Source organism: Microcoleus sp. A6-C6, from assembly GCF_036705955.1.
Lineage (GTDB): Bacteria > Cyanobacteriota > Cyanobacteriia > Cyanobacteriales > Microcoleaceae > Microcoleus.
This window is the reverse complement of sequence record NZ_JAUBVR010000045.1, coordinates 1-50,402: the sequence shown is the minus strand read 5'-3', so window position 1 is coordinate 50,402 and position 50,402 is coordinate 1. Positions and strand designations below refer to the sequence as shown.

At 46.8% G+C, this 50,402-nt stretch carries 45 protein-coding genes; 20 read left to right on the top strand and 25 right to left on the bottom strand.

What is annotated here, in order from left to right; all coding sequences use genetic code 11:
• Positions 1 to 129: 129 nt before the first annotated feature.
• Positions 130 to 387, top strand: coding sequence for a hypothetical protein (locus QUB52_RS18455; RefSeq protein WP_332970580.1), 258 nt, complete (start codon positions 130 to 132; stop codon positions 385 to 387).
• A gap of 173 nt (positions 388 to 560) precedes the next feature.
• Here QUB52_RS18455 and QUB52_RS18450 read toward each other — a convergent pair whose 3' ends face one another.
• From QUB52_RS18450 to QUB52_RS18425, 6 genes are all read right to left on the bottom strand, one after another.
• The gene (locus QUB52_RS18450; RefSeq protein ID WP_265238548.1) at positions 561 to 1,244 is read right to left on the bottom strand and encodes a phosphatase PAP2 family protein; all 684 of its coding nucleotides are present in this window, start codon (positions 1,242 to 1,244) and stop codon (positions 561 to 563) included.
• A 107-nt stretch (positions 1,245 to 1,351) separates the two neighbouring features.
• Positions 1,352 to 2,590, bottom strand: a complete 1,239-nt coding sequence (locus QUB52_RS18445) for a sensor histidine kinase (RefSeq protein ID WP_332974293.1) — start codon at positions 2,588 to 2,590, stop codon at positions 1,352 to 1,354.
• A gap of 232 nt (positions 2,591 to 2,822) precedes the next feature.
• A complete protein-coding gene (locus QUB52_RS18440; protein ID WP_332974295.1) occupies positions 2,823 to 3,500 on the bottom strand; it encodes a response regulator transcription factor in 678 nt (225 codons plus the stop codon).
• 120 nt (positions 3,501 to 3,620) lie between these two features.
• The gene (locus QUB52_RS18435; RefSeq protein WP_332974296.1) at positions 3,621 to 6,740 is read right to left on the bottom strand and encodes an efflux RND transporter permease subunit; all 3,120 of its coding nucleotides are present in this window, start codon (positions 6,738 to 6,740) and stop codon (positions 3,621 to 3,623) included.
• A gap of 95 nt (positions 6,741 to 6,835) precedes the next feature.
• A complete protein-coding gene (locus QUB52_RS18430) occupies positions 6,836 to 8,686 on the bottom strand; it encodes an efflux RND transporter periplasmic adaptor subunit (RefSeq protein ID WP_332974297.1) in 1,851 nt (616 codons plus the stop codon).
• A 158-nt stretch (positions 8,687 to 8,844) separates the two neighbouring features.
• Entirely contained in the window at positions 8,845 to 9,807 is a 963-nt protein-coding gene (locus QUB52_RS18425) for a glycosyltransferase family 9 protein (protein WP_265238551.1), read from the bottom strand.
• 170 nt (positions 9,808 to 9,977) lie between these two features.
• Here QUB52_RS18425 and ispD point away from each other — a divergent pair, with 170 nt between their 5' ends.
• Positions 9,978 to 10,682, top strand: coding sequence for a 2-C-methyl-D-erythritol 4-phosphate cytidylyltransferase (gene ispD, locus QUB52_RS18420; RefSeq protein ID WP_332970585.1), 705 nt, complete (start codon positions 9,978 to 9,980; stop codon positions 10,680 to 10,682).
• 206 nt (positions 10,683 to 10,888) lie between these two features.
• The gene (locus tag QUB52_RS18415) at positions 10,889 to 11,212 is read left to right on the top strand and encodes a hypothetical protein (protein WP_265238538.1); all 324 of its coding nucleotides are present in this window, start codon (positions 10,889 to 10,891) and stop codon (positions 11,210 to 11,212) included.
• Between the two features lie 236 nt (positions 11,213 to 11,448).
• Here the strand turns inward: QUB52_RS18415 and QUB52_RS18410 are convergent, their stop codons facing one another.
• The gene (locus QUB52_RS18410; RefSeq protein ID WP_332970586.1) at positions 11,449 to 12,381 is read right to left on the bottom strand and encodes a LysR family transcriptional regulator; all 933 of its coding nucleotides are present in this window, start codon (positions 12,379 to 12,381) and stop codon (positions 11,449 to 11,451) included.
• A 348-nt stretch (positions 12,382 to 12,729) separates the two neighbouring features.
• Between QUB52_RS18410 and QUB52_RS18405 the strand changes: the two genes are divergently transcribed.
• From QUB52_RS18405 to QUB52_RS18395, 3 genes are all read left to right on the top strand, one after another.
• Positions 12,730 to 13,023, top strand: coding sequence for a hypothetical protein (locus QUB52_RS18405; protein WP_332974298.1), 294 nt, complete (start codon positions 12,730 to 12,732; stop codon positions 13,021 to 13,023).
• A gap of 105 nt (positions 13,024 to 13,128) precedes the next feature.
• Positions 13,129 to 13,413 (top strand): hypothetical protein, encoded by a 285-nt coding sequence (locus QUB52_RS18400; RefSeq protein WP_265238533.1) that lies wholly within the window; start codon positions 13,129 to 13,131, stop codon positions 13,411 to 13,413.
• 102 nt (positions 13,414 to 13,515) lie between these two features.
• Positions 13,516 to 14,580, top strand: coding sequence for a tetratricopeptide repeat protein (locus QUB52_RS18395; RefSeq protein WP_265238530.1), 1,065 nt, complete (start codon positions 13,516 to 13,518; stop codon positions 14,578 to 14,580).
• A 298-nt stretch (positions 14,581 to 14,878) separates the two neighbouring features.
• Here QUB52_RS18395 and QUB52_RS18390 read toward each other — a convergent pair whose 3' ends face one another.
• From QUB52_RS18390 to QUB52_RS18375, 4 genes are all read right to left on the bottom strand, one after another.
• The gene (locus QUB52_RS18390; RefSeq protein WP_332968749.1) at positions 14,879 to 17,119 is read right to left on the bottom strand and encodes a phosphoketolase; all 2,241 of its coding nucleotides are present in this window, start codon (positions 17,117 to 17,119) and stop codon (positions 14,879 to 14,881) included.
• A 196-nt stretch (positions 17,120 to 17,315) separates the two neighbouring features.
• The gene (locus tag QUB52_RS18385; RefSeq protein WP_332974299.1) at positions 17,316 to 18,575 is read right to left on the bottom strand and encodes a COP23 domain-containing protein; all 1,260 of its coding nucleotides are present in this window, start codon (positions 18,573 to 18,575) and stop codon (positions 17,316 to 17,318) included.
• Complete coding sequence (locus tag QUB52_RS18380) at positions 18,560 to 19,027, bottom strand: hypothetical protein (protein ID WP_332974300.1); 468 nt, start codon at positions 19,025 to 19,027, stop codon at positions 18,560 to 18,562. Before QUB52_RS18380 ends, QUB52_RS18385 begins: the two co-directional genes overlap by 16 nt.
• Before the next feature lie 50 nt (positions 19,028 to 19,077).
• Positions 19,078 to 19,611, bottom strand: a complete 534-nt coding sequence (locus QUB52_RS18375; RefSeq protein WP_265238523.1) for a COP23 domain-containing protein — start codon at positions 19,609 to 19,611, stop codon at positions 19,078 to 19,080.
• Between the two features lie 796 nt (positions 19,612 to 20,407).
• Between QUB52_RS18375 and QUB52_RS18370 the strand changes: the two genes are divergently transcribed.
• Both QUB52_RS18370 and QUB52_RS18365 read left to right on the top strand, forming a co-directional pair.
• On the top strand, positions 20,408 to 21,013 hold the full coding sequence (locus tag QUB52_RS18370) for a hypothetical protein (RefSeq protein WP_332974301.1): 606 nt from the start codon (positions 20,408 to 20,410) through the stop codon (positions 21,011 to 21,013).
• An 89-nt stretch (positions 21,014 to 21,102) separates the two neighbouring features.
• Complete coding sequence (locus QUB52_RS18365) at positions 21,103 to 22,479, top strand: cytochrome P450 (RefSeq protein ID WP_332974303.1); 1,377 nt, start codon at positions 21,103 to 21,105, stop codon at positions 22,477 to 22,479.
• An 808-nt stretch (positions 22,480 to 23,287) separates the two neighbouring features.
• On the opposite strand, the gene QUB52_RS18360 is transcribed toward QUB52_RS18365, so the two are convergent.
• Entirely contained in the window at positions 23,288 to 23,575 is a 288-nt protein-coding gene (locus tag QUB52_RS18360) for a hypothetical protein (protein ID WP_265238519.1), read from the bottom strand.
• A gap of 500 nt (positions 23,576 to 24,075) precedes the next feature.
• On the opposite strand from QUB52_RS18360, the gene QUB52_RS18355 reads away from it, so the two are divergent.
• The 3 genes from QUB52_RS18355 (at position 24,076) to QUB52_RS18345 (ending at position 26,705) form a co-directional block, all read left to right on the top strand.
• A complete protein-coding gene (locus QUB52_RS18355; RefSeq protein WP_265238517.1) occupies positions 24,076 to 24,336 on the top strand; it encodes a MoaD/ThiS family protein in 261 nt (86 codons plus the stop codon).
• Between the two features lie 569 nt (positions 24,337 to 24,905).
• Positions 24,906 to 26,204: a threonine synthase gene (gene thrC / locus QUB52_RS18350; protein WP_265238515.1), complete on the top strand. Its 1,299-nt coding sequence runs from the start codon at positions 24,906 to 24,908 to the stop codon at positions 26,202 to 26,204.
• Positions 26,205 to 26,429: 225 nt separating this feature from the next.
• Positions 26,430 to 26,705: a MoaD/ThiS family protein gene (locus tag QUB52_RS18345; protein ID WP_265238514.1), complete on the top strand. Its 276-nt coding sequence runs from the start codon at positions 26,430 to 26,432 to the stop codon at positions 26,703 to 26,705.
• A 135-nt stretch (positions 26,706 to 26,840) separates the two neighbouring features.
• Here the strand turns inward: QUB52_RS18345 and QUB52_RS18340 are convergent, their stop codons facing one another.
• The 3 genes from QUB52_RS18340 to QUB52_RS18330 form a co-directional block, all read right to left on the bottom strand.
• Positions 26,841 to 28,742 carry a ribonuclease J gene (locus QUB52_RS18340; protein WP_332974305.1) on the bottom strand — a complete coding sequence of 634 codons (1,902 nt, stop codon included), beginning with the start codon at positions 28,740 to 28,742 and terminating at the stop codon, positions 26,841 to 26,843.
• A 280-nt stretch (positions 28,743 to 29,022) separates the two neighbouring features.
• On the bottom strand, positions 29,023 to 29,916 hold the full coding sequence (gene dapA, locus QUB52_RS18335; protein ID WP_265238510.1) for a 4-hydroxy-tetrahydrodipicolinate synthase: 894 nt from the start codon (positions 29,914 to 29,916) through the stop codon (positions 29,023 to 29,025).
• A 105-nt stretch (positions 29,917 to 30,021) separates the two neighbouring features.
• The gene (locus QUB52_RS18330) at positions 30,022 to 31,065 is read right to left on the bottom strand and encodes an aspartate-semialdehyde dehydrogenase (protein WP_332974307.1); all 1,044 of its coding nucleotides are present in this window, start codon (positions 31,063 to 31,065) and stop codon (positions 30,022 to 30,024) included.
• Positions 31,066 to 31,664: 599 nt separating this feature from the next.
• Here QUB52_RS18330 and tig point away from each other — a divergent pair.
• The 4 genes from tig (at position 31,665) to QUB52_RS18310 (ending at position 36,376) form a co-directional block, all read left to right on the top strand.
• Positions 31,665 to 33,080 carry a trigger factor gene (gene tig / locus QUB52_RS18325; protein ID WP_332968761.1) on the top strand — a complete coding sequence of 472 codons (1,416 nt, stop codon included), beginning with the start codon at positions 31,665 to 31,667 and terminating at the stop codon, positions 33,078 to 33,080.
• Between the two features lie 341 nt (positions 33,081 to 33,421).
• The gene (gene clpP / locus QUB52_RS18320) at positions 33,422 to 34,111 is read left to right on the top strand and encodes an ATP-dependent Clp endopeptidase proteolytic subunit ClpP (protein WP_265238504.1); all 690 of its coding nucleotides are present in this window, start codon (positions 33,422 to 33,424) and stop codon (positions 34,109 to 34,111) included.
• A gap of 9 nt (positions 34,112 to 34,120) precedes the next feature.
• Positions 34,121 to 35,464, top strand: coding sequence for an ATP-dependent protease ATP-binding subunit ClpX (clpX, locus tag QUB52_RS18315; protein WP_332968763.1), 1,344 nt, complete (start codon positions 34,121 to 34,123; stop codon positions 35,462 to 35,464).
• 153 nt (positions 35,465 to 35,617) lie between these two features.
• Positions 35,618 to 36,376: a GNAT family N-acetyltransferase gene (locus QUB52_RS18310; RefSeq protein WP_332974308.1), complete on the top strand. Its 759-nt coding sequence runs from the start codon at positions 35,618 to 35,620 to the stop codon at positions 36,374 to 36,376.
• A gap of 4 nt (positions 36,377 to 36,380) precedes the next feature.
• On the opposite strand, the gene QUB52_RS18305 is transcribed toward QUB52_RS18310, so the two are convergent.
• Positions 36,381 to 38,432, bottom strand: coding sequence for a DNA polymerase III subunit gamma/tau (locus tag QUB52_RS18305; protein WP_332974309.1), 2,052 nt, complete (start codon positions 38,430 to 38,432; stop codon positions 36,381 to 36,383).
• On the opposite strand from QUB52_RS18305, the gene QUB52_RS18300 reads away from it, so the two are divergent.
• Together QUB52_RS18300 and QUB52_RS18295 are read left to right on the top strand one after the other, a co-directional pair.
• On the top strand, positions 38,409 to 38,654 hold the full coding sequence (locus QUB52_RS18300; RefSeq protein WP_332968765.1) for a hypothetical protein: 246 nt from the start codon (positions 38,409 to 38,411) through the stop codon (positions 38,652 to 38,654). The two genes, QUB52_RS18305 and QUB52_RS18300, sit on opposite strands and share 24 nt — an antisense overlap.
• Before the next feature lie 320 nt (positions 38,655 to 38,974).
• Positions 38,975 to 39,886, top strand: a complete 912-nt coding sequence (locus QUB52_RS18295) for a hypothetical protein (protein WP_265236297.1) — start codon at positions 38,975 to 38,977, stop codon at positions 39,884 to 39,886.
• Between the two features lie 17 nt (positions 39,887 to 39,903).
• Here QUB52_RS18295 and QUB52_RS18290 read toward each other — a convergent pair whose 3' ends face one another.
• The 5 genes from QUB52_RS18290 to QUB52_RS18270 form a co-directional block, all read right to left on the bottom strand.
• Entirely contained in the window at positions 39,904 to 40,626 is a 723-nt protein-coding gene (locus tag QUB52_RS18290; RefSeq protein ID WP_332974311.1) for a DevA family ABC transporter ATP-binding protein, read from the bottom strand.
• 108 nt (positions 40,627 to 40,734) lie between these two features.
• Entirely contained in the window at positions 40,735 to 41,595 is an 861-nt protein-coding gene (locus QUB52_RS18285) for a Uma2 family endonuclease (RefSeq protein ID WP_332974312.1), read from the bottom strand.
• Between the two features lie 110 nt (positions 41,596 to 41,705).
• Positions 41,706 to 42,866, bottom strand: a complete 1,161-nt coding sequence (gene devC / locus QUB52_RS18280) for an ABC transporter permease DevC (RefSeq protein WP_332974313.1) — start codon at positions 42,864 to 42,866, stop codon at positions 41,706 to 41,708.
• A 97-nt stretch (positions 42,867 to 42,963) separates the two neighbouring features.
• Complete coding sequence (locus QUB52_RS18275) at positions 42,964 to 44,607, bottom strand: HlyD family efflux transporter periplasmic adaptor subunit (protein WP_265236305.1); 1,644 nt, start codon at positions 44,605 to 44,607, stop codon at positions 42,964 to 42,966.
• 72 nt (positions 44,608 to 44,679) lie between these two features.
• Complete coding sequence (locus tag QUB52_RS18270) at positions 44,680 to 45,417, bottom strand: phycocyanobilin:ferredoxin oxidoreductase (protein WP_265236307.1); 738 nt, start codon at positions 45,415 to 45,417, stop codon at positions 44,680 to 44,682.
• Between the two features lie 301 nt (positions 45,418 to 45,718).
• Between QUB52_RS18270 and tatA the strand changes: the two genes are divergently transcribed.
• Positions 45,719 to 45,916 (top strand): twin-arginine translocase TatA/TatE family subunit, encoded by a 198-nt coding sequence (gene tatA, locus QUB52_RS18265; protein ID WP_265236311.1) that lies wholly within the window; start codon positions 45,719 to 45,721, stop codon positions 45,914 to 45,916.
• Between the two features lie 463 nt (positions 45,917 to 46,379).
• On the opposite strand, the gene QUB52_RS18260 is transcribed toward tatA, so the two are convergent.
• Complete coding sequence (locus QUB52_RS18260; RefSeq protein WP_332974314.1) at positions 46,380 to 46,679, bottom strand: hypothetical protein; 300 nt, start codon at positions 46,677 to 46,679, stop codon at positions 46,380 to 46,382.
• Positions 46,680 to 46,771: 92 nt separating this feature from the next.
• Between QUB52_RS18260 and QUB52_RS18255 the strand changes: the two genes are divergently transcribed.
• Positions 46,772 to 47,083, top strand: a complete 312-nt coding sequence (locus QUB52_RS18255) for a DUF6679 family protein (RefSeq protein ID WP_265236321.1) — start codon at positions 46,772 to 46,774, stop codon at positions 47,081 to 47,083.
• Here the strand turns inward: QUB52_RS18255 and QUB52_RS18250 are convergent.
• From QUB52_RS18250 to QUB52_RS18240, 3 genes are all read right to left on the bottom strand, one after another.
• Positions 47,075 to 47,350, bottom strand: a complete 276-nt coding sequence (locus QUB52_RS18250) for a hypothetical protein (protein ID WP_332974315.1) — start codon at positions 47,348 to 47,350, stop codon at positions 47,075 to 47,077. The two genes, QUB52_RS18255 and QUB52_RS18250, sit on opposite strands and share 9 nt — an antisense overlap.
• Positions 47,340 to 48,974 (bottom strand): MBL fold metallo-hydrolase, encoded by a 1,635-nt coding sequence (locus QUB52_RS18245; protein ID WP_265236417.1) that lies wholly within the window; start codon positions 48,972 to 48,974, stop codon positions 47,340 to 47,342. Before QUB52_RS18245 ends, QUB52_RS18250 begins: the two co-directional genes overlap by 11 nt.
• A gap of 755 nt (positions 48,975 to 49,729) precedes the next feature.
• Positions 49,730 to 49,942 (bottom strand): helix-turn-helix domain-containing protein, encoded by a 213-nt coding sequence (locus tag QUB52_RS18240; RefSeq protein WP_236502947.1) that lies wholly within the window; start codon positions 49,940 to 49,942, stop codon positions 49,730 to 49,732.
• 135 nt (positions 49,943 to 50,077) lie between these two features.
• Here QUB52_RS18240 and QUB52_RS18235 point away from each other — a divergent pair, with 135 nt between their 5' ends.
• Positions 50,078 to 50,311: a hypothetical protein gene (locus tag QUB52_RS18235; RefSeq protein ID WP_332968773.1), complete on the top strand. Its 234-nt coding sequence runs from the start codon at positions 50,078 to 50,080 to the stop codon at positions 50,309 to 50,311.
• Positions 50,312 to 50,402 lie beyond the last annotated feature (91 nt).

Here is a 50,402-nt window from a genome sequence, read left to right as displayed (position 1 = left end):
AATTTTTGAGGAGATGATTCTTGCGTCATGAATCATATTCTACCATGCTGTGCCTAGATTGTGAACCTTCTTTTTTGGGCATTGCTGATTTACGGTAGGAACGGCTAAATATTCCATTCATAAAAACCATTGTCCACAAAGCTTCTGGATTTTTGCCTAGTCCTTTTTCATACCCTGATTAAGCAACGCCGGATTGCGTTCGTACTCACCCGACCTTTTGGTGCAACACTTGGGGATGTGATGACAAAATCACAGGAAAAAGGCGGTCTAAATTTTGGTACGGTCGGCTCATCTATAGTCCTGCTTTCAATACTTTTAGTTTGTATCGCCTTCACAACTTTCACTCAGAGAAAACTCATGGCGACTGTGGCTGCTAACGATGAATAAAATTGGTTTGTAGTGAGGACTTTAGTCCTTATATTTTTATGAAAACTGAAGTTTTTACTACAAACACCTGCTGATTGCGAGCAACTAACTAAACATTATATCATAGGGTAGCTTGATTTTTACCACCATAACAGGCTACCCTTTGGTATTCGCTCGAATTGAGCAAAGCAATACTAGACTTGTCTGGTTTGTAACCTCAGCATTGCGATGCACAGCGTCAGCCAAAGATAGCCGATTCCGTAGCCACCAATGATATCTGTTGGCCAGTGTACTCCTATATACATCCGACTCAGGCCAATAAGAGCGATCGTCAAAACAGCTAAAATATATATCAATTTGGAAAACTTCGGAAAGTGAGCGGAAAGCAGGTAAGCTAGAAACCCATACATTACAAAACTTCCTAAAGCGTGACCGCTCGGAAAACTAAAGGATGTTTCTGCAATTAAGCTTGGAAAAAGATGTGGACGAGGTTTAGTAAAAAATAACTTTAATCCAGTATTGAGAATGAAGGCTCCCAAACAAGCAACAGCAAAAAATTTAGCTTCCTCGCGGTGATGCTGCCACCAGAGAATTCCCAGCGTGACTGCCACAATCACTATAACTACACGGGGATCAGCAAGCTGAGTAATTGTTAGCATCACAGCATCTAGACTCGGATTTGCATATCCGTGCAGCCAGTACAGCCAAGAAGTATCAAAAGCAAAAGCTTCTCGTTCTAATATTTCTTCAAATAACCACGCTAAAATAAAACTGATTAGCAGACAACTGGTAAGTCCAACTACACCAATTGTCACAATTAAAGTATTTAACCGTGGGTTTATATGCTGCAACCAAAATTCATAAATTTTTCGTAACATAATCAATCCAACTCAAGAAAGTTCAAGTCATGTACAATTTATATCATATTTTTTAAATAGTTTGCAATCTTCATAAAACATCAATCAAGCGATGTATTTTAACTTATTTAAAAATAGTTACAGGGCAATTTCACAGTGAAGCAACTGCCAACTGCTAGCTGACTGGTGACGGTAATTGAGCCGTCGTGATTTTGGGCAATGGTTTGGGCTATTGCTAATCCCAAACCAGAACCTCCATTCCAATAGGAACGAGATTCATCTGCTCGCCAAAACCGCTCAAAAATCAGCTTAATATGTTCGGGTGCAATTCCCATACCCGTATCTCGCACGCTGACAATGCAATAGGAACCGAGACGGTTGGCTGTAATTTCAACTGTTCCTCCTGATGGCGTGTAGTGAAGTGCATTTTGAATCAAATTGGTGAACAGTCGTGTTAGTTGGTTTAAATCACCTATTAAATTAATATTTTCTGTAAGCTGAGGTTTTAAATTAATTTGTTTTAGTTCGGCGCGAGACTGATAAAGCTGAACTAAGTTCTCCAAAACAACAGTTAAATTGACAGGAGCTTTATTGATGCTGACCACTTTATCGGTTCGTGCTAACAGCAGCAAATCTTCGGTTAGCTGCGTCATTTGATTCGCCGCACTAGCAATAGCCTGGAACTTTTCGGCATCTGACTCTCTCATTCCCTCTGGGTATTTTAGTGCTACGGCTAGATTACTTTTGATCGCCATCAATGGGCTGCGAAATTCGTGAGAAGCATCAGCGGTAAACTGCTTTAAACTTTGAAAATTTTCCTCAATTGGCTGCATCGCTAGACGAGTCAATATGACTCCACCAACACCGCTAAAAATCAAGGCTATAAGAATTCCACTCCCTAGCCCTAAATTTAATTTATTTAAGGTTTCGTCAATTTCTTCGAGGGATTGGCTTACTCTTATATAGCCGATTAGTTTACCACCTTCCCTCTCACTTATTGGCAAGGTAATTCCTTGAATTCGATTTTTTGCCGTTGGTAATTGTACTGTATCGCTTAATGACAATGGTATGGCAAGCACAAACTTCCCTTGCTGAAATATCGTATTGCCGTTAGTGTCAAATAATTGCAAGCCTTGATTGTTATCAATCAGAGTTTGCACGTTAAAATCAGTATCAAATTTTATGCGTCCGTTTTCCCATTCTGTGTTACCAGATGCTCCTTCTCCTAAAACTGTCAGTTTGTCTGTTAGCTGTTGGGTGAGACTGCGAGCGAAGATTACTCTAACGCCAATTGCAAAAATACTTAAGATTGATGCCAGTACAAGCAGGTAAGAGAAGAGCAAACGAGAGCGTATTTTTTCAAACATAATTAGGAGAAATAATCAGCTATAAAAGTTGTAGATATACGTGCAAAGTCTCAAAAACTTTGATATAATCATTAGTCAATACGCTTGGGTTAATACTATTTATTCCCCGGAGATCCCCCTAAATTCCCCTTAAGAAGGGGGACTTTGAGTAACTTTTTGTCCCTCCCTTTTTTTAAGGGGGAGTAGGGGCAAGCTAGAGAGGTATCGGCTTTATATGAACCGTATTGAGTTATTAGTGATGGCTGCTGAGTCGATAACCAATGCCGTAAACTGTTTGGATAAAATTTGCGGAACTTCCGGCTGCTTTGAGCTTGCTACGCAAATTTGTGATGTGAGTTTTGACTGTTCCTTCTCCTGAAGCTTTATCAAAATCCCACAATTTATCTAAAATTGCAGAGCGTGTTAAAACTTGAGTGGGACTTTTTAAGAAACATTCTAATATCATATACTCTTTGGGAGTTAAAGATAAAGCGTTTCCTGCATAAGTAACGGTGCAGCTACTGGGATTGAGTTGCAAATTACCGTGGGTTAGAATCAGGGCCTTGGTTTCTGGAATTCTCCGAGATAAAGCTCTAATTCGGGCGGCTAATTCTTCTAATTCAAAGGGCTTAACCAAGTAATCGTCAGCTCCTGCATCTAGTCCAATGACTCTATCTGAGGTGGTATCGCGTGCTGTCAGCATCAAGATGAGGACGTGAGAGCGATCGGCACGCAGACGCTTGCACAGTGATATACCATCTAATTTGGGCAGCATTAAATCTAACAAAATTAGGTCGTAATTAGCCGATCGCGCATATTCCCACCCCTCCAGGCCATCAGTCGCTATATCTACGACGTGATTTTGATGCCTTAAGTCCTCTGCAAGGGGTTTGGCAATGCGAATATCGTCTTCAACTAACAAAATTCTCATTTTTTTATATCGAGATATCTTTCTCAACAGTATGATATCGCGTCCGGTCGATTGACCGCAATAAGATTAGTTCGCAGCATAGGACTTAATTCCGATGCTGCTGCGGATTCAAAGAGGGAACTACAAACTGTTTTTTATGATCGTCGATTTACCAGAGATGAGATGAGTCGTTTTAGGTTCTAAGAATTTTCTAAATTGAGCGTACAAAGCTGGCAAAACTAACAAAGTTAACGCTGTAGAAGTAAACAATCCTCCTAAAACTACGATCGACAAAGGTTGCAATATTTCCTTTCCGGGGCCGCCTTCTAAGACTAGAGGTGCTAAACCCAAGGCTGAAGTTAAAGCAGTCATTAGGATGGCGTTGAGCCGTTCCATCGAGCCTTTAATAATAGCTTCTTTAAAAGGTAGTCCTTCAGCAAATTTAGAGTTGTAGTTGTCTACTAACAGTAAGCCGTTACGGGTAGCTACGCCGAATAATGTGACAAAGCCAACTAAAGAAGCTACGGAAATTATACCGCCAGTCAAAGCTACAGCAATTACTCCTCCAACTAAGCCCAGAGGCAAATTAATCATAATCATAGCAGTTGAAGCGATCGACTTAACGGACAAGTACATCAATACGGTAATGACCAAAAAGGCGATCGCACTAAACACCATAATATTCTGCGAAGCCCTTTGTTCCGCCTCAAATTGACCGCCGTACTGGATAAAATATCCAAAAGGCAACTGCACCTCCCGTTTGACTTTAGCCTGAATTTCATTCACAACCGATCGCAAATCCCTACCTTTAGCATTAGCCGCCACCACAATCAACCGAGAAACATTCTCACGGTTAATCGTATTTGGGCCCGTACCGTATTGAACAGTCGCAACTTGCGCGAGGGGAATTTTATTGCCGCTGGGAGTATCAACCAACAAATTCTGAATAGTTTCTAGGTTGTTTCTGGCTTGAGGTTGCAACCAAACAACCAAGTCAAAAGTTTGCTGTACTTCCAAAACTTGAGAAACAACTTTGCCGTTTAAAGCTGTCTCAATTATTTCCGAAAGTTCTCCGATTTTCAAACCATATCTACCCGCAGCTTGGCGGTTAAACTTAATTTGAATTTGTGGCACAGGTACCTGCGGTTCGAGTTGCAAATCCACAATTCCCTTAACAGTTTTCATTTGTGCTTCAACTTGAGCGCCGAGGCTGCGAAGTTGATTCAAATCCGGGCCAAATATTTTCACAGCAATTTGACTTCTGACACCGGACAAAACCTCATCCATCCGGTGAGAAATAAAACCGCCGATATTTGGTGCAACTCCCGGCAATTTAGCAAATTCCTGCCGCAGCGACTCCAAAGTTTTGGGCCTGTTTTTCATCCCTTTCTCGCTCAAACCAATATCGATGTGAGCTAAATTGACTCCCGCAGCATCAGCATCGCCCGGAGCTCTGCCCGATCGCACTTGCACGTATTCAAACCTGGTATCCTGCTTAAGTGCATCTTCGATCGCAAAAGCAGCGCTATCCGTCGTCTCCAAAGACACCCCCGGATAAAGCAGAATAGTATTCACCAAAGTTTGCTCCTGAAACTCCGGCAAAAACACCCGTCCAAAGGAAGGCAAAATCACTAATGCAGCCACCATACTAGCAGTAGCTAAAGCCAAAATTATCGCCGAATAGCGCATTGATAATTCGATAAAAAAGTGATAGATGCGCTTGCAAAATCTCGGCAACCAAGGTTCATCAGCACTCATGCGTTTGCTCGGCAATAAAATAGCACAAAGAGCAGGAGAAATGAACAGCGATTCCAGACTAGAAATCACCACAACTACCAAATAAGTAATTCCCATCGGCGTAAAAATCCGACCTTCAACACCGGGCAAAGTAAAAATTGGTGAAAACACAACGATGCCAATAACAGTTGCTCCAATTAACGAATCGCGCACCTCCTGACTGCCATCAAAAATCACATCCATCACCGGACGCGGATGCCCAGAAGCAGTATTTTCTCGCAAATTGCGGTAGGTATTTTCAGCATAAACAATCGCATCGTCGATCGCAGTTCCGATCGCCACCGACAAGCCACCCAAAGTCATCGTATTCAATCCCAGACCCAGCCAATACATCGCCAGCAGCCCGAAAAGCCAAGTTAGGAAGAAATCGAGCAAAACCACTGTCAGAGTGCGCCAATTCATCAAAAACGGGATCAGAATAACGGTGACAATGATACTGCCTTCAACTAAAGCCGATCGCACATTCTCCACCGAAGAGTTGATATACTCTTCCTGCCGGAAAGTCACTGTTACCTTAATATCCTTGGGCAGAGCTTGCTGTACCTCAGCCATTGCCGCCTCAACCGCTTTAGTTACCGTCGGAGTATCAGCAATTGGCTGTCTGTTTACCATCACAATCACAGCTTTTTTGCCGTTAAAACTGCCATTTCCCCGCTCGATCGCACCACCAATCTTGACATCAGCAACATCACCAATTCTGACGGGCGTTCCGTGGCGAGATGCGATCGCAGATTGCTGCAAATCTGCCACTGACTCAATCCGCCCCACGCCTCGAATTAACGTTTCGCGATCGGGCGTAATTAAATACCCCCCAGGCGCGTTAACATTCGCAGCGGCTGCCGCTTCTGCAACTTGCTGCAACGACACATTAAAAGCTTGCAATTTGGCTGGATTAACTAATACTTGATACTGCCGTTGTTTGCCACCGTAAGCGATAACTTGAGCAACGCCAGTCACTGCCAAAAGGCGATTTGTTACTTGCCAATCGACGAGGCGGCGCACTTCCATCAACGGAGTGGTTTCTGATGTAAAAGCATAGGTAATAACAGTACCTACAGGAGAAGTTGTCGGAGAAATTTGCGGTGTTTCTACCCCAGCCGGGAGTTTGCTTTGAGCTTGCTGCAACCGTTCTGTTATCAACTGGCGCGCTTGATAGATGTCTGTTCCCCAATCAAAGATTACTTTAATGGCAGAAAGGCCCACGGCAGAAGACGATCGCACTGCTGTTACTCCCGGAGTTCCGTTAATCGCACTTTCGATCGGCAGTGTTACTAAAGATTCGATTTCTTCGGGTGCCAAACCCGGTGCTTCCGTCTGAATTTCTACTTGCGGCGGTGCGAAAGGCGGGAAGACATCAAGGGACATTTTGGGGACGATATATAATGTCCAAAGACTAATAATAATGGTGGCGAGAACGACTAGCCAGCGGCGGTTAATTACCCATCTGAGAATTGTGCTGAACATTTTAATATTTTTGAGAAGACTGGGCGGTTGAAACCGCTTCTATAGAAGCAAAACCCGATCTGAGAGGGGTTGAAAACCAGACGGTTAAAACTACGTTATTCTCTTGAGTCCGCGGAGGCAGACATCGTTTGTATAGGCGCGGTTTCAACCGCCGTCTTATCTGGGAATTTGCGCCGATTTCCCCAGAATACTCCGGTGGCAAAAGTTAGGGATGCGAGCGCAATTCCTGCCCCAATTCCCGCCCACAAAGGCACGGGTAAATTATTAAAGTTAACCTCTGTTACCTTGGGGCTTGCTTCTTTCTTTTCCTCGGTTGTTGACGGCTTGCTACCGCCCCGCAACGATTGTGCGTAAAGTTGAGGCGCGCGCTGGGTAACAATCAAATCTCCCTCGAATAAACCGCTTTTAACTTCCACTAAATCTCCGGCTGTTTGACCGATTTCAATGTCAACCGCTTGATAAGCATCGCCATTTTTAACGTAAACTGTTTTTTTACCGCTAACATCCACTACCGCCGCAGTCGGAATTGCTAAAATATTTGTGGCGGTTTTGTCGGTTAAAATCTCCAATTCCGCAAACTGTCCCGGCTTTAATTCGCCCTGACTATTATCTAGTTCTGCTTTCACCGGTACAACCCGCGTTTCTCCTTGCACAAATGAGCCAATTATGGTGATTTTTCCTGTGAAAGTCCGATCGCCCAAATTAGCAACTTTCACCCTGACTTCCTGGCCCTGTTTGACCTGATTCAGGTCTTTTTCGTAAATGTTAGCTGTGGCAAAAACGCGGCTGTCATTTAAGAGGCTCATCAGCGGTTTTTCAGCGTTTACGGACTCTCCTGGGGTGATTTCGCGATCGGCAATCGTACCAGAAATCGGAGCAACTACGGTGACAAGTCCTTTGTCATTCGCAATAGTTCCTAATTGTTGGAGCCGCGCTTGATAGGGTGCATCGGCTAAGCGAATGCGCGATTGCGCGACTTTGACCGCAGTTTTGCCGCGTTTGACCTGATTCTCGGCTTCCAACACTTCCCGGCGGCTCTGAGCCTTGGTGAGTTGAGCTTTTGCTTCTGCTACTCTGCCTTGGGAATCGCGCAATTCCCGCATGGGCAGGTCTACTTCGGCTTGTTTAATTTCGGTTTCGGCTTTGATAACTTCGGGACGGCTTTTTGCCTTCGCAACATTGGCTTTTGCTTCGGCGAAGTGTGCTTGCGATTCCAGCATTGTCCGCCGCGCGATCGCACCTGATGCAACTAACTCTCGATCGCGATCGAACTGTTCTTTTGCCACCGTCAGTTCAGTGTCCGCCCGCGCTATTTCTGCTTGCGCTATTTCAATCTGACGCTGATAATTTTCCTTAGCAACTTTCACAACAGAGCGCTTATTGACTAATTCTTGCTCTCTGTGGTACTGTTGAGTTGTAGCGGCTAATTGAGTTTGGGCTTGTATTATTTCTGCTTCAGAGATTTGAATTTGGCGATCGTAATTTTCTGTGGCTAGTTTCAAATCGCCTTGCGCTTGCTGCAAATCTGCCTCAGCTTCCGCTCGTTTCGAGAGAGATTCAACGCGCAACTGTCCTAATTCTGAACTCGACAAAACAGCAACCGGTTGATTTTTTGATACTTTATCCCCAGGCTTAACTAGCAACTCTACCACTTTGCCAGCAACCGGAGCCGTCACTTCTACCTTTTGGTTGGGCAAAGTTTCAATTTGTCCCGTAGTTTTGATGCCTATCTCTAGTCGCTGGCGCGCGGCAGGAGATACTTTAATTCCTAACCGTTTGGCTGTGGCGGCATCGACAGAAATAGCAGCAGGAATTTGAGTAGTTTCGCCGCCGCTTTGGTGAAATTCATTTCCGTGTCCCGCGTGGGCGAAAACGGCTGCGGGAGATGTGAAGAATGCAAGGCTGATAATTAACCCAGAAATGCGGTAGAGCTTTATTGGGGACATGATTGAGTAAGGGCGAATCTGAACTCACATATCACTTTTGCAGGCAAATATGAAATTAGGATGAAATAGGTTAAATTAACATCATTGCTTTGGGGGCGGGTTAAGCACGCCAACTTCCACTTAACAGATAATTCCTGTACAAAACCCGCCCTCTTAAATTAGCCGCCCCAAACTTTCTTCAAAACCTCTTGAGGAGAAATGTCAGCCATTTTGCCACTAGGAGATTTAATTCCCAAAAAGCGATCGCTCTTGGGCAGCAATTTTGCAGGTTCAGTCGGGCCGAACAAAGCTATTGTATAAGTTTGAACCGCCACAGCTAAGTGCATCGGCGCACTGTCAGTACACATCATCAAATTAGCAGCAGCAATGGTGGCCGCCAACTTGCCGACATCATCCGGCGAGATAACTTTCACCTTCGGACATAACTGAACTAACTTTGTCACCAAAGCTTCATCTTCGGGGCCTTTCACCACCACAACGGGCAAATTCGGTTGTCGCTGCTGACAGTCTTCGATGATTTGTCTCCAGTTGTCTATAGGGTAAATTTTGTCAATACCTTTAGAGACAGCTAGCTGACTCGAACCACCGTGAATTAGAATGTAACCACTCTCTTTGATTCCCAACCGCTGCTGTTCGGCTTCCGCCCACTGAATGTCCTGTTTTGGTACACTAATTGCGATCGCCGGACAAGGATTGTTAATGTTGAATCCTTGCAGCAAATCGTGGTACATTGAAGCCGCGTACTGTTCAGTTTTTAGAGGTATCGAATCGGTGAGAAATCGAGCGCCGTTGGTTCCCGAATAGCCAACTCTCTGCGGAATGCCGGTCAGCCACAGCAGAAGTCCGACAGTCCACCGCTGGCCGAGGGAAACAACTGCTTCGTATTCGCGATCGCGAATTACGCCCAGTAAATTGCCCCAATCTGCCATCGCGTTGCGGTCTTTGAAATTGTACGTCAAAACTTCTTTGACGGACTTGCAGACTCGGTAAGCGCCCTTCGCCCTCGGTTCCACGATCACATCAATCTGAGCCTCTGGATAAGACTGCTTGAGGTCATCGAGGGTGGGGAAAAATAAAATTTGGTCGCCAATCCCGCCAGGGACAAGTGCTAGTATTCGCATCATAAACGATCGGGCTATTATCTATCGAGGTAGCTCTCAGCGATCGGCTTTCAGCTATCAGCTTATAGTATTTTTAGAGTTTAAAAGCTACTGGCTGACAGCAAAACAACTGACTGAAAATTACAGGACGCTCTTAATATATACCTTGTTGGGTGAAGAAGGGTTAGTTAATGCACTTATTAATTGCGGCGGCGGGTTCGGGGCGACGGATGGGGAGTCAGCGGAACAAACTGCTGCTGACTTTGCTATCTAAACCTTTGCTGAGTTGGACTTTGGCTGCTGCTGAAGCTTCGCAGCAGATTAGTTGGATTGGGATCATGGGCCAGCCTGGGGATTTTCCTGATTTTCGGGCAATTATCAGCGATTTAGGTTTGGTGAAGCCCGTGGAACTGATTCAAGGAGGCGCTACCAGGCAAGAGTCAGTTTACAACGGTTTGCAGGCTTTGCCTCCAAATGCCGATCGCGTGTTGATTCACGACGGCGCGAGATGTTTGGCAACTCCTGAATTGTTCGATCGATCTTCCGCAGCTCTCTTAAGCTGTCCCGGCTTGATTGTCGCCGTCCCGGTCAAGGATACGATTAAGGTCGTAGATGAGCGTCGAATCGTGCGAGACACACCGGACAGACGCAATTTATGGGCGGCCCAGACTCCCCAAGGATTTGAAGTTAAATTGTTAAAACAGTGTCACCAACAAGGGCGAGAGAAGGGTTGGGAAGTTACAGACGATGCAGCTTTGTTTGAAAAATGCGGTTTAGCAGTGCAAATTGTGGAAGGGGAAGAGACAAATTTGAAAGTCACAACACCCGTTGATTTGAGTGTCGCTGAATTCATTTTGCGGCAAAGATTGGGGAAACAGTTGACAGTTGACAATTGACAGTTGACAGTTGATAGTTGATAGTTGATAGTTAACCGCTTGAGGGCGACCTCTATCTGGAAGGAAGAGGATTGGAGTCATGAATATTCTGATTTTAATTTCTCCCGATCAGGGTTATGGCTTCAAACCAATTCTTTCTAGTAATTGATGTAACAATATTACTGGGATAAATCAAGACTCGATATTAATAGTGGAGGACGAAAGCAATGCAATATCAGGGTAAATGGCGCATCACCGAGATGGATCAGTGGGATATTGACTACATGGACATGGAAGTTGAAGCGTATATCGAAATTGAGGAATCAGGTTCAGGAGAATTTCAATTTGGTTTAGTATTCGGTCAAATTGACGGCGGAGTCGTGAAAAATCGAGAGGATCAGCCCTTCGAGTTTACGTGGGAAGGCAATGACGAGTGTGATGAGGCTTCTGGTAGTGGTTGGCTCAAATTAAATGACAAAAACTCGCTAGAAGGTGTAATTAAAATTCATCAAGGTGACAGTTCTGGTCTTGTTGCTGAACGCATTGAGTAGTTAATATGCGATCGCATCCAGTACGAAATTACATCAATGTTATTCTATTGAGATGCAGAGCAGCTTAACCACAACGGCGAGTTTGCTTCAAAAATTGGGAGCCTCATCAGCTAAGTTTCTCATCATTCCTGGATACATTAAACCCAAAGAAACCGGGTTTTTACCCAATCTCTGGACTGCAACGAAAAATTTTCGTAAAAAACCCGGTTTCTGACCACCCGTGTGTCCATAACTACTCATGAAGGATTGATGGGAAAATCAGTGTCATATTCAATCTCTGTCGCACTTTTAACTAAATCCAAAAATGCAAACACGGCCGGAATTAACAGCGCATCCCTCAAAACAGCCACCCCAATTACCCTTTCAAAATGAACTGGTAAACTGCAAACTTTTACCCCAGCAGGTATCGGTTCCGCCGCCAAATGTGGCATAATTGCAGCACCCAAACCTTGCATCACCATACTGACAATAGTTGAATCTTCGCTGAGTTCGTAAGCGATATTTAAGGGAAACTCCGAAGTTGCTAAATATTTGCGTAGCGGTATAGAACAAGCTGTTTCTGGCGGCTGCAAAATCAGCGAATAATTTGCTAACACTTCCCAGGTAATTTTAGCACATGATAACTTGGCAGTTGGTGGCAGCAACACCACATATTTATCCCGCAAAATTTCTCTGGTTTCAAATTCGTCGGAGATGGGAAGAGAGACAAAGCCGATGTCTGCTTTGCCCGATCGCAAAGCTTCCTCCACAGCCTGGGTATAATACACTTCGGTAATGCTGACGGCAATTTTGGGAAAGCGATCGCGAAATTGGGCGATAATACCCGGTAGAATGTGAGTTGCGACACTGCGAAACGTCACTATCCGCACCTGGCCACCCTGCAAACCTTTCTCTAAATCGGCTTCTTTGATCATCATTTCTAACGATCGCACAATTTGACGCCCATGAATCAATACCCTTTCCCCCACCGGCGTCAGTTGAGCACCATGTCGCCCCCGATGGAACAATTGCACACCCAATTCGGTTTCTAAAGAGGCGATGGCGTGGCTGACTGCTGATTGCGACAGTTCCATTTGCAAAGCCGCTTCGCTAAAATTTTCACAGTCTGCTACCGCTATCAAAGCCTGAATCTGAGAGAGTTTCAGCCGCCGTGTGTTGATTTCATTCATAGAAGGAAGAGTTGACAGTTGACAGTTGACAGTTGACAGTTGACAGTTGATAGAGGAAAAAAGGAAGAAAGAAGCGAACGCAAGTTTTCTAGCAATTAACAACTTTCTAGCTGTCGGGCGCGGTTGATATTTTTATCTATCGATTTTATTCATACAACCTATGCAAGTAATGATTTGATTGTTGTTTAGCCAAGAGTTAGGGTTAATTTATCAGGCAACAGATTTAGTTTTACAGGAATTGCATAACGATAAAAAGGTGCTGTAATCGCGAGCAAGTTATTGCTGGTTTTTAGCTGGTATTTTTCCTGATGCAATTTTTGTTTAATTGAGGATTTGAAGGTATTTGTTATGTCAACTTACGAAAATCGGCGGCATCCCGAACAAACGAGCGTTGTTTCGATTAAGGAGCAAGCTAAATATGCCAAAAAGCCAAAAGGGCGATCGATCTTTTCAGCTATAAATCAAGTTTGGCAAGGTTTGCTGGCTGCCGTCTCTGGCGAAAACGAGGTCAGAATTTGGCAGACGTGCGATCGCAATGGTAACACTTGGTGGCATGGTTGCGATCGGGCGACAGGTCGCTCTACTTGCGCGGCGACGGATGACGAAATACGCGCTTGGATCGATCGGCGTTATTGCCAATAATAGATTGTTGGTTGTGTGGAGGCGAGTTTTTATCGATTGTTTGCGGGAAGCAAAGATGTTGGTGAACCAGCCTGCCAGAAAATTCGGGGAAATTGTGGATTTTGGATGGTTAATTCCAAAGGAGATGCTATGCTTCAAAGATATTCCGAATGTGCAGCGCCCGTTAGCGGAGCCCTCGAAGAGGATCGCATAATCCTCGTGAAAAACGAGGTGTACAGGTTGCCTCAAACTCATCATGAAATTCAAGTCTTGTCAGGAGTTGCTTGGATCACAGTTGACAAACAGGACATCATCTTACACGGGCCTGAGAAAACATCGCTTCCACCAAGCAAAAACTTTGCTGTCATCTCCGCGCTCAACAATATGCCGCTGATTATGGCAGTCTGGTAACACAAAAGCCAAGTCAGAACCTAGCAATTAAGAAAGAAATTGGCAGGAACACCCCAAAGAGATCTATCTTAGTTATAAATAGGCTCTTGGAGGACTCGATCGGTGTACTGCCGCTCTTACAACTTCAGCTATCTCGCAGCTATAAGTATTGTCTTATCGCCCGCACTCAGCTTGCTGGAAATTTCAGACGCTGGGGCATTTGCCCCTATTATAGATGCTACGCCGGCTCGATCGGGCGATCGCGCCCAAGCAACAGACCCCAAAACGCAAGCAGACCAACTCTTGGAAACAGGAGTAAAACAGCACCGCGAGGGTTTGTTTCGAGAAGCCATCCAAACTTTTGAGCAAGTTTTGGCAATCCGCAAGCAACTCGGCGACCAAGCCGGAATCGGCGAAACCCTCAACAATATGGGGGAAGTTTATGGCGAAATGGGTTTGAGGCCCAAAGCTTTGGAAGTTTTGCGGCAAGCTTTAGTCATTCACCGAGAAATCAGCGGAGGGCGTCGTATCGCGCGCACTCTCAATCTCATTGGTTTCGTTAACCGGATTGGGGACAATTTTTCCGAAGCGATGAAACTGCACCAAGAAGCTTTGGAACTTGCCAAAACTGCCGATGACCAAATTGAAATAGCAGAATCATTTCACAACATCGCCGCTGTGTACGCAGAACAGTCAAATTACGCTAAGGCGATCGAATTTTACCAGCAAGCGCGGACAATTCGCACTCAAGAGGGCGATCGACGCGATTTAGGCCGTACCCTCAATAACATGGGCGGCGTATATTACAACATCGGTGACTTTAATAGAGCGATGGAATTTTATCACCAAGCTTTAGCAATTCGCCGGGAAATTGGAGACAGGGCTGGCGTCGGCCGTCTCCTCAACAACATGGCACTTACCTGTCGCAAACAGGGCAAAGATACTCAAGCGCTGATCTATTTTCAGCAAGCAATACCGATGTTGGAAGCAATTGGCGACAAGACAAGTATCGGACGCTTGCTTAACAATATGGGCTCGATTTATGAAAGTCTCCGTCAATCCGACAAAGCTCTCGAATCCTACGAGCGAGCTTTGAACATTGCTCGCGAAAGTAGTGACAAAGCTGGAGCAACTACGGCGATGGAGGGTATTAAACGATTGTCTTCCGGTCAGCGTTTGTCACAATAATGGCAGTATCTAATCATCACAGTTTATGGAGTTAAGTCTGTGCGATCGAGAGCATCTGATTATGGAATTAATCCTATTCGATCGCAATATCTTAGCCTTGAATCCTTGAGAATCTCCCGGTTTCTAACCAGGAGATTCTCAAATTATAACCTAACCCAATACGGTTCACTTAACACTATTTATGCCCCGGAGATCCCCTAAATCCCCCGAAAGCAAGGGGGACTTTGAGAGCATTCTTGTCCCCCCCTTTTTCAGGGGTGTGCCAGGGAGATCAGTCTTAAGTGAACCGTATTATAACTTAATGAACTAGCTCGATCGCCCTTTTAGTCAACGCCTCAGCAGTCAACCCATTAAACGCCATCAACTGACCCGCACTAGCAGTCGTTTCCCCCCGCTTCCAAGCGAAAGTATCACGCGGGCAATTGCTGCGAAGCATCACCGGCTCCAACATCCCAGAAGCACCGCCTGTCACGCCAATCAAGGCATCTCCACCAAACATTTTGGCAAAATTCTCATCGCTCAAAAAGCCGCCGTCAGCTTCCGAACAAGTATCCCAAGCAACATCGCTTGGACGGTACAAGCGGCGCGGATTCACAACAGAAACAATCCGTACTCCAATCCCTTCTGTTTCCAAAAATGCTGCGGCTTCAAACACTGGCATTAAAGTCATGTCGCCCACAACAGCAAACACCACTTTCTTACTTCCCCCTTGATTTTGGGATGCTTGCGGAGAATCAATTTCGTGCAGCACAATTGCACCGTCTTGCAATCCTTGGCGAGTCTGTTCAAAAGTAGTGCGAATTGGCAGCGGCGACTTGCTCGCAGTAATCACAACTCCCTTATTTCTGGCATTCAAAGCCCACTCGTAACAAGCTTGAATGCTGTTAGCATCGGGTGGAAACAAAGGAAACACATTTCCATTCCGCATCATTGCCGCAAAATAAGCCTCAATTTCCGGGCGTTGGTGCGTCCAACCGTTGCGGCCTTGTTCCAATGCACCTGCCGTAAATAAGGTGACAGTAGCCGGAGTTGGACGGCGTAATTCTGCCATTGCTTGCGTGACAGTTTGCCAAATTGGTAAACCGTTGATGGCAAAAGATTCGTAGGAACACCACAAACTCCGCGCTCCAAATAGCGACAAACCTACTGCTAAACCCGCGCAAGCATCTTCGCTCAAAGGTTCGTAAACTTGACCGTTTGGCGCTTGATTGTACAAGTCATCCGTCGTCGGGTGAATGATTTTCAGAGCTTGGTTGATGTTGGCAATTGCCGATGCTTCATTACCATCAGCATTAGTAACTAGAAAAGTCCGATCGCACTCGCCGACTTTCGCTACCAAACGTCCCATTGCTGTTGTCGAAATCTTCGACTCTCCGCCAACCGCAAATTCTTCTAAAGGCAATTCGCCCAAATCTGCCAGCGGCAATGTAAACTCAGTAACAACGGTTTTCGCGGCAGGCCCGCCACCCGCGCGCTCGCAATTTGTCCGCACCAACTGCCACGCCTCAGCAGTCAAAGCGCGCTGTTTTAAAGCGCTGATAATATGCGGAGCATCCAGCGTATCTTTTGGATAAAGATTGTGAGATTTTGCGCCCAATGCGTGCACGCCAGCACCTTTTAACTGTTTGATAATAAATACAGTTAATTTGCCGCCGAGAGCTGATTTTGCCGCTTTATCAACTCCTTGTAAAACAGCTTTGGTAAATGCCATGCGCTGTTCGAGTGAAAAAGCAGTGCTGTCAACATAAGCTTCCGGTTGATTTTTATCGTCAAATTCCTTAGCATCAACTAAGATAACTTCTTCAAAACCGTTTCCTTGCCAATAAGCAATCATTTCCGCATTGGTTTTAGTCGAAACCATGCTGTGATGTTCTTGGGAATATCCGTTCCAAACTAACACTGGTAAAAAGTTAGTAGCCTTGGGATAAGCAGTGTGGAAATGCCCCATGCTGCTCATTGGATAGGGTTCGCCCATGCCGCCGTCGCCCATTGTGAAAGCAAACAGTTTGCCGGGGTGCAAAAGCGCTCCCGCCATTGCAAAATGCTGCCCTTGTCCGAGGGGGCCAGCAGGTGCTAAAAGGCCGGGAATGAAACCAGAAAGATGTCCTAATAAACCATCTTTTTCGCGGAATTTATCGCGCACTTGCTGTACGTTGACAATTCCCATGTCTTCTAAAGATCGATCGAGAAACATGGCACTGTAAAATCCCGGCGCGTGGTGCCCGACTTCGGTGACAATGTTCTTGTGTCCGAGCATCACCAACGCGGCGTAGGCTTCAGCTTGGCTGGCAAAACCGCCCGGATGTCCCGATGCCTTGCTGGCGGTGACTTGCAGCGTCAGGTAGCGCAGGGCGTCTGCTCCCAGCATTGTTTGAAAGACGGCGGCGGGATCTGCCGCATCGGCGATCGACTTGCTCCCCTGGGCGATCGCAGGTGTTTTCCCGTAAGTCTCAAAACCCGGCACATTCTCCGAGAAATACTGGATTCCTTCGCAAAAACTGGGAATTGCTGACGTTGCCTTCGGCGTAGTTGCAGTCATTCTTGATACCTGAAAAATTTGACTTGGATTAATGTAACAGTAATTTTATAGCTTTCTTGTTGCAAAAAATCATCACTTCTGCTATCTATAATCATAAATAATTAAAATATCTCTATTTTAAAGCTGAGAACGCCCCGCATTTCAACAATACAATCGGCGTAATTCAGCCCAATAAAAAATCATTACTGAGTAGCAATTAGGGTTCTTCGCCAACATCTAAATCGAGCCGTTCCCTAACATTAATATAAATCGGAGTGCCGCTTTCAAACAGAGAAGGTCTAGCCTTCTGATTCCCCAGCCACACAAAGAAACTGCTGAGTGCAGGAGCAGGATCTTGATCGCGGCGCAGCGTGTAGATCAAACCTTCGCACGGCCCGTTAACGCGGCTGGTGGTGCAAATCACTTTCTGATTGTTGACTGTGCCGACAGTGACATAATTTAGCTGTTTGTTGCGGCTGTAATTTTCCAGGCGCTGAGTCACTTGTTTGCAGCGAGTCAGAGGATCGTAGCCAGAATCCGAAAAGAAATTAGAATTCCAGCGAATCCAAGGCTCCCTAAACCCTTGCGGATTTTGATAAACCGTCATCGGTTCGCCGGTGGAGGTATCGCAGACAAAGCCTCCTGGCCCCAGATTCGATTGAGTTTGACTGTAGCCGCGCTGGATCGAAATATTGCTGAGAATATCAAACCCGTTAGGTAAGGTTTGCGATCGCAACGCCATCAAAGAATCGATCGGGATTGCTGCATTCAACCCAGTTTTAATTTCCTCAATCTGACCGTTCCACTGGCTGATCACCGTACCAACAGTATCACCCTGACCGTGAATTCCCACAACAGTGCCATCAGCATCAAATACAGGCCCGCCGCTCATGCCGCGCCTGGTGACTGCTTGATACCGCAGTCCGTACCCCGATGATGCGCGATCGAGACGAGAAGAAACAATACCAGCAGTAAATTCGAGTTTTCTTTCATACCAAGAAGCGATGGGCAGTGGATAGCCAGCAACATAAATAGTAGAACCGACTACAGCACGTTTTGATTCGCCAATTGGCGCTACTGGATAATTGTCTCGGCTGTAAAACTGGATCAGAGCTAAGTCTATATCGCGATCGCTTTTCGGCAGACGCTGTATTCTGATTGCTCTATAGTTTTTTTCCAAATGAGTGCGAATGCTGTATTCTTGAGCGAGGCTGGCAACAACGTGATTCGCCGTCAGAACGGTGTAAATATTGCCTTGTTTCGCAATAATTACTCCCGAACCGCTAGTAGCAAAACCCAGCGTATTATTAACTTCTACGGTGCTCAACATTGCTACTTGGGCAATTTCTTCTGCTGTTTTGGCACAAGCAGCATATTGTTGGCCGACAATTGCTATCGCCGTTATTGCACCGGTCAAGATGATTGTCAGCGCCCCGAACCGCGAACTCCACAAATTCATCGCTAACTCCCCAGACATGACGAGACGAACTGCAAATATATACCGATCGGAATTCCCCAACTGGATTTAACCATTTTTTCCAATAATTCTCGCGTCGGCGCGCTTCCATATTCAAAAGTATAGACCTCAAAACCGGGATGTCGATCGCTGCCCCGATCGTTAATTGCAACCAAGAAACCTTTGCCATTAAAAATCCGGCGGCGGTTCATGGCAATTTTAACGTTATTTGTATACCGCAAGCTATAGCCTTGACAAAAAGATTTTGGCAGCAGCAACTCTAAAAAATCCCGCGCTACTGCCCACACCTCAGCACTGGCAGGGAATCCGGCGACGACTGTCCCACCGCCAGGGGGAACCCAACATCGCCCAGCCTCCTGGCAATTCCCAGCGGTTGATGTGGGAACTGCGATCGATCTGTTAACCGTAGATTTCCAACGTACAAACACTGATCGACGCAGATAATTCAACATTGAAAATTGCCCAACCATTAAGCAAGGCTGGAGGATGGCGAAAAAATTGGCTATTGCGCCCCATCATCCGTGCTTTCCCCTAGTTTTTGCCTCACGTCAATGTAAGGAATGTTACGGGTTTCATCAAAAGACGGCATCCCGACATATCCTTGACGCCAAGCTAACAAATTATATAAAGAGCCGATCGGGTCTTGGCCTGGTCTGAGAGTATAAATCAAATTTTGACACAAACCGTTGACTTGATTCGCCGTGCAGATGACGTTTTGGCCGTTCATCCGGCCTGCTGTAATGTACTTGAGCACCCGGTTGCGGCGATAGATTTCTAGGCGCTGGCTGACTAATTGGCACCGAGTTTGTGGATTGTAGCCAGAACCGGAAAAATAATCCGAACTCCACTCAATCCAAGGCTCTACCGCACCTTGAGAGTTTTGGTACACCGTCACCGGTGCGCCGCTGACGGCGCTGCACGAAAATCCCTTTTCCCTGGGTGAACTCCAGCCGTAACTAGGCTCAAAAGGCACTGTCAGGCTGCTGAGGGCGATCGCGCTTGCCGCCAAAACCTTCGTCAATAATTGCTGTTTCATGATGATGTTCTCACTATTTTTGATGGAATTCGGTAGAAAAATCACCAAATATTGCGATCGCACCCTGAATGCGCCAGAGGCTGGCTGCTAAATTATGTTGTTCGCGACTTGCACGTTTGCAATACCAAATCCGGCTTAAATACCCGCTTTATTTCTTAGTCCGTCTCGACGGATGAAAGCTTGTACAGTCGAGGTTTCAAACGCCGAGTCATCAGGGATTTTTAAGGCGGATTTTGTTCTGTAACTGCACCGAAAGCCCAGTTATGCCACTCCTAAGCCCTCGTAAAATGCGCGCAACCGTCGAAAATATGTCCTCATTACTACTAATCAAGGTCAAGGTTTCGCCAACCGGAAAAAAGCTGTTTAAATCGGACGCGATCGAGCGATTTGCAACGCTACATCACACCGCTGATAGGTTATTCGATCTGACTGGCAATCTAGCGTTACGAGCTTAATCCGATCGGATACCCAGCCGGCAGCAGCGTTGCACGCATAAAGTGCCTTACCCGTTTACGTGATACCACACTAAAAGCCAGGTATTAATGATAACTTTTAACTTTTTTTTCATCTACGTATATCTCTGGCACGGATTCACAAATTATCTGAAATTATCTGCTCTAGAGTGTGTTTATCTGCTTTTCATCTGCGGTTTATGTATCGATCGAGAACTTATCCAAGAAGTCTAGTATTGCGGATGCCGGGAAATACTCATAAGTGAGTGTAATCAGGGAGTAAGTGCTTTCTACCAGCAAAATTCACCCTCCACGCACAGACGTGGAGTTGAGTATTAAAAACTATGAACAGTATCTGCAAAAATTTAGGGTATTTAGCCGCTGGATTAATTTTGATGGGCAGTAGCAGTTGTTCCAGCTATGATGCAGCGAACTTAACCGCAAACCAGAGCCAATCCCAAACTAGCACCGGTCAATTCGGAGACTTACAGCTAACGGGAAATCAACTTCAGACTCGATCGGCTCAAGCAGCACAGCCTTCTAACTTTATTTCTCCTGTTTTAGCCAGTGGAGTAACATCACAAAATACTGTCACCGTTAAAGTTTATAAAGTAAACAATCTCTGTCAAACTCTGAACCCGGAAACAGTAACAGGCCCCGACAATCAGTTAATGTCATCCGTCGTTAATGAAGTGTTAAAGCAGGAGATTTTCGCTAGTCTGGGTTTAGTTGGTTATCGGCTTAAAATCGATCGCAACCTTGGAATCGCTACCGTAGATTTACGGGCTTCCGGGAATTCCCGGCAAAAATTGCAAAATTTGTCAAGTTGTCAGATGTTAGGTTTGTTCGGGGGCGTGCGCCAAACCTTAACCAGTTATGCTCCTTGGCAAATCAAAACAGTGCGTTTTACAGAGCTTGGACAGGACATTGTAAGCACCGTTCGAGAATAATCTCTTAAAATTATGGGAGAGCGTATAACCCGCTTTCTGCAAGATCCCTATGGATGTTATCCGCGTCCTCTAACAGCACCACAATTTTTATGACTCTACCTGACGGCCCCAAAACCCCCCGCTTCGTGCAACTAATTCAATGGATCGGCGATCCACTTACGTACATGGATGTAAGTGCCAAAAAGTATGGGGAGATTTTCACGATTCGATGGGGCAACCTTGAACCATTCGTGATGATCCACAACCCCCAAGCGATCCAGGAAATGCTCAACAGCAAAGCGCTTGACGCCCCAGGTGATATCAACGGTATTCTCAAACCGGTGCTGGGAGAACAATCGATGATTGTGATCTCTGGAGAAAAGCACAAACGCCAGCGCCAATTATTGATGCCGCCCTTTCACGGGGAACGGATGCGCAACTACGGCCAGCAAATTTGCGATATTACTCAAGATGTTGCCAGTAAGTGGAATGTCGATCGACCTTTTGTCGCCCGCACCGCCATGCAGGAAATCACCATGCGGGTAATTTTGCAAGTAGTCTTCGGCTTGGATGAAGGGCCGCGGTTGCAGCAACTGTCCCCGCTGCTGGCTTCAATTCTCGATATGACCGGCTCTCCGCTGCGATCGAGTATGCTATTTCTGTCCTGGATGCAGCAAGATTGGGGCGCTTGGAGTCCTTGGGGACGGATGAAACAAAAGCAGCGGAAAATTCAGGAACTGATGGACGCGGAAATAGCAGAACGCAGACAGCAACCAGACAGCAACCGCACCGACATTCTCAGCTTAATGATGGCCGCCCGCGACGAAAACGGCGAACCGATGACTAATGAAGAATTGCGCGACGAGTTGATGACGCTGTTGTTTGTAGGCCACGAAACCACAGCAACTGCTTTAGCTTGGGCATTTTACTGGATTCACAGTTTGCCCTCAGTGCGCCAGAAACTGCTGCAAGAATTGGACAGTTTGGGCGAAAATCCCGACCCGATGGAGATTTCCCGGTTGCCGTACCTGAGTGCGGTTTGTCAAGAAACACTCAGAATTTATCCCGTGGGAATGCTGACGTTTCCGCGAGTAGTGCGGGAGCCCGTGGAACTGATGGGATATCAACTCGAACCGGGTACGGTGGTTTTCGGCTCCATTTATTTAACCCACAGGCGGGAGGATTTGTATCCAGAACCGCAGCAATTTAAGCCGGAACGGTTTTTGGAGAGGCAATTCTCGCCTTACGAGTATTTGCCGTTTGGGGGCGGTAGTCGTCGCTGTATCGGCTTAGCGCTGGCGCAGTTGGAGATGAAACTGGTGGTGGCAACCATTTTGCGCGATTTCGACTTAGTATTGGCCGAGAAAAAGCCGGTACAGGCCAAACGCCGAGGGGTGACTTTAGGGCCAGCGGGCGGTGTGCGGATGGCGCTGCTGGGGGGGCGGATGCGGCTGTCAAAGCCTGAACCTGTTGCTAGTGGGGTTTGATTTTGTAGCGGCAAATAATTAGGGAAGAATGGGCGATACCTTCGGCCTGCTTCGCTTACGATCGGCAAGCGCCCATTTTTTGTAGCACCCGCTACACAAAAACAGCTATAATCCTTAACCTGTAACCATCAGCCGCTCTCAATATTCAAATTTTCAGTCTAAAATGGTATGAACCTTGCAAACACAACCTGAAAGCAAAAGTGGGTTATTGCAATAGTCCTCTTGATATCTAGAAGACCTGGCTGCCATACTTTAAAAACATATGCATACCCTGTTATTCAGCAAGGTCGGAAGCGTGTTGGCATTGCCTGCAATCTTCCGGCCTCTTTATTTTTTTTGCTACTTTAGACCTTCGGCATTCTGATGCAGAAGGCAAGGCAAAAGTATAAATTCTCCCTATCTTCTCAACTCCCCTCTCTTGAATTAGAGTGGTTTCTCCTCGAATTGAAAAAGCATCCGCCACCAAGTTTAATAAATTTCTGTGGGTGATTGCAATAGTCCTCTTGATATCTAGAAGGCTTCCCTGCCATACTTTAGAAACATATGCATACCCTGTTATTTAGCAAAGGTCGGAAGCGTGTTGGCATTGCCCGCAATCTTCCGGCTTCTTTATTTTTTGGGGTTGGAAGACTTGCGGCTAGAGATGCAGAAAGCAAGACAAAAGTATACATTCTCCTCTCTCCCCATCTGCCCCTCTCCTCAATTAGGGAGGTTCTGCCTGCAATTGAAATAGAATCCGGCAGCAAGTTTAAGGAATTACTAAGAAAAAATTAATAACTTGTTAAACGCTCTCCTTCTGGCTCTTCTCTCAATCTTCTGTTTTCAGAAATTCCGAGACAGAGACAGACTTCGGGAGACTCTCGATATCTTGAATTTCGCTTTCGTGGGCAAAAAACTCGACTTCTTTGTCGTCAATCTGGATCTGATAGCTAGCGGTAGCAGTCACAATCCGCCGCTTTTTTTTGTCTTCTATTAAAACCCAACACACCACAGGTCTTACCCACCTCTCAATGTGCTGGCTTTGCTTCGTACTCCCAAAGGCATACCAGCCTTTAGCTTCAATAATTTGCAGCACTTTAAAATCGTTATTTGCCATAAATATCTCGATCGCGTTAACTTGACTATTATTTTTAGATCGAACGGCACGTTTGCGTATCGGGGCAAAGCTTCGGGAATTCCCAGATGGACTTGACGACCAGATTTTTAGTCGGGCAGCAGCAGGTTAGCTGGGCGTTATCTGCGTTGTTGCTCACTAAATTTTGTGCGATCATTGTACTCTCCCACAATTACGGGAAAGTATCTATACCGTATCCTGAAAAAATAGTTTGGCAGTAGCCTAAACAGCAGCCAACTAGACCTTCGCTATCTGCATCTAAGTGAATGACAACTACTTATGAAGCCTGGTTGGTGAGATCGATCGCTATAAATAAAATGCTGTTCGGACTTTCTACTGCAATCTCTAGTTACGTTTTACCCGATCGCGCCAAACTCAACTAGAGATTGCCGCTTTCAATTCTAAGCCTCGGCGCGCGTAATTCTCAATTAATTATATGGTTTAGTTAATAATTGCCCAACTGTCGATCGCACAAAACAGCCGTGTCTAACTCTTCGATTACCATCACCGTTAAACTATTCGCCGCCTTCAGTGAAGCCTACGGCGTTTCAGAACTTACACTAGAATTTCCTCCCGAAACCCCAGTATCTGAAGTGCTCGAAAGCTCGATCGCCCAATATCCTCAATTAGAACAGTGGCGCACGCGCACCCGCTTCGGCCTCAACCTAGAATTCGTCTCCCCCGACACCATCCTCCAAGACGGCGACGAAGTTGTACTCATCCCCCCCGTCAGCGGTGGGTAAGCAGAGGGGGAGAGGGGGAGAGGGGGAGAGGGGGAGAGGGGGAAGCCTGTATTCTCGTTAGTAAACCCCAAATTTCGTAGACGCGCTGACCTCCAGAAACCGGGTTTCTTCCTATATTCTCGTGAATCAACCCAAAATCTCGTAGAAACCCGGTTTCTCGGCCCCCGCCGTAAGATTCAGAAACCGGGTTTCTTCCTATATTCTCGTGAATCAACCTCAAAATCTCGTAGAAACCCGGTTTCTCGGCCCCCGCGCCTCAACCCTGTAGTTTGTCGTTTTGAGTCACCCAGCAAAAAAACTTTATAAAGTTTTGAAATAGTTTTTTCGGCAAATCATTCTTGAGTTCGGTTAAACAAGAAATTTTCCCTCTGAACCAACACTGTTCTGCAGAGCCTAGAAACGTCTCTCAGAAAGAAATTGAGGACTATCCAACTACCTGCCGTTTCGGACAAAATACTGCTGCAAAATCAATCCCGACTAAAAAAGTCGGGTATGGTTGACGGGGTAAATCCACCGTGCTAATGTGTCCTTAAGAATTAGAAAACATCGCAAAACTAGAGAGTTGAGCTATGACCCAGGCCACCAGAACACAATCCACAGCAGCCACCTTCACAGCCCTCAAATGTAAAGAATGCGGCGAAGAGTACGAACTCCAAGCCAAGCACGTCTGCGATTGCTGTTTTGGCCCGCTTGAGGTCAAGTACGACTACGAAGCAATCCGCCGCACAGTTACTCGCCAAACCATCGAAGCCGGCCCTAACTCGATTTGGCGCTACCGCGCATTCTTACCAGTCGCTACAGATAACGTCATCGATGTTGGCACGGGGATGACTCCTTTAGTAAAATCCCACCGCTTGGCGCGCCGCCTCGGTCTAAAAAATCTTTACATCAAAAACGATGCCGTCAATATGCCCACTCTTAGCTTTAAAGACAGAGTGGTGTCAGTCGCCCTCAGTAGAGCGAGAGAATTGGGTTTCACAACGGTATCCTGTGCCAGCACTGGCAACTTAGCTAACTCCACCGCTGCGATCGCCGCCCACGCCGGTCTCGACTGCGTAGTCTTCATCCCCTCCGACTTAGAAGCTGGTAAAGTCCTCGGAACTCTGATTTACAATCCAACTGTCATGTCAGTTCACGGCAACTACGACCAAGTTAACCGCCTCTGTTGCGAAGTCGCCAATACACACGGCTGGGGATTTGTCAACATCAACTTGCGTCCCTACTATTCCGAAGGCTCGAAAACCCTCGGCTACGAAGTTGCTGAACAACTAGGCTGGCAATTGCCCGATCACATCGTCGCCCCCCTCGCTTCCGGCTCTTTGTTCACAAAAATCTACAAAGGCTTTAATGAATTCATCGAAGTCGGTTTAGTTGATGACAAGAAAGTCCGGTTCAGCGGTGCTCAAGCTGACGGTTGTTCCCCCATCGCCCAAGCATTCCGCGAAGGTCGCGATTTCGTAACACCAGTCAAACCGAATACAATTGCTAAATCGATCGCGATCGGCAATCCAGCAGACGGTATGTACGCCTTGGAAGTCGCCCGCAAAACCAACGGCAACATCGAATCCGTCAGCGACACCGAAATCATCGAAGGCATGAAACTACTAGCAGAAACTGAAGGCATCTTCACAGAAACCGCAGGCGGCACCACGATCGCAGTCTTGAAGAAACTCGTAGAAGCAGGTAAAATCAATCCCGACGAAACCACCGTCGCCTACATCACCGGCAACGGCTTGAAGACTCAGGAAGCCGTCCAAGGCTACATCGGCGAACCCATCACCCTCGAACCCAAACTCGAAGCCTTCGAGCGCGCCCTAGAACGCGCCCGCACCCTCGAACGCTTAGAATGGCAACAAGCTTCGGTTTAATTATTAGTCCTTAGTCATTGGTCATTAGTCATTAGTCATTAGTCATTAGTCATTGGTCATTAGTTGTTAAGCTCTTGAGTGATGACAACTGACTGCTAACAACCGAAAACTGACAACTGACTAAGGACTACTGACTAAGGACTACTGACTAAGGACAACTGACCAAGGACTACTGACTAAGGACAACGGACTACTGACTACTGACTACTGACTAAGGACTAAAAAATGACCGTCAAAGTTTTAATTCCCACTCCCCTGCAAAAATTTACCAACAATCAAGCCACCATCGAATGCGGCGGCGGCAATATTTCCGAACTGATTGAATCCCTGGAAACAAATTGTCCCGGCATCAAAAAAAGCCTGTGCGATGAAAAGGGAGAACCCCGCAGATTCCTGAACTTCTACGTCAACAGCGAAGATATCCGCTTTTTGGATGGGACAGGAACAGCACTCCAAGATGGTGATGAAGTTAGTATTGTTCCAGCAGTTGCTGGTGGTTGATTAATTTTGCAACCGCAGATGGTGGCCGATAAACAAAGATGAACGCAGATAGAATTAATTAATTACTATCTGCGTTTATTTGCGTTCATCTGCGGTTGAGAAACAAATCCCTGGCTTGGCCAGGAATTGTTAATTCTAGGAAACTACGGAAGCAACTTTTGCTGCTGTCCGGGGGCGACGACGACCGGTTACTGCATTAGCAGGAACAGGCGCTGGCGCTGCCTCTGGTGCTGATTTCGATGATGGCGATGATGGGCCTAATAGCTTGGGTGCTTCTAAAGAACCTGGAGCTACTGCTGCTTTTTCCCATTGGACAAATAATGCTCCTTCGGGAATTTGCATCAGGAATACTAGCATGGGATTGCTTTGAAGTTCCCGACGCAGTACCCGCTGAATTGCCCGTTCTATTTGCGTTTGCACTCCAACCCAGTCCACATCAACTCCTGATTCGGCAGTTGTTGAAGGTCTGACAAATTCTGACCAACGATCGCCTAAAATAGTCTCAATCGTTTGTGTGATCGATTGTTGTAGCAGTTCGCGATCGGCTGATGTGACTACACCTTTCAAGTGTATTTGCGGCGTAGCAACTAACTTACCTTCTGCATTTAACGCCGCAGCTACTGTCACCGCGCCATCTCCAGCCAACTGTTGACGTTCTTTGAGGACGTTTGCCTTCACTACGCCCGATCGAGAAGAGTCTACCAATTCAATTCCTGAAGGTACTTTAGTACCAAGTCGCATCGAATTTTCAGTTAATTCTACGACATCGCCGTTGTCAATAATCACCATATTGCTCGCGGGAATGCCCATGCTTTGAGCCGTCTTGGAGTGCTGAACCAGCATCCGATGTTCCCCGTGTACCGGCAAGAAGAACTTGGGACGAGTCATGTTAATCATTAACTTTTGGTCTTCCTGACAGCCGTGCCCGGAAACGTGAATGCCTTTGTCGCGGCCGTAAACCACGTTTGCACCCAGCATCATCAGTTTGTCGATCGTATTTACCACTGCGATCGTATTTCCCGGAATCGGATTAGCCGAGAAAATGACTGTATCACCTTTTCTGATTTTCAGTTCGTGATGTTCGCCGTTAGCAATCCGAGTCATCGCCGCCATCGGTTCACCTTGCGAACCCGTAGTCAAAATCAAAACCTTGTCTTCGGGCAAATTGCGGATTTCTTTCAGCGGTTTGAAAATACTATCTTCGCATTTGATGTAGCCAAGATTGCGACAGTGAGCGATGACGTTCAGCATCGAGCGGCCAACCACTCCGACATACCGATTGTTTTTCTTAGCCAAGTCCAAAACAATTTGCAATCGGTGTACCGACGAAGCAAAAGTCGTCAGCAGTACCCGTCCCGTTGCTTGAGCGATAATTCTGTCTAAATTCGGAGCGACAGAACGTTCTGAAGCGGTAAAACCAGGAACTTCCGAGTTAGTAGAATCGCTGATCAAACACAGCACGCCTCTTTCGCCGTACTCAGCCAGCTTTTGCAAATCAAAATGCTCGCCGTCTACAGGAGTGTGGTCAATTTTAAAGTCTCCAGTGTGAATAATAATTCCGACGGGAGTGTGAATTGCCACAGTGAAACTGTCGGCCATCGAGTGAGTGTTGCGGATGTATTCGACTAAGAAATGCTTACCAATTCTGACCATATCCCGTGGTCGAACTGTTCTCAATTCAGTGCGGTGAGATACTCCGGCTTCTTCCAATTTTCCAGCGAGCAAGGCCATCGCCAAACGCGGGCCGTAGATGACTGGAATTTCAAATTGCTTGAGGTGGTAAGGGATGCCACCGATGTGGTCTTCGTGACCGTGAGTCACTATCATACCTTGAATTTTGTGGCTGTTTTCCCGCAGGTAAGTCATGTCTGGGAGGACAATATTTACACCGTGCATTCCATCTGTGGGGAAAGCTAAACCTGCATCTAAAAGAATTATTTCGTCGCCGTACTCGAACACACAAGTGTTTTTGCCGATTTCGTGCAGCCCGCCGAGGGGAATAACTTTTAGAACTTGTGCAGTTGTATTTTTGATCATGCGTATCCTTTGTTAGTTGTTTTTGTTATTTGTCTGTTGTCTTTCGTCTTTCGTCTTTCGTTCGTAGGGCGATTATTTTCCAAATATTTATGGAAAACTCCCCGGCGGGTTTTTCTATACCCGTACAGTCAGTTGTCTTTTGCCTTCAGTCCTTAATCTTCAGTCTTTGGTCTATCACCATTAGGTAATTACTAACAGTTAATGACTGATGACTGATGATTAATGACTAATGACTCATTACAACCAATATTCAGTTGTCTGAAAACTCGTTCTCGCCTATCTAGCTAGCAGATACTGTGGCTAGCTGACTCAGTACGTCCTTTAACTTTTGAGTTACCTCAACGGGCGGAGCGCACAGGGGCGGACGGGTGGAACCTACATCCCAGCCTTGAAGTTTAAGAGCTGCCTTAACGGGAATGGGATTTGTGGTGAGAAAAAGAGCTTTAAACAGGTCAAAAAGTTGCAAGTGAATCTGGGTAGCGACTTGAACTTGACCGGCCTCGAAAGCTTTGATCATCTGTTGCAGTTGCTCTCCTACCAGATGGCTGGCTACGCTAACTACACCAGATCCTCCTACCGCCAACATGGGCAAAGTTAGGGAATCATCTCCAGAATAGATCGCAAATTCAGGTGATGTCAAGCACCGAATTTGACTTGCTTGATCTAGGTTGCCACTTGCTTCTTTGACTGCCACAATGTTGGGGATTTCTGCCAATCGAGCTACTGTCTCCGGCAACATATTTTGGCCTGTGCGACCGGGGATGTTATATAACATTATAGGCAATTCTGGAGCAGATTGCGCGATCGCCCGAAAATGATTGTACAAACCTTCTTGCGGTGGCTTGTTGTAATAAGGAACCACCTGCAAACAGCCGTCTAACCCTAGTTTAGCTGCTTTTTGCGTAGCTTCGATTGCTTCTGAGGTCGAATTCGATCCGGCTCCTGCGATTACCAAAGCTTTACCGGCAACTGCCTTTTGTACCACCTGAAATAATTGGTACTCTTCATCCCAGCTCATAGTGGGAGATTCGCCCGTAGTTCCGCACACTACCAAGCTATCCGTACCGCGATCGGCTAAATGAACTGCCAATTGTTCTGCTACCGCATAGTTAACACTGCCGTCTTCTTTAAACGGCGTAATCATTGCAGTCAGAACCCGTCCAAACTTTACCACACTTTCTCCGATTTTAGACTGTTGATTTTTGATTTTAAATTTTTGATTTCAGATGAAAGGTTTATCTAAAATCTTCATTTCAATTACCGTATTGCCAGCTTCCCGCTAAATAGAAGCCGCCTGCGCTGGGATTCGCAGCAAATCTTTGTCTGCGAGCAACTCGGCTATCTGCACCGCATTTAAAGCCGCCCCTTTGCGAATTTGATCGCCGCACAGCCAAATCTCCAACCCGCAGGGGTGAGAAATATCTTGGCGAATCCTGCCGACTAGCACTTCATCCTTACCGCTAGCCTCGGCGGGCATCGGGAAATAATTAGCTTGCCAGTCTTCTACCAGCTTAACGCCGATCGCCTGTTTTAAGATTTCCCTAGCGTCGATCGGGCTAAAAGGCTCTGCAAACTCCAGGTTAATCGCCTCGGAATGGGCGCGGAGTACGGGAACCCGCACGCAAGTCGCACTAATTCTCATCTCGTCCGTACCAAAAATCTTCCGAGTTTCGTTCACCATTTTCATCTCTTCCTCACAATACCCCAAATCGTTAATCGGTGTATTGTGCGGAAACAAGTTAAAAGCCAAGGGGTAGGGAAAAATCTCGGTTTTGGGAATTTCCCCTGCCAAAATTGCTCTAGCTTGATCTTTCATTTCCTCCATAGCCCTTGCGCCCGCGCCGCTGGCAGACTGGTAAGTCGCTACAACTATGCGCTTGACTGGTTTAACTTTGTGCAGAGGCCAAACGGCAACTGCCATCAAAATCGTCGTGCAGTTGGGATTAGCAATGATACCTCGGTGAGCTGCCGCCGCTTGGGGATTGACTTCGGGAACCACTAGCGGTACGGTCGCATCCATGCGGAAAGCGCTGGAATTGTCGATTACCACGGCCCCGGCGGCCACCGCTTTCGGAGCCCAGAATTTAGAAGTAGAGCCGCCGGCTGAGGCTAGCACTAGATCTACATTATCGAACGATCGCTCGGACACTGCTTCAACTGGCAGCATCTCGTCGCCGAAAGGCAATTTTGTACCTGCTGAACGTTCCGAAGCCAGCAGCTTCAAGTTAGAAATCGGAAAACTCCGGCTGTGCAATAGTTCTAGCAACTCGGCACCGACTGCGCCGGTAGCTCCTAAAATGGCAACTCGATAGGATTGAGACAAATTAGTTTCCTCCAAAAATTAAAGTCTAAACATCGAAATCTAAAATTTAAATAACCGCAATACTAAATATCAAACTCAATTAATCTTATGCGACATCGGGGCGCGATGCAGATGGCAAGGGTGCAGTTAGCCACAGCGGTCGATCGCCACCAATCCTAGTTTAGCATCTTTTGCCGTTAGCGTTAGCGAAGCGATCTCTTATGAAAGCCCGCGCCTACGGGAGGCTCATCAACGAAGAAAATCGCCCGCGCCTAATCCGCATCCGGTTAGCTGCTGATATATCTCCACTTTAGCAGACGCATCCATTGACTTTGACTGGCCACGCAGCCAAAAACATTGACATCAGGCGGCGATATATGCTATGGTGCATCGGCAATTGGTGGACTTAACCTCCACATTATTAGCAGCAAAAGCCAGTATCCTCAAACTAGAACTATTTGGCAAGATCCCAAAAAGTAGCTGGTTATGACTTACACTCTGATCCAGTAGAGGTGATTGTAGTTGTGCCGTTACAAGTCAAAGCGTACAAAAATAAAATGCAGGCAAAGTTAGATTTGTATGTATTTTATCACTATTGTTAAATATCCCAAAAAAAGCCGATGAAAGTAACCCAGGAAAAACTTCCAGCCAGTCAAATTGGTCTGGAAATCGAAGTCCCATCAGAAAAGTCAAAACAAGCTTACGAGCAGGTAATTAAACAATTCGCTCGCGAGGTCAATATTCCTGGGTTCCGCAAAGGCAAAGTTCCCCGCCAAATTTTGCTACAGCGCCTAGGCCAGACTCGCTTGAAGGCGACGGCTTTGGAAAATTTGATTAATGATTCCCTGCAAAAAGCTCTCGAACAAGAAAAAATTCCGGCAATTGGCAGTTTTGAACTGCGCACCGAATTTGAAGAGTTGCTAGAAAAGTTCGATCCAGAACAGCCTCTGACTTTTTCGGCTAAGGTTGATGTAGAACCAGAAGTGAAAATGGGGCAGTACACCGGCTTGCAGCTTCAAGCAGAAGAAGTTAAGTATGATGAAGCTCAGGTGGATGAGGTACTGGCAAAATATCGATCGGACAAAGCGACTTTAATCCCCGTAGAAGGCCGGCCCGCTCAGTTGGGAGACGTGGCTTTGGTTGATTTTTCCGGTAAATTTGCCGAAGCACCCGAAGGCGAAACTCCCGCAGAAATTCCCGGCGGCGATGCCGAAGACTTTCAAGTAGAATTGTCGGAAAATCAGTTTGTACCGGGCTTCATCCAAGGCATGATTGGGATGAATTCGGGAGAAACTAGAGAAGTTTCTGTCCAGTTCCCTGATGAGTATAGCAGTGAAGAATTGGCTGGAAAACCAGCAGTCTTTACAATTACTCTGAAAGAAATTAAGGAAAAGGAATTGCCGGAGTTGGACGACGACTTCGCCCAAGAAGTTAGCGAATTTGAAACTTTAGCCGAACTGCGCGAATCCCTGGAAACTCGGTTTAAAACAGAGCAAGAAAACAAGCTATCAGCTAATAAGGAAAAAGCTATATCAGCAGCACTGGTGCAGCTAATAGAGGTAGAAGTTCCCCAAACAATGCTCGATCGCGAAATCGATTATTTGCTGAACCAACAAGCCATGCAATTGAAAAATTATGGCATAGATATCAACCAACTGTTTACCGAAGAAAATATGGGGCCGATGCGGGAACGCTCTCGTCCCGAAGCATTAGAGAGGCTCAAACAAACTCTAGCTCTGGCAGAAGTAGCTAAGCTGGAATCCTTATCTGTTGAACCAGCAGAAGTAGCAGCAGAAGTGGCAAAAGTCAGAAAGCAGTTTCCTAAAGGAAATTTTGACCCTGAAAAGTTGCGGGAATTTGTAGGAGAAGACTTGCTCAAACAAAAAACTCTGAAATGGTTGGAGGAAAAAGGGACAATTGAACTCGTACCTGAAGGCTCTCTGACTCCCAAAGCAGAAGAAGCAGAAGAGGACGCTGAAATTTCTGAAGAAGCAGCCACGAGCACTATCGACGTGGAAGTTGTAGGCGAAGAGTAAAACTAGAGGTTGGCTACCAAAAACTACAAGTGTAGGGTGCGCACTGCGCACCTTATGCTGACTGCAAGCGCCGAACAAATTTGTTGGGATTAGTCTAGTCTGCCCAGAAATCAACCCCCCAGAACCAAGAAGCGATAATTTGTAAGTAAGTGTTTTAACTTATTTACCCTCAGAGCGCGGCGAGTCACGCCAGCTTTGCAAGTTAGAAAGCAATCTCACGCACCCATTCACTCCCATTCCCCCCCATCTGGGTTAAGACAAGGCATAATAGTTAGAAGCTGGCAGCTTAATTTAAAGCTTTCAACAGCAGCAAATTGTCTATAATCCTTGACTGGTGTCTTATGGTTGTATCTCAATCTTCCAATTACCTAATTACGAGCTATAACGATTTTGATGTCAGCTCTAGTCCCAGCAATGTAGTGCCGATGGTACTAGAACAGTCGGGGATGGGCGAGCGGGCATTTGACATTTACTCGCGCTTGCTGCGGGATAGAATCGTGTTTTTAGGAACTCCCGTCACCGACGAAGTGGCTGACTCGATCGTAGCTCAGCTATTGTATTTAGATGCCGAAGATCCAGAAAAAGATGTCCAAATGTACATCAATTCCCCCGGTGGCTCGGTGACAGCAGGCATGGCAATTTATGATACGATGCAGCAAATTCGACCAGATGTGGTGACGATTTGTTACGGTTTAGCAGCGAGTATGGGCGCATTTCTGCTAACAGCAGGAGCTCACGGGAAGCGGATGTCTCTTCCGAGTTCGCGGATTATGATCCACCAACCGCTCGGAGGCGCTCAAGGTCAAGCAGTTGATATTGAGATTCAAGCCAAGGAAATCCTGTATCATAAGCGTAAGCTGAATGAACTGCTAGGGCATCACACAGGTCAACCGATCGACAAATTAGAGGCTGATACAGAGCGCGACTTTTTTATGTCCGCCGAAGAAGCCAAAGATTACGGTTTGGTCGATCGAGTGATCGAAAAAGAAAACCTTCCGGCTGCGGGAGAAAACGTCACTGCACTGAAATAAGAGGCTGTTATGTCTAAGTACGACTCCCATCTAAAATGTTCGTTTTGTGGCAAGTCTCAAGAGCAAGTTCGCAAGTTAATCGCAGGCCCAGGGGTCTATATCTGCGACGAATGCGTTGACTTGTGCAATGAAATTTTAGATGAGGAGTTGTTTGATTCCAGTGCTGTGCCCGCGGCGGCGGCGGTTCCGAAACAGGAAACTACTCAAAAGCGCCGCGCTACCTCGGGCAAAAGTATCTCGATGAGCCAAATTCCCAAGCCGAGGGAAATTAAAAATTATCTCGACGAAAATGCGATCGGTCAAGAAGAGGCGAAAAAAGTCCTCTCGGTGGCGGTTTACAACCACTACAAGCGCCTCAGCTTTATCCATGCCAAAAATAGCGGCAAGCACCCACCAGAAGAAGTAGAACTGCAAAAATCGAATATTTTGTTAATCGGGCCGACGGGCTGCGGTAAAACGCTGCTCGCTCAGACTTTGGCGGATATGTTGGACGTGCCGTTTGCGGTGGCTGACGCGACGACTCTGACGGAAGCGGGCTATGTCGGGGAAGATGTGGAAAATATTTTGCTGCGACTGCTGCAAGTGGCAGATATGGATGTGGAAGAGGCGCAGCGCGGAATTATTTATATTGATGAAATTGACAAAATTGCCCGGAAAAGCGAAAATCCTTCGATTACGCGGGATGTCTCTGGAGAAGGGGTGCAGCAGGCGCTACTGAAAATGCTTGAGGGGACGATCGCCAATGTACCACCCCAAGGCGGCCGCAAGCATCCCTATCAAGACTGCATCCAAATTGATACCAGCAATATCATGTTTATTTGCGGGGGCGCTTTTGTCGGCCTGGACAAAGTGATCGAGCAGAGAACTGGTAAAAAGTCAATGGGTTTTATTCAGCCGGGAGAAGCTGTGCCGAAGGAAAAGCGGGCCGCCGATGTCCTCAGGCAACTGGAACCAGACGATTTGGTAAAATATGGGATGATTCCAGAGTTTATCGGGCGGGTGCCGGTGGCTGCGGTTTTAGATCCGCTGGATGAGGCGACGCTGATGGCGATTTTGACTGAGCCGCGCAATGCTTTGGTGAAGCAGTACCAAAAGCTGCTAAAGATGGATAGTGTGCAGTTGGATTTTGAGTCGGATGCAATTCGGGCGATCGCCCAGGAAGCCTACCGTCGCAAAACTGGAGCGCGGGCGCTGCGGGGAATTGTCGAAGAGTTGATGTTGGATGTGATGTACGAGTTGCCGTCGCGCAAGGATGTGACGCGGTGTACGATTACTAAGGAAATGGTCGAGAAGCGATCGACTGCCGAATTGTTAGTCCTTCCGTCTTCGCTACCAAAACCAGAATCTGCCTAAAAGCATCGGTTTTCAGGATAGCAATTTTACCATACAAAATTGTAAAAGTCCTGATCATCAAATTTTCGGACGGGCAAGATGCACATTCCACAAGAAAAAAAGTTTTTGTGCGATGGGAATCCTGCCCGTCTTAATTATTTTTGCCAGAAATCAATGGAATCTCGCATTCAAGCATACCTGCGCTTTGCCGCCAGCCAGCAGCGCGACACCGAGCGCATCGGGCCCTTCCTCGCTACCTTCAGCCCCCACAGCGCCAACCCTTATCTCAACTATGCGATTCCCGAAGACGGTGCCGCACCCTCCCTCGCCGATGTCAACGCGCTAATCGCTGCATACTCTGGGCGTGGGCGACAGCCACGTTTGGAATATTTCACGAAACTAGCGCCCGCTGTCGAAGAAGCCCTGATATCCGCCGGTTTCACCGTTGAGGGACGCTTACCGCTGATGATTTGCACTCCGGGCTCGGAGAAAATGCTTCCCATTCCGCCCGAAATCGAGCTAATTCTGCCAGTTTCCGATGACGAACTTTTGGGTACTGTGGCTGCACAAAATGAGGCTTACGGAGAGGCTGCACCCACCGCTGAAGATGTTGACAGTCTTCGGCAAAGTCTGGCGGCGGGTGGCATTGCGGTACTCGCCCGCGTCGCAGCAACGGGCGAACCTGCTGGCGCTGGAGTCTGCACGCCCCCGCAAAATCAAACGACGGAAATCGCGGGAATTGGTGTGCGCCCTTCTTTTCGGCGGCGGGGTGTCGCAGGGGCTTTGACGGCGCGGTTGTTGCGAGAGGCTTTTGATGCGGGTGTTGAGGTGGCTTTTTTGATGACGCTACAGGAGGAGGAATTTCGAGTTTACACTAGGGCGGGATTGTCGGCGATTGGCGAAATCTTGCACATTTCGCTGCCGCCCCAGTAGAAATTTACCAACCCATAAAATCATCCCCATCAACCTCAGCAGATAACTCAGGAAAATCCGGTTCAGATTCCAATCTAAAAGTTTCCGACTCCCAAATTTCTAAATCATCCGACAAATCGACTACTTGTCCCTCAAACATCTCAGCCCATTGTTTACTCGTATTCGCGACAGATTGAGCATCAGCCCGCACCGCTACAGCTTGAGTATTTAACTTATTCTGAGAGTCTGTAGAAATGTTTGTCTGCCGCAGCGGTTCAGAAACATTTGGTAGCTTGGTGGCGGTATTTTCAGGCGTCCAGGATGTTGTTTGCTCTGTTGCTCCGTTCCCCAAAAAATCATCGGAAATCTCATAAGCCGCCGAGTTCTGCAAGTGTTGATTCGCATCAATAACAGAAGCAGAATTTCTAGGATTTTCGGCAACAAGTCCGTGAGAATTTGGTAAATCGCGGGAACTATTAATTTCAGCGGGATTTGTCACTCCCACTTTTACTGTGACTTGACGGTTGAAAACTTGCACAAAAGCTTCTTCAAGATTAGCTACTTTGTCTTTAACCATCTTGAGCAACGGCTGGGAACTAATCTTAACATAAGCACTATCATTGCTAAAAATTACTAGCTGTCCGTGTTGGCGGAGTAGCGATTGAGTCCCGTTGGGTCGCACGCGATCAAGTACCTGTTCCCACACTCTATCTAAATCAATTTCGCTACCTGAATTAGTTGGTGAATAATTTGTTGGATTCGTTTCAGCAGTTGGTATAGGTGCGGAAATCGGTGCGGCAGGTGTGCTTTCTGTGCGATCGGCAATAGGTTGCGAAGTTGGATGTTGATTTTGAGGTTTGGCTGCCGGAGGCTGTTCGATATCAGTTGTGGAACTCCCCCCCTTAGCAAGGGGGGGTTGGGGGGGGTGAATTTGGGATTGAGCAATATTTCTACCTGGTTCGGCTGTTGGTTGTGGCTGAGTTCTAATGGCTGAGGGCAATAATCCCAACAGGGTCACTTCCAGCCACAATCGCGGCTGAGTGGTGTTTTTAATTTGCACTTCGTGGGTTTGCAAGTGTTTTTGACCTGCTAAAATTAACTCGGCATCCCAATTGCGGGCAAAATTGCATAGTTTTTCCCAAGTCGCGGCTGTTAAAGCGACTAAATCTGAGCGTTTTGGTGCTGCTTTGGCTATGAGCAAATCTCGGTAAAAGCTGGCGAGACTTTGCAGCACGATTAGCGGTTCCCTGCCACGATCCATTAGGTGACGGGTCATGTCTATTAATGCTGTAGAGTCATCGTTTGCGATCGCTTGCAGCAGTTCCATTAAGTCGTTTTCGGGGACTGCGCCGACTAAATCCCAAACTTTTTCTACTGTTATTTGACCGGGAAATAAGCTGAGTTGGTCTAGCAAGCTTTCGGCGTCTCGCAGTCCTCCTTGAGCAATTTGACCAACCATTTGTATTGCATCGCTGGCAATGTTGATGTTTTCTAATTGGGCAATTTTGTGCAAGTGGGCGGTCATTGAGTCGAGGGGAATCCGGCGGAAGTCGAATTTTTGGCAGCGTGAGATGATGGTTGGTAAGACTCTTTGAGGGTCGGTTGTGGCGAGGACGAATACGACGCGATCTGGTGGTTCTTCTAAGGTTTTTAATAAGGCATTAAATGCCTGGTTGCTGAGCATATGAACTTCGTCGATTACATATACTTTATAGCGACACTGTACGGGGGCAAATTGCGCTCGTTCGATCAAGTCCCGGATGTTGTCTACTCCGGTGTTGCTGGCCGCGTCGATTTCGATGACATCTAGGGTGGAACCTCTGGCAATTTCTTGGCAAACGTTGCATTTGCCGCAGGGTGTTGGGGTGGGAACGCCGGTAGAAATACAGTTGAGGGATTTGGCGAAAATTCTGGCGCTGGAGGTTTTGCCGGTGCCTCTGGGGCCGGTAAATAGATATGCTGGTGCTATGCGCTGTTGCAGGATGGCGCTGGTTAGGGTTTGGGCGATCGCCTCTTGACCGACTAATTCGGCAAATGTCTGAGGGCGATATTTGTGGTGGAGGGGTTCGTAGGTCACGATCGAATATTGGTGGTATTAGCTGTAATCTTAGCTAAGGACACGTTGTTCGATCGCAAAGAGAGTTCGACTCTCACAGCCAGCCGCCCGGTGGACTGGCAGGGCGGGAGCGATCGAACAGTAGCAATTAGCACCCCAGCGAGAGTCCGCCCCTCGATCGTCCGGGTGATGGGTTGTTCGGAGAGAAGTGTTTTTTGCGATCGATCGCAGAGTTACTATTAGTTTATGTGTATCTACTGTTCTTTTGCCTAGAAACGGAGCTCGCCGAACCAACATTTTTTTGACTTATATTGGTATAATCTATCACAGACAATTCACCATTTCTTTTTGCCAGTGCCAGCGCGGGATTTTCCGATATTTCGGGAACTTGCTTGCAGTTAAAGATCGAGTATTAATTAGAGGGTGCGTCTTCGAGTTGCAGAAATCCAGTTGTATCAAGATGGTGGTGGAATGATGTCAATGTTGGTCGATCGAGTTGCACTGCCAGCTCTACTCTGGAGTCCTGTATAAATATAGCGTCAAAATTTACCCTTTAAAAGCCCATGTCAACCCAAATCATCCTTGTAGAACCAAGGTTGGCAGTAGCCTCTCCCAAACCCAAACAGGCTAAACATTCCGGTTTAGCCTCAGATCAAATCTTGATGGGAGCGTCGGGATTACTGTTGTTATTGCTTGTCGGTTTAGCTGTGTTTAGCAAGCTAAAAATGGACAGTTTGAGCAAGAAACTAAACTTTGAGGAATTCAGAAATCGAGAACTCCAGAAAAAATACAAGATGGCTCTGGAAACTCTGTCAAAGATGGAGAAAAATCCCGACCTCATCCACTCGCGAGACTTTAATTTAGACTACCTGAGAATGCGGATGGCGGAAGAAGTTTTTCACTTTGCCATTGTGAACCAAATTAAAGTAAAAGTCAAAGATAAAATTAGTATTGCCCTGCGTCCGACTCAGAGTAGTGTAGGAGACAAAAGTGGGAATGCGGGCAGTGGCAGACAAGTGGATTCGATGTTTGATATCGAATACGAAACTGGCGATCCGGCAGTAAAAATAGAAAAGCGAGTGCTGTTTCGGATTCAAATTAAGCTGATGAAACTGCCGACTCAGGCAACATCGGCAACAATTAATCAAATTATTGACTGTTTGGAAACTTACCTTAGTCCTTCCGACGATCACGACAGTTGGCAGCCGACAATTCAAGGTCGCATCGTTCACATTGAGTGGGATCAAAAAGCAAAGCCAACGCCGATGTTGGTGCTGGAACAGTCAAATGAAGGGGTGAATGTCACCTTTAGGACTACTAGAGCGGCCGCGGGCAGACCAGGGAATGAAAATGATAGTGCGTTGGCCGCTGTTAAGGGTTCAAAAGTAACGAAAGGTACGACAAAGATGCCCGGTAAAAGTTCATCTAAGAGTTCTACAAAGACAGGGGTGAAGCGCCCTAGTTCCCGCAAATAAGTTGATGTTAATTAACGTTATTTGCCGGAAAGAACGCTGGTTGTGGCGGTTGTGGCTGTGTCTTGTGCGAGGTGGCCGTCTTCCATGTGAATAATGCGATCGGCTATATCTAAAATGCGGTTGTCGTGGGTGACAAGCAAAATGGTACAGTGCTGTAATGTGGCTAAACCTCGCATGATTTCTACCACATCTCGACCTGATTTGCTGTCTAGGGCTGCTGTGGGCTCGTCTGCTAATACCAATTTTGGCTGACTGACTAACGCGCGGGCGATCGCAACTCTTTGTTTCTGTCCGCCAGAAAGACTGTCCGGGTAATAATCCATTCTGTCACCCAACCCTACAGCTTCCAACATTCCCTCTATTTTATCATTAGTTTCTTGCTCAGAAAGATGGTTGTGCAGTTCCAGAGACATTTGCACATTTTGCCGCGCTGTTAAACATTTCAGCAAATTATGAGCTTGGAAAATATAGCCGATGTCGCGGCGGACTTCTACTAATTTATTTTTCTTAGTTCCGCGCAATTCTTGGTCAAGAATTTTCAAGCTACCTTCTTGGATCGATCGCAAACCTCCAATCAAGGTTAACAATGTGGTTTTGCCAGACCCAGAAGGCCCAGTCATTAGCACAATTTCGCCCGGATCAATTTCGAGATTGATGTCAAATAATGTCTGCTTCTGAAGTTGTCCTTCGCCGAAGGAATGATTGAGATTTTTAATTGAAACAACTGGTTTAGCGTTCATAAATAATTGACGATCGCTCCTTGTTTTGGCATTATTTAGCGAGGAAGAGTCTCGAATGTTCGATCGCTCCCTATTCCTATCCTCAAAAAATGGAGCAACAGCCAAGGCTCAAATGAGCTCCGGATCGATGCCCTGCGATCGCAAATAAGCCGCCAATCGCTCTTTTTGTTCTCGTTCAGCATCGGCGCGTTGAGTCTCAGCATCGGCGCGTTGAGTCTCAGCATCGGCGCGTTGAGTCTCGGCTTCAGCCCGCTCTCGTTCCTTTTCGGCGTGGAGGCTCTCCAGTCTAGCTCGCTCACTTCCCGTCAGCAGCAAATTTCCCTCGCGATCCCACCAGCGCAACCAATGTTGTGTCTGATTTTGATAGCTACCAGACCACACGCCCAACTCTATACCCATCAGGTCGATCGGGTAATGTCCGCGATCGTTCGGTTCCAAGCGGTGATATCTAGTATTTACGCAATTGTAGACTTCTAATTCATTGGTTTGGATCTTGTAAATAGCGTAGTAGGGAATTCTGATAATCCGCTCGTATACCCAAAACTTTCCCGGTTTCTGGTTTCCCCCGGATGGCAAAGCAGATAAAGGAGTATTGTCGAGTTCTTCTGAACCATCACCGCTAGCAAATTCGATCGCAATTAACGGCACCATATACTCGCGCCACAACACGTAGGAACGCCGATATTGCCCGTCTAAGCGGGGAGGCACGTTAGGGACGTAGAACCAGTCAGGTGCTTCGGCTCCGCGTTCGGGAGGCTCGGTTTCGCGCCAGTAGATGCCACAATCTTGCCCGATCGCATACTGTCCGTCGGGATGCAGGTTTTGCAGTGTAATTTCTAGGGAGTCGGTGAGCAGGATGCTCTGAGGATGTTCTTGAAAGTTCTTCACAAACGTGCCGTCAGATTCTGGGAGTTGCGTGTGATCGGGAAAGGCGGGAGGCAACGCTGTGGGGTTGAAGCTTTGGGTCATAGCGCAGAACCGAGGGAGAGTGCGATCGAGATGAATGCTATCTTAATACCATAGCGTTATAGCGTTAGAGCCATAATTACTTAGGCAGAACTTATTAATTAATTAATTCCCTAAAAAATATCTGCTGGATCGGCCGCCTGCAACTTCCTAACTGCGATCGCCCCCGACACAGAACACATAACAACTGTCATTACAAACACAGTTACAGCTTTCCCCACAGTCATGTACATCGGCAAACTCGTAGCACTTCTCCCTAAATTGTACAGCACTACAGAAATCCCAAATCCAGGTAAATAACCAAGAATTGCCAGAATCAAAGCTTCTTGAAACACCACGATCAAAAAGTAAAAATCCTTATATCCCATCGCCTTCAACGTCGCGTATTCCGGCAAATGATCGGTAACATCAGTATAAAGAATTTGATAAACAATCACTATCCCCACAATAAATCCCATTGCCGCGCCGAGAGTGAAAATAAATCCGATTGCTGTACCTTCTTCCCAATACTTTCTCTCAAAAGCTACAAACTCTTCCTTTGAAGCAATTCGCACATCTGACGGCAAAGTTGCCCTCATTTTTTCGACAACAGCCTTCACATCCGTTCCCGGCTGCAAGTGCACAATACCGATATCAATTAAACCTTTGGTTCTCCGCGTCGCAAAAATCCGCAGAAAGTTCAAATCGCTGGTGACAATATTTCCATCAGCACTGAAAGATGCCCCTAAAGTAAATAAACCATCTACCACAATGCGGCGGTTGTCAACTTCTGTTTCAACAGGTTTTCCCTGGTTGAAATATTCCACTACTGGCCCAAATTCCGGGCGGGAAGCTTGGTCAAATAAAACCACATCGGCAATTTTGATTTTGTCCAAATTATTTTGGATTTCCGGCATATCAAAAACCGGACGAGTCGGGTCAAAACCTATGACCATCAATTGGCGGGTTTTGCCCTCGTTTGGATCGGGATTTTTCCACAATCCAAAGCCTAGATATACCGGACTAATTTCTGTAACGCCGTTAAAACTCAAGGCTTGATACAAGCGACGCTGGGGAAAACTTTTCATGGCTATTAAAGCCGTAGATTGAGTGCTGGTGATGAAAATATCCCCTTTTAACTTCGCATGAAAGCTGACGGAACTTTCAAATAGTGCGTCTTTAAATCCAAACTGCATAAACATTAGTAAATCGGCAAAACCAATCCCGGCTAGCGCGATGACTAAGCGCATTTTTTCGCGGGTTAACTGTGCCCAAGCTAGCTGTATTTTTGCCATATCTAATTAAGGAAGAAGGAAGAAGGAAGAAGGAAGAAAAAAGGAGCAAGAAACAAACAAGCAAAAACAAGGGGGTTTGATTTAAAAATACTATTATTTAGATAGCTATTTTGACTTCAACCTGCAAGTTTGTCAGCTCAGAAACTTTTTTGCTCGATTCGGGGTCGAGGCGAATTCTTACTTCGATAACTCTAGCATCGGTGTCGGCGGCGGGGTCTGTATTCAGGACATCTTTTTTGCCGATTAGTTTGCCGATTCTAGCGACTGTTCCTTCTAATGTGCCTACAAAAACTGAGCTGGTAACTGTGGCGCGCTGGCCGTTTCGCACTTTGGTGATGTCGGTTTCGTAAACTTCGGCTATGGCGTACATTTGATCGGTACGGCCTAGTTCTACGATGCCGTCTTGAGTATTGATGCGTTCTCCTTGTCGGGTGTTAACTTTGAGGATGGAACCGGATACGGGTGCTTTGACATAGCTTAAGTTTAAGTCTACTTGGGCTTTTTGTTTGGTGGCGATCGCACTTTCGACAGCGGCTTGGGCGGCTTGAACATCTTCGGGACGAATTTCGGCAATTTGGTCTAGATTTGCTTTGGCTTGATTGATTTGTTCTGCGCCGGTTTCTGCTTTTTGCTTGAGCATTGCTTCGGCTTGATTGATTTCTTCTCTGCCCGTTTCTATCTTTTGATTTAAAGTGGCTCTAGCTTGGTTAATTTCCTCCCTGCCTGTTTCTAATTTGCGTTTGAGATTGGCGCGGGATTGATTGATTTCCTGCTTGCCTGTTTCTACTTTTTGTTTGACTGTGGCTTGATTTTCAATTATTTCCTGTCGCAGTGTTTGTACGGTTTTTTCTAATATAGCTTCAGCTTCTTTAACTTTCTGGCGGCCTGTCTCTACTCCTAAGCGTTTGGTATCGTAGGCGGAAGCAGAGATTGCGCCTGTTTCGGAGAGTTCTTTATTACGTTGTTCTTCGGCTTGGGCGTTGGCTAATTCGGCTTTTAGTCGATCGACTGTAGCATTTTGAGAGGTAATTTCGCCACGCACTTGAGCTTCCAGCCTGGCAAGTTTAGCTTGCTGTACCTCTGTCTCTCGTTGCAGTTGTGCCTCAAATTTGGCAAGATTAGCTCGTTCGGCTTCGGTTTCTCGTTGTAGTTGAGCCTCAAATTTAGCGACGTTAGCTTGTGCAGCTTCGATGTCTCTTCGCATTTGAGCTTCTAAGCGGGCAACATTTGCTCCTTCGCCTTCGGTTTCTCTTTGACGTTGAACTTCAGACTTGGCAACTTCGGCTTTCCCAGCGCCGATTTGGCCTGTTTTTGCGCCTGCTTGAATTTTCGCTAATTCTGCTTGTTTGACTTTGACTTCTTTGTCAGCTTGTTGGAGGATTGCTTGGAGTCGATCGCGCGTATCGAGAACTGCTATGATTTGTCCTTGACTGACGCGATCGCCCTCTTCGACTTTCAACAGTTCAATTCTCGCGCCCTCCGACGCCGAAGGGGCAGACAATTTGATCACTTCCCCCTGCGGAGTCAACCTACCCAAAGCTGTGACGCTGTTGCGGGTGGAGGCAGTAGTTGCAGCAGCAGTTGCAGCCGCCGCCTTTAACTCTTCAGCTTTTCTGATTTGAGATACTTGCCAAAAACCCACTCCTGTGGTAAGGAGAGTAGCGGCGATCGCTAAACCGATGATTCCCGGCCCTGGGGGTTTAAAAAATGATTGATCCTTATCCCGTGATTCCTTGCCCATGACAGATGAGGTAGGTGATTTCCTGATTACATTTTTTCACACCCACTATGAAGTAGTGTAAACCGATTTCAGCTATTTAGGGAAATCAAACAGCACCTCAGTCATGTAATTTTCGGCCCAATCTTGACCGAAAGCTTTTTCGAGTACGCGGCGAGTTTTGTCGTTTTGCTGCTGCTGCGTACAGTAGTAAATTTGAGCGTCGAGAATTTTCGATGCTTCGGCGGCAGAAACTGGTTCGCAAGCCACTGCGAGTTTGCAGTGAATTTCCACGTAGGATTCAACTATGTCGATAAATCGGCTTTCTTCTTCCGGTGAATCTGGCCGCACAAACAGGCAAAATTCCGAAAAAATATCGCCCCATTCAGGAATTTGGCGGGGACAAGAAAATTGGTTAACCGGCAGAGTTTCCAGTTGGGTGCGATAGGTTTCCGACAAAGTTCGATCGGGATTAAGGGGAGAAAGGTCTGCGATCGCCGCGCTAACTTGACCTTTGCCTGCTACGATGTCTGTGCCGAACATCGGCAAAGCATAATTCGGTCTCGGAAACATCACGCAGTGCAGGATATCCAGCAGCGGCCCGACTTTAGCGAGTTCGAGGTGTATTTTGCGGAACTGGGGAGTTTGATAGCAGCGGTTTTCTATGATCAGTTTTTCTCCTTCCAAGCGCCCTTCTACGTATCCCAACTCAGCGGGGAGGTGGTAGGGTTCGAGGTCGAGGTACCGACGCCATACTGATTCTATCCGGTCTGCTAATTCGCGGATGAGAGGGTGCTGTTGCTCGCGCAGGGAAGACTGGGATATTTCTAACATTTCTATTTATCGGGCGATCGCTTAATAAAACTTGATTCTACGGTTGCAGGATGCAGTAAAAAAGGTAGATACTTTTAAGGATACCAGCAGAGCGACGTGCGATCGAGCAAGTTTTACAGAAAAATCTGCCCAAGATAGAAAGCCTTGCGACTTGAGTCTAGGTATTCCCAGCGGCACGGGGCAATAAATTGCCCTAAAAACCAGAGTAATAGGTAACATTTGCCGAAACTCTCCGCTAAAATGAATGCACTAGCGGTAATTCGCAGAGAAAAAGCCAAGTAGGTAAGCACGGAGATTTTGTATGTTTGGTCTGGGATTGCCCGAATTGGGCATTGTTGCGGTAGTCGCTATTCTAATTTTTGGGCCCAAAAAAATTCCTGAGTTGGGAAATGCTTTGGGCAAAACGCTGCGGAGTTTCAAGGAAGGGGTCGGTCAAGCTGATGATGAATCTACCCAAAAGGAGAAAGACAAAGAGGAAGAGCCAACTCTAGGAAAGTAATTTGCTGAACTTCCTGTAACAAGAAACAGCAATGCTTTGTCATAGTATATGTAGAGAATGTTTCATTTGGCAGTGCCCATATTTTTAAATAATAGTGCGTTGGTAATCAGCCAGATAGCCTTCAAAAATACCCAGAGCGGTATCGTATTTCTGGCTAATTTTTGTTTTTGTTGTTTGCCGAAAGTCTCGTCGGTTGTTGGCAATATGCCCGTGTTTTTTGGCGAGGATTGGATAATTAATATTTTTTGGCGTTTTTTGAGGCTTTTCTTCCCGATTTTAGGTTGCCTAACTGTTTGTTTCGATGGATATACTGCAATTTCCCTAGCTTGATTTTCGCCTTTTTTAGGGAAACTGGCAGTTGTATTTTTTTACCGTCACTCCCGGCAGAGCAACGTGGATAATCCTAAGTCTATGCCCGTAGGTTCTGTAACGGGATGGTACAAAGGGGGGAGTTTTTAGGCTTTTACGGCAAAACTGACGTACCATTTATCTGCCGACCTACTGATTGTAAAGGTTTGAGAACAGCGGCAATCCCGATCGACAAAGCAGCACAGTCTGTTTTGAGGGTGGCTGTTTGAGCGATCGCGGCAGTCAAGTCCGGATGCTCCGATCTATTCTGGCAAATGCCTCCCGCGAGGGATGTCGCAGGCTGCAAAATCTGCAATTCGATAAATGGCGTACAGGAGAGATTTGATGGTAAAATAAAATTTGGTAACTCCCATCGGTGCCACAGTTTCGGAAAACGTGAAACTGGCCAGTCCATAGGGCTGTGCCTTCCGATGTAAAACCCAAAGTACGTTAACTGTAAACAGGCAATCTTTTTTGATTAAATACACTGCGCAGGAGAACTGACAAATGCTACAGCGCAAAATCTATCAACTCTGTTGTGATGGTCGTGAGGTTTCTATTTTTCTTCGAGATCAGCAACGTTGGATAGAGCGCGCTCGTATCCTAGATATTGAAGGGGATCTAGTCACGCTGCGCTACGAAACCGACGAAGAAGACGAAATTAGCTCCTGGGAAGAAATGGTGCGTCTAGAGAGTATTGGAGCTGTTTCCCAGAAGTTGGCTTCGGTGTCGAGAACTAACTGCGAACCCCTAGTTACTGACGATTGTCCCGAAGCCGAGCAAATTCGCAATCACTACCCGGACTCGAATTTAGAATAGTTTTGAGCTAGAGCTTGAGGCAAAAAGAATAGTTGGGGGAAAGGAAAACGACTTTTCTCCCTTTTTTGTCGATAAATTGGGCAAAAAACCCGGTTGAGGGGAAAAATCTACTGGATTGTCACCAATCAAGCTGGTTTTGTATTTAAATTTAAGCTCGATCGCAGGTTTTCCAGTCTGCGCCACCAGAACAGTCCCGGACGCAGAACCCAAATAGCGATGTTTGGGAATCAGGAGTGCGTTTACGCCGGGGAGGATCTCAATCGCCATCTATTTCCTCATCTAAGAAAAGTTCGGACTCCGGTATCGCTTCAAATACCGGACAGTAACCGTCGGGGGTAACTTTAAAGCCAAATAAAGCACTGGACTGGTTCCAACAGCGCTGGCCGCGGTAGTGCTGGCAATTGCCACAGCATTCTAGGTTAGCCTGAACGGCGCTGCCTTGAAACAGCAGTTCCCGCTGGGAGATGCCACGCAGTACGAGTTCTTCGCCTTGCCAGCGTGCTTCTACTAAACCTGTATCGGCAAAATTTGCCCACCGAGGATCGGCTGTAATCGGACTTGGCAAGCTAATTGCTACTTCTGTACCTAATTCGCTGAGTTCTCCTTCATAGTTAGTTTCGGGGATGGCGGGCTGCAAAAACATTTCCCCGATTGGCAATTCGACAACTGTTCCTACCGCCGGAGTGTGCAACTGGTAGCGGTTTCGCAGCTCGTCCAAGTTAGCCAAGTCAGCCAAATATGCAGGGGAACCGTGCACTAAAATTACGTGCTGGGGACGCAAATTGTGGATGAGCTGGGTAGTTCCCGGCCCGTCGCAGTGATCGGCTAGCAAATAAGTTTCAATGAGCCGAACTCCTGATTCGGCCCAATTGCCCAGCCATTCCCTGGTGGGATATCCAGGTTTGTGAGGTGCGAGTAAAATCCAAGGATTTGTGCGATCGGCAACGTACAAACCCAAATCAGCTATTTGGTCAGTAATCACAATACACGGCGTTTTGCCCAATTCGGCTCGCTGTTCGGCAGACAGCCGGCGCACGCGGGGTTTTACCCTTTCGTCCCAAAACAAAGGTTGGTGGAGAGCAAAATTTTGGACGGCGGTGGGAAAATGGGGCAGCAGTTCCAGATAAGCGTCGCAGCCGTCGGCGACAGTGCCGTCCACCCAAATATCCAAGTCGCGGCCGGTAAAGTAGTGGTGGCTGCGGAGTAGCATCAGCAATTCTTGACCTAAACCTAGGGCGGGCGCAGGTAGTAGTACCGAGTACCCGTCGGCGATCGCCCGGTGGATGCGATCGGCTAATTGATTTTCCAGTTGTCGGCGGTGAGGGTGGCGCGCCGTGCCGTAACTGCCTTCCAAAATTAACACGTCCGGCTTCATGCCCCGGAGTTCTCCCAGCGGCAAACCTTCCACCAAACGAGAATTCGACAGAAAAAAGTCGCCGGTGTAAACCAGGGTGTAGGTGCGGTGGGGGGCTTGATAAGTTAGGAGCACAGTCGCCGCTCCCGGCAAATGGCCCGACGGGAACAACTGCACGCTCAGTCCCCGGTGCAGTTCGATCCGCGACTGCCAGGGCAGTGCCTGACAGAAATGGGACTCCGGCTGCTGAGCCTGGGACGGCCAGTTGAGCGGTAGCAGTCGCGCTGTCACTTCGCTGGCGTAAATTGGCAACTGGGGGAAAGCTTGGTGGAGTGCTAGCAAACCTCTGGCGTGGTCGGAGTGGGCGTGGGTACACACCACGAAATCGGCTGGGGGCGATCGATCTAGTGTCGCTGACAGGGGTGCGACATCCTCTATACCGCAGTCGAGTAAAATGCGGTAGGGCCCCATTCGCACTAGCAGACAGACCCCTTCCTCTGCGTGGCCTGCGCCGTAAGGTAAACAATCGAGATCCATCACTGCGGTTAGCTCCCTGTGCAAGCGCGCAACTTGCAGTATCGCAACATCTAAATGTTGGCTGCGACTGCATTCATTCGATCGAGTTGAGTCTTGGACACAAAAACCAGGTTTGATGGACGACAAGACTTTGTTGCCGCCGTCGCTTCGGTAAAAAACCCGATCGCTCAAAATTCTGGTGCGTCTGCCCTGGACTTAAATTTTTCCTATCGGGCTCCGGTTCCCGTCGTGCAAGCAAAGTAACTGCACTTAAAATTTGATGCCCGGAGAGGAAAGCGATTTTCCGAAGGTATTGGCAGAAATGGGCATTCGGCCTTCGGCAAAGTTCATGCTAGTGGTTCTTGCATCAAAAGTTACATTTTATTGCACCTTGTAAGAGCAGCAAACTCGGTCTCATAAGCTGAGTTTTAAACCTTGTTCATAATTTGCGCCTACTAAAAGCTAGTCTTTTTTATGAGAAGATTTTAATTCAGTAGCCCAAAGATGTTGACAAAACCTTACAAATCTTTATCTATAGGGTGTTGAGCGCGGTTTATAGTCCAATAATCCAAACTTGGAGAACCAGACTCATGCTGACGAAGTGCTTTGATCACGAAGATAGCGGCTTTATGAGTTCGATCGGTTTCTTTGTAAAAGTTTGATACATTTTTCTAAGCAAACCTTGTGGCGATCCAGGAGACATATCTTGCAGTGTCGATCCCTTTTCTTGGGCTAACTCTCGAATTTTTAGCCTGACTCGCCCCATTGGTGCGCCCTCAATCTTCCAAAATCTCGACTAAATCTTCCATCGTCACGTCGAAAGCGCGGGCAATTTTGTAGACAGCAGACAAATCGACTGTGTTCAAAGTATCGCGCTGAACGTAGCTTCTGACAGTGTTGTAATTGACTCCGGATCGATCGGCAACTTGCTTTAGCGTCCAACCCTTTTGTTCAGCTAGTTCTCGAATCCGCAGTCTAACGTATCCCATGTTTTAACTTGACATTGATGCGTATGCAACATATAATATCTATGTACATTAAAAACGATCGCCCTCCTAGCCTCGAAAACTTAAGGGCGATCACTTTTCTAGCCAACCCCGCTTTCGGCGGGGAAACATTACCCTATGATACCAACATCAAGGCCAAAATTAAACACTCATCCCTGGTGCATCGTGCGGCAACTGCCAAATATGCAGCGATTGGTAGTGGCGCGCTTCCATCGGCGTGGCGATGCTGACGGCTATATCCAGATTTTACGGCGGTTGTTGCCAAATACTAAACACGCGATCGTTTTTGATACGACAGGGGCCGAGAAATTGCCAGATGCTCGGACATCTGAGATAGAGCGAATGCTTTAACGGATAAGTGCGATGGGTGCATCTCACTTTGGCAAATACATCAAATTGAAAGTTGACCGTTGAGATAAGCACAGCGAAGAGAAAGGATAGA

Coding starts and splice junctions, on each gene's coding strand:
- QUB52_RS18445 (WP_332974293.1), bottom strand. CDS start 2,590: ATGTTTGAAAAAATACGCTCTCGTTTGCTCTTCTCTTACCTGCTTGTA.
- QUB52_RS18245 (WP_265236417.1), bottom strand. CDS start 48,974: ATGGATCTCGATTGTTTACCTTACGGCGCAGGCCACGCAGAGGAAGGG.
- QUB52_RS18250 (WP_332974315.1), bottom strand. CDS start 47,350: ATGGCGATTGAGATCCTCCCCGGCGTAAACGCACTCCTGATTCCCAAA.
- QUB52_RS18275 (WP_265236305.1), bottom strand. CDS start 44,607: ATGGGCAAGGAATCACGGGATAAGGATCAATCATTTTTTAAACCCCCA.
- QUB52_RS18390 (WP_332968749.1), bottom strand. CDS start 17,119: ATGACTGCAACTACGCCGAAGGCAACGTCAGCAATTCCCAGTTTTTGC.
- tig (WP_332968761.1), top strand. CDS start 31,665: ATGAAAGTAACCCAGGAAAAACTTCCAGCCAGTCAAATTGGTCTGGAA.
- QUB52_RS18270 (WP_265236307.1), bottom strand. CDS start 45,417: ATGTTAGAAATATCCCAGTCTTCCCTGCGCGAGCAACAGCACCCTCTC.
- QUB52_RS18290 (WP_332974311.1), bottom strand. CDS start 40,626: ATGAACGCTAAACCAGTTGTTTCAATTAAAAATCTCAATCATTCCTTC.
- QUB52_RS18310 (WP_332974308.1), top strand. CDS start 35,618: ATGGAATCTCGCATTCAAGCATACCTGCGCTTTGCCGCCAGCCAGCAG.
- QUB52_RS18255 (WP_265236321.1), top strand. CDS start 46,772: ATGCTACAGCGCAAAATCTATCAACTCTGTTGTGATGGTCGTGAGGTT.
- QUB52_RS18260 (WP_332974314.1), bottom strand. CDS start 46,679: ATGGACTGGCCAGTTTCACGTTTTCCGAAACTGTGGCACCGATGGGAG.
- QUB52_RS18295 (WP_265236297.1), top strand. CDS start 38,975: ATGTCAACCCAAATCATCCTTGTAGAACCAAGGTTGGCAGTAGCCTCT.
- thrC (WP_265238515.1), top strand. CDS start 24,906: ATGACCCAGGCCACCAGAACACAATCCACAGCAGCCACCTTCACAGCC.
- tatA (WP_265236311.1), top strand. CDS start 45,719: ATGTTTGGTCTGGGATTGCCCGAATTGGGCATTGTTGCGGTAGTCGCT.
- QUB52_RS18365 (WP_332974303.1), top strand. CDS start 21,103: ATGACTCTACCTGACGGCCCCAAAACCCCCCGCTTCGTGCAACTAATT.
- QUB52_RS18385 (WP_332974299.1), bottom strand. CDS start 18,575: ATGTCTGGGGAGTTAGCGATGAATTTGTGGAGTTCGCGGTTCGGGGCG.
- QUB52_RS18415 (WP_265238538.1), top strand. CDS start 10,889: ATGCAATATCAGGGTAAATGGCGCATCACCGAGATGGATCAGTGGGAT.
- QUB52_RS18380 (WP_332974300.1), bottom strand. CDS start 19,027: ATGTTGAATTATCTGCGTCGATCAGTGTTTGTACGTTGGAAATCTACG.
- ispD (WP_332970585.1), top strand. CDS start 9,978: ATGCACTTATTAATTGCGGCGGCGGGTTCGGGGCGACGGATGGGGAGT.
- QUB52_RS18440 (WP_332974295.1), bottom strand. CDS start 3,500: ATGAGAATTTTGTTAGTTGAAGACGATATTCGCATTGCCAAACCCCTT.
- clpX (WP_332968763.1), top strand. CDS start 34,121: ATGTCTAAGTACGACTCCCATCTAAAATGTTCGTTTTGTGGCAAGTCT.
- QUB52_RS18405 (WP_332974298.1), top strand. CDS start 12,730: ATGTCAACTTACGAAAATCGGCGGCATCCCGAACAAACGAGCGTTGTT.
- QUB52_RS18435 (WP_332974296.1), bottom strand. CDS start 6,740: ATGTTCAGCACAATTCTCAGATGGGTAATTAACCGCCGCTGGCTAGTC.
- QUB52_RS18430 (WP_332974297.1), bottom strand. CDS start 8,686: ATGTCCCCAATAAAGCTCTACCGCATTTCTGGGTTAATTATCAGCCTT.
- devC (WP_332974313.1), bottom strand. CDS start 42,866: ATGGCAAAAATACAGCTAGCTTGGGCACAGTTAACCCGCGAAAAAATG.
- QUB52_RS18240 (WP_236502947.1), bottom strand. CDS start 49,942: ATGGGATACGTTAGACTGCGGATTCGAGAACTAGCTGAACAAAAGGGT.
- QUB52_RS18425 (WP_265238551.1), bottom strand. CDS start 9,807: ATGCGAATACTAGCACTTGTCCCTGGCGGGATTGGCGACCAAATTTTA.
- QUB52_RS18410 (WP_332970586.1), bottom strand. CDS start 12,381: ATGAATGAAATCAACACACGGCGGCTGAAACTCTCTCAGATTCAGGCT.
- QUB52_RS18450 (WP_265238548.1), bottom strand. CDS start 1,244: ATGTTACGAAAAATTTATGAATTTTGGTTGCAGCATATAAACCCACGG.
- QUB52_RS18345 (WP_265238514.1), top strand. CDS start 26,430: ATGACCGTCAAAGTTTTAATTCCCACTCCCCTGCAAAAATTTACCAAC.
- QUB52_RS18340 (WP_332974305.1), bottom strand. CDS start 28,742: ATGATCAAAAATACAACTGCACAAGTTCTAAAAGTTATTCCCCTCGGC.
- clpP (WP_265238504.1), top strand. CDS start 33,422: ATGGTTGTATCTCAATCTTCCAATTACCTAATTACGAGCTATAACGAT.
- QUB52_RS18285 (WP_332974312.1), bottom strand. CDS start 41,595: ATGACCCAAAGCTTCAACCCCACAGCGTTGCCTCCCGCCTTTCCCGAT.
- QUB52_RS18400 (WP_265238533.1), top strand. CDS start 13,129: ATGGTTAATTCCAAAGGAGATGCTATGCTTCAAAGATATTCCGAATGT.
- QUB52_RS18370 (WP_332974301.1), top strand. CDS start 20,408: ATGAACAGTATCTGCAAAAATTTAGGGTATTTAGCCGCTGGATTAATT.
- QUB52_RS18235 (WP_332968773.1), top strand. CDS start 50,078: ATGATACCAACATCAAGGCCAAAATTAAACACTCATCCCTGGTGCATC.
- QUB52_RS18360 (WP_265238519.1), bottom strand. CDS start 23,575: ATGGCAAATAACGATTTTAAAGTGCTGCAAATTATTGAAGCTAAAGGC.
- QUB52_RS18375 (WP_265238523.1), bottom strand. CDS start 19,611: ATGAAACAGCAATTATTGACGAAGGTTTTGGCGGCAAGCGCGATCGCC.